Genomic DNA, 42,957 nt, shown 5'->3' on the forward strand with positions numbered 1-42,957 from the left:
TGAGGCGGACGACGCCGTCGGGGGCGAGGTCCGCGCAGTCCTCGGCGACGACGTCGAGGAGGCGGGTGCGGCCGGCGCCTGCCGGGCCGGTGAGGCGTACGGAGCGGCCGCGGGCGAGCAGGCGCACCAGGCGCTCGCGCTCGTCCTGGCGGGCGAGGAGCGGCAGCTTGGGCGGTGTCGGCCCGGCCGGAGTGGGCGGCTTGGCGGCGCGGGCGACCTCGGCACGCTGGGCGGCCGTGGACTTGCCGGGGCGCTCGGGGCGCTCCCCGGGCGGGCAGGCCTCTATCTCGCTGCCGTCCACGGGGTTGACGGTGAGCAGGAAGTCGCCGGAGACGAGCTGCACCGTGCGGGCGAGCGTGGGCGCACTGTGGCCGAAGTCCGATGTGAGGGATTCCCTGGGCGGGCGCTGGCGGGGCGCGCCGCCGTCGCCCCCGTGGCCGTACTCCTCGGGCTCCCGGTTGTTCGGGTCCATAGGTCCAAGCCCCCCAAAAGCGTCGTGTGCCAAGCCCCTCCCGGCCTTGCCGCACACCGCGCTGTCGCTTCTGGTCCGGACCCGCTCAAGGGTTGTCAGGGAGCGGGCGACCGAACCTTAAACCGTCAGTCAGTATCTCCGACAGTCCGGGGTACCGCGCAGTCCGAGACGTCACAGTCTCATGAGGATTGCGCGCGACGTACGTTTCACAACGGGCCGCCCGGGTCCCTTTCCCTCTCCGCATGACACTCCCGGGGGACGTGTCACACCCTGGGCAGGGACTCCACCCCGATGCCGCCCTCGATCGCCAGGATCCGGTGCAGCCGGGTGGCCACCAGCAGGCGCTGCATCTGCGGCGGTACGCCCCGCAGGACGAGCCGTCGGCCGCAGCGGCCGGCCCGTCGGTGTGCTCCCATGATCACCCCGAGCCCGGTGGCGTCCCAGGAGTCCAGCTCGGACAGGTCGAGCACGAGGTCGCCGGCTCCGTCGTCGACGGCCGAGTGCAGGACCGTACGGGCGTCCGCCGCGCTACGGACGTCGAGGCGGCCCCCGACGACCAGCTCGGCGTGGTCGCCCCTGATGAACATATGCGCTCCCCGTGAGTGCTTCTGGTGCTCCACGATGTGATGTCAGGTGATGCAACCTCTGACGGCGTGAGGCCCTCAGAGGTTGCCGTCTGTAAGCGAACCGATACCCAATTCACCCCGGCGAGTGATACTGCCGAGGCCCGTGCGGTTTCAGTGCTTGTAGAAGCCCTGCCCGCTCTTGCGTCCGATGTCACCGGCGTCAACCATCCGGCGCATCAGCTCCGGCGGGGCGAACTTCTCGTCCTGGGACTCGGTGTAGATGTTGCTGGTGGCGTCCAGCAGGATGTCGACGCCGGTCAGGTCCGCCGTGGCCAGCGGGCCCATCGCGTGGCCGAAGCCCAGCTTGCAGGCGAGGTCGATGTCCTCGGCGGTGGCGACGCCCGACTCGTACAGCTTGGCGGCCTCGACGACGAGGGCCGAGATGAGCCGGGTGGTGACGAAACCGGCCACGTCGCGGTTGACGACGATGCAGGTCTTGCCGACGGACTCGGCGAACTCCCGCGCGGTGGCGAGGGTTTCGTCGCTCGTCTTGTAGCCGCGCACCAGCTCGCACAGCTGCATCATCGGGACGGGCGAGAAGAAGTGCGTGCCGACGACGCGCTCCGGACGCTCCGTCGCGGCCGCGATCTTGGTGATCGGGATGGCGGAGGTGTTGGAGGCGAGCACGGCGTCGTCGCGCACGATCTTGTCCAGGGCGCGGAAGATCTCGTGCTTGACTTCGAGCTTCTCGAAGACCGCCTCGACGACGATGTCCGCGTCGGCGGCGGCGTCCAGGTCGGTGGTCGCGGTGATCCGGGCGAGGGCGGCGTCGGCGTCGTGCGCCTCGAGCCTGCCCTTGCCGACGAACTTGTCGTACGAGGCCTTGATGCCGTCGGTGCCACGCCGCAGCGCCTCGTCGGTGACGTCGCGCAGGACGACGTCCCAGCCCGCCTGGGCGGAGACCTGGGCGATACCGGAACCCATGAGTCCGGCGCCGATGACGGCAAGCTTCCGTGCCACTGTACGACTCCCCTTTGAACGCTTGCACGCTGTTTACGTGGGGGTCCCCCGGGTCGAGCGCAGCCGAGAGCTGGGGGAGCCTCTTCGGCGGACACTAGCGGTCGTGAGGGGCTGTGTGACCGGTAAGTAACGCGCGTCACGTCTCAAATGACGGACATCACACCGGCAGGGGTCACGGCACGCCTCGTACGGCGTAGTTGAGCACCTTCTCGCTCAACAGCACCTCGATGCCGCCGAGGAGCACAAGTACCTCCCGTGACACTTCGTCCGGATTGCGCCCGGCGCCCCCCTCACGGCCAGCATGGCCGAAGAAGGCCGTCCGATCCACGCGATCTGACCGGCGATCAGACGGGCGACGGATCGCGCGCGCGTGCCGGCCTCCCTGCCGTGGGGTGTGCCGGTGGCCCTCGGCACGGCCGTGCTCCCCGTGACAGTGGGCACACGTGTCTTCCGTACCGCCGGAGCGTAACTACGCTGGCCTCATGGTCAATCTGACGCGCATCTACACCAGGACCGGCGACAAGGGCACCACCGCCCTCGGGGACATGAGCCGGGTCGCCAAGACCGACCTGCGGATCTCCGCGTACGCCGACGCCAACGAGGCGAACGCGGTGATCGGCACGGCGATCGCGCTGGGCAGCCTGGACGAGGAGATCGTCAAGGTTCTCACCCGCGTCCAGAACGACCTGTTCGACGTGGGTGCGGACCTGTCGACGCCGGTGGTGGAAAGCCCCCGATTCCCGCCCCTGAGGGTCGAGCAGTTCTACATCGACAAGCTGGAGGCGGACTGCGACCGCTTCAACGAGCGGCTGGAGAAACTGCGCTCCTTCATCCTGCCCGGCGGCACCCCGGGCGCGGCCCTGCTCCACCAGGCCTGCACGGTCGTACGCCGGGCCGAGCGGTCGACATGGGCCGCGCTGGACGTGCACGGCGAGGTGATGAACCCGTTGACCGCGACCTACCTGAACCGGCTGTCCGACCTGCTGTTCATCCTCGCCCGCACGGCCAACAAGGACGCCGGCGATGTCCTGTGGGTCCCCGGCGGGGAGCGTTAGCGCACCTTGGCCGGTTCCCGCTTCGGAAAGAGGGTGCAGCTGACGGCGATGCCACATTGATGCCGGTCAGCCACAGCATCCTCTGCTGCCACGCCTGCGGCGAGCCGCTCTCGCCGTCGCCGCCGGCATATCAGCTCGCGGCCCGCAGCAGGGCCTGGCGGCCACTGCGGCGGGGATCCGGCGGCCCGCGACCTTCCACTCGTGGACGGTGCGAGCCGCGCCGTACTCCGGCGGCTTCACAGGTGGCGGACCGCCCGCGAAACGATGGGCGGCCCGGGAGTCCGCCCACCTGATCGTGGAGTGGCCCAGGCCCACGGTGAGGCCGATACGGGCGGCGGGGCCGTGCTTCCAGTGCCTCCGCTCCCCGTTCTCGAGGTCATCGCCGTCACGGTGAACAGCACGACCTCCAGCAGCGGCTCGCACAGCATGGTCGTCGCCGAGATTCTCGCCGACGTGCTCGTGCTCACCACGTTCGACTGAAGGCCCGCTCGACGCCGTACGGACCGTGGCTCGCGGGGAGGGAGTGATCGCGCCCACCGTCACCCGCCGTCTGATCTCCGGGTTCGCGGCCAAGCCCGTACGGGGGACAGCAGCCGGCCCCGGGGTCCTCGGCTCCCTCACCCGCCGGGAGCGCGAGGTGCTGCCGCGCCTCGGCCAAGTGCCGGCCACCACCGGTATTGCCGCCCGTCTCGACATGGCGGAGGCGACGGTGAAGACGCACGTCACCCGGCTGCTCGGGAGGGTGGAGCTGCGCGGCCGGGTCCAAGCGGCCGTGCCGGCACCGGAGTTGGGCATCCATAACTGCCACCAGTAGTGGTCCAGACCTATTGACCTGTGGTCCAGACCTTTCTATTCTCGCGGCACTGTGGGCGTGAGGCTCAGTCATGCCCCCGACAAAATCGAGGAGGCGCATGATGCGCTTCAGACACAGAGCCGCGGCAGGGTTCGCGACCCTGTTCCTCCCGCTGGCCGGCCTGGTCGGCCTCGCGAGCCCCGCCGAGGCCGCGACGACCGCGACCGCCACCTACGCCAAGACCCAGGATTGGGGCAGCGGCTTCGAAGGCAAGTGGACGGTGAAGAACACCGGCACCACGGCCATCAGCTCCTGGACGATCGAGTGGGACTTCCCCTCCGGTACGTCGGTCACCTCGGCCTGGGAGGCGGACGTCACGTCCTCCGGCACCCGCTGGACGGCGAAGAACAAGTCCTACAACGGCTCCATCGCCCCCGGCGCCTCCGTCTCCTTCGGCTTCAACGGCGCGGGCTCCGGCTCCCCGTCCAACTGCAAGCTCAACGGAGACAGTTGCGACGGCACCACGGTCCCCGGTGACGCCGCCCCCTCCGCGCCCGGCACCCCCACCACCTCCTCCGTCACCGACACGTCGGTGAAGCTCGCATGGAGCGCGGCCACCGACGACAAGGGCATCAAGAACTACGACGTCCTGCGCGACGGCGCCAAGGTCGCCACCGTGACGACCACGTCGTACACCGGCACCGGACTGACCGCCGGCACCGACTACTCGTACACCGTCCAGGCCCGCGACACCGCCGACCAGACCGGACCGGTCAGCGGCGCGGTCAAGGTCCACACCACCGGCGGCACCACCGAGCCGCCGCCGACCACCGGAGGAAAGGTCAAGCTCGGCTACTTCACCGAGTGGGGCATCTACGGCCGCAACTACAACGTCAAGAACCTGGTGACCTCCGGCTCCGCCTCCAAGATCACGCACATCAACTACGCCTTCGGCAACGTCACCGGCGGCAAGTGCGCCATCGGCGACTCCTACGCCGACTACGACAAGGCCTTCACCGCGGACCAGTCCGTCAGCGGCGTCGCCGACACCTGGGACCAGCCGCTGCGCGGCAACTTCAACCAGCTGCGCCAGCTGAAGGCGAAGTACCCGAACATCAAGGTGCTGTGGTCCTTCGGCGGCTGGACCTGGTCCGGCGGCTTCGGCGAGGCCGCCAAGAACCCGGCCGCCTTCGCCCAGTCCTGCTACGACCTGGTCGAGGACCCGCGCTGGGCCGACGTGTTCGACGGCATCGACATCGACTGGGAGTACCCGAACGCCTGCGGACTGTCGTGTGACACCAGCGGGGCGGCGGCCTTCAAGAACCTGATGTCGGCGCTGCGCGCCAAATTCGGCGCGAACTACCTGGTCACCGCGGCCACCACGGCCGACGGCTCGTCCGGCGGCAAGATCGACGCCGCCGACTACGCGGGCGCGGCGCAGTACGTCGACTGGTACAACGTGATGACGTACGACTTCTTCGGCGCGTGGGCGGCGCAGGGCCCGACGGCCCCGCACTCCCCGCTCACCTCCTACAGCGGCATCCCGCAGCAGGGCTTCACCACCGCCGACGCGATGGCCAAGTTCAAGGCGAAGGGCGTACCCGCGAGCAAGCTGCTGATCGGCATCGGCTTCTACGGCCGCGGCTGGACCGGCGTCACCCAGGCCGCCCCGGGCGGCACGGCCACGGGACCCGCGGCCGGCACGTACGAGCAGGGCATCGAGGACTACAAGGTCCTCAGGACGTCCTGCCCGGCCACCGGCACGATCGCGGGGACGGCGTACGCCTACTGCGGCAACAACTGGTGGTCGTACGACACTCCCGCCACGATCGCCGGGAAGATGGCCTGGGCGAAGAACCAGGGTCTCGGCGGAGCGTTCTTCTGGGAGTTCAGCGGTGACACCAGCAGCGGAGAGCTGGTGAGCGCCATCAACAGCGGCCTGAGCTGATCCCGTGCCCGGCGGTAACTACCGGGTGTTCAGGCCACGTTGACGCGCTGACCGGGCGGGGCTGCCTCCAGCCACGCGAGGAAACCGGTCAGCGCGTCATCGCTCATCGCGAGCTCGAGACGCGTGCCCCGGTGCAGACAGGTCAGGATCACCGCGTCGGACAGGAGCGCCAGCTCCTCCTCGCCCTCGGGGACGCGACGGCCGGCCACCTCGATCGCGGAGCGCTCCAGGACGCGGCGCGGACGGTAGGCGTAGGAGAAGACTCGGTACCACTCGATACGGTCGCCGTTGTAGCGGGCGACGCCGTAGCTCCAGCCCTTGCCGCTGGTGTCGGGTTTCTCCGGGACACCCCAGCGCAGACTGCAGTCGAAGGTGCCGCCGGAGCGCTGGATCAGCCGACGCCGCAGACCGAAGACGAACAGCCCCACCACCACTAGGGCCACGACCACACCGCACACAGTCAGAGCGAGGACCATCGACACCGACCTCCTCGTCTCCTAGGTAACGGAATGGAAAAAACACCCGTATTCGCCTCAGCCGCGGCTGGAGCCGGATTCCTCCGGTCCCAGCCGCGGCTGAGTGACGTCATCGCGTGGCGCGCGGGTCAGCGCGCCGCCGCCGCACGCAGTCGTACGTCCGCGCGGCGCTCGGCGGAGGCATCGCCCTCCGCCTTGGCGCGCTCGAGCTCCCGCTCCGCGCGCTGGACGTCGATCTCGTCCGAAAGCTCGGCGATCTCGGCCAGCAGCGACAGCTTGTTGTCCGCGAACGAGATGAAACCGCCGTGCACGGCGGCGACGACCGTTGCGCCATCGCTCGTACGGATGGTCACCGGGCCCGACTCCAGCACACCGAGCAGCGGCTGGTGACCGGGCATGACGCCGATGTCGCCGGACGTGGTGCGCGCGACGACCAGGGTGGCCTCGCCGGACCAGACCTCTCGGTCGGCCGCGACCAGCGCGACGTGCAGCTCAGCAGCCAAGGTGGCTCCTCGGGTCACCACCCGGCGGGTCTGCCGGGTGTTGGTTACAAGTCTAGTAGGCGTGGAAGAGGGGGCGGGACGACCCCGCCCCCTCAGATGAGCGCGAGGCTCAGGAGACGCCCAGCTCCTTGGCGTTGGCCTTGAGGTCCTCAATGCCACCGCACAGGAAGAACGCCTGCTCCGGGAAGTGGTCGTAGTCGCCGTCGATGATCGCGTTGAAGGCCGCGATCGACTCGTCCAGCGGGACGTCCGACCCGTCGACGCCGGTGAACTGCTTGGCGACGTGGGTGTTCTGGGACAGGAAGCGCTCCACGCGACGGGCACGGTGGACGACGAGCTTGTCCTCCTCGCCGAGCTCGTCGATACCGAGGATCGCGATGATGTCCTGGAGGTCCTTGTACTTCTGGAGGACCGTCTTGACGCGCATGGCGGTGGCGTAGTGGTCCGCCGCGATGTAGCGCGGGTCCAGGATGCGGGACGTGGAGTCCAGCGGGTCCACGGCCGGGTAGATGCCCTTCTCGGAGATCGGACGGGAGAGAACCGTCGTCGCGTCGAGGTGGGCGAAGGTGGTGGCCGGGGCCGGGTCGGTCAGGTCGTCCGCGGGGACGTAGATCGCCTGCATCGAGGTGATCGAGTGACCACGGGTCGAGGTGATGCGCTCCTGGAGGAGACCCATCTCGTCGGCCAGGTTCGGCTGGTAGCCCACCGCGGAGGGCATACGGCCGAGCAGGGTCGAGACCTCGGAACCGGCCTGCGTGAAGCGGAAGATGTTGTCGATGAAGAACAGCACGTCCTGCTTCTGAACATCGCGGAAGTACTCCGCCATGGTCAGACCCGCGAGGGCCACGCGCAGACGGGTACCCGGGGGCTCGTCCATCTGGCCGAAGACGAGGGCGGTCTTGTCGATGACGCCCGAGTCCGCCATCTCCTCAATGAGGTCGTTGCCCTCACGGGTGCGCTCGCCGACACCGGCGAACACGGAGACACCGTCGTGGTTGTTGGCGACGCGGTAGATCATCTCCTGGATGAGCACCGTCTTGCCGACGCCGGCACCACCGAACAGACCGATCTTTCCACCCTTGACGTACGGGGTGAGAAGGTCGATGACCTTGACGCCGGTCTCGAACATCTCGGTCTTCGACTCGAGCTCGTCGAAGTTCGGGGCCTTGCGGTGGATGGACCAGCGCTCGCCGTCGTACTTGTCGTCGCTGTTCAGCACCTCACCGAGGGTGTTGAACACCTTGCCCTTGGTGAAGTCGCCGACCGGAACGGTGATGCCCGTGCCGGTGTCGGTGACCGCGGCCTGGCGGACCAGACCGTCGGTGGGCTGCATCGAGATGGTGCGGACCAGGCCGTCACCCAGGTGCTGGGCGACCTCCAGGGTCAGGACCTTCTTCGCGCCGTCCTGGGCCGGGTCGGCCACCTCGACGTGAAGGGCGTTGTAGATCTCCGGCATGGCGTCGACGGGGAATTCCACGTCGACGACCGGGCCGATGACCCGGGCGACGCGGCCCGTGGCAACGGCCGTCTCAACTGTCGTCGTCATTACCTGTCACTCCCCGCGGTCGCGTCGGCCAGGGCTGCGGAGCCACCGACGATCTCGCTGATTTCCTGGGTGATTTCGGCCTGGCGGGCCGCGTTCGCAAGACGGGAGAGCGTCGTGATGAGCTCTCCCGCGTTGTCGGTGGCCGACTTCATCGCGCGGCGGGTGGCGGCGTGCTTGGAGGCGGCCGACTGAAGCAGCGCGTTGTAGACACGGCTCTCGACGTAGCGCGGCAGGAGGGCGTCGAGGACGTCCTCCGCCGACGGCTCGAAGTCGTACAGCGGAAGGATCTCGCCCTGGGGCGCCTCTTCAGCGACCTCTTCGAGGCGCAGCGGAAGCAGGCGGCCGTCGACCGCGTTCTGCGTCATCATCGAGACGAACTCCGTGTAGACGATGTGGAGTTCGTCCACGCCGCCGTCGGCCGTGTCCTTCTCGATCGCCTCGATCAGCGGACCCGCGACCTTCTTCGCGTCCGCGTAGGTGGGCTCGTCGGTGAAGCCCGACCACGACTCCGCGACCTTGCGCTCACGGAAGTTGTAGTGGGCCAGACCGCGGCGGCCGACGATGTACGTGTCGACCTCCTTGCCCTCCGCCTCAAGGCGCGCCGTCAGCTGCTCGGCGGCCTTGATCGCGTTGGAGTTGAAGGCGCCGGCCAGTCCGCGGTCGCTCGTGAGGAGCAGCACCGCGGAACGGGTCGCCGTCTCCGCCTCCGTGGTCAGCGGGTGCTTGGTGTTCGAACCAGTGCCGACCGCCGTGACCGCGCGGGTGAGCTCGGTCGCGTACGGCGCGGAGGCCGCCACCTTGCGCTGCGCCTTGACGACGCGCGAGGCGGCGATCATCTCCATCGCCTTGGTGATCTTCTTGGTCGCGGTGACGGACTTGATACGACGCTTGTAGACCCGGAGCTGGGCTCCCATGAGTCAGGTCCCTTCCGTCGTCACTTGGCCGCGGCGGCCGGCGCGTCTTCGCCAAGAAGCTTGCCGTCCGAGGTCTCGAACTGCTTCTTGAAGTCCGCGATGCCGTCGGCGATGGCCGTGAGGGTGTCGTCCGACATCTTGCCGCCCTCCTTGATGGAGGTCATGAGGCCCTGCTCCTTGCGGTGCAGGTACTCAAGGAGCTCCTTCTCGAAGCGGCGGATGTCGGCCACCGGAACATCGTCCATCTTGCCGGTGGTACCGGCCCACACGGAGACGACCTGGTCCTCGGTCGGCATCGGCTGGTACTGAGGCTGCTTGAGCAGCTCGACCAGTCGCTGACCGCGCTCCAGCTGGGACTTCGACGCGGCGTCCAGGTCGGAACCGAAGGCGGCGAACGCCTCCAGCTCACGGTACTGGGCGAGGTCCAGGCGAAGGCGGCCGGAGACCTGCTTCATCGCCTTGTGCTGCGCGGAACCACCGACTCGGGAGACGGAGATACCGACGTTCAGCGCGGGGCGCTGACCGGCGTTGAAGAGGTCCGACTCCAGGAAGCACTGGCCGTCGGTGATGGAGATGACGTTGGTCGGGATGAACGCCGAGACGTCGTTGGCCTTCGTCTCGACGATCGGCAGACCCGTCATCGAACCGGCGCCCAGTTCGTCGGAGAGCTTCGCGCAGCGCTCCAGCAGACGGGAGTGCAGGTAGAAGACGTCACCCGGGTAGGCCTCACGGCCCGGCGGGCGGCGCAGCAGCAGGGACACGGCGCGGTAGGCGTCGGCCTGCTTCGAGAGGTCGTCGAAGATGATGAGGACGTGCTTGCCCTCGTACATCCACTGCTGGCCGATGGCCGAGCCGGTGTACGGCGCCAGGTACTTGAAGCCGGCCGGGTCGGACGCCGGGGCGGCGACGATGGTCGTGTACTCCAGCGCGCCGGCCTCGTCGAGGGCGCCACGCACGGAGGCGATGGTCGAGCCCTTCTGGCCGATGGCGACGTAGACGCAGCGGACCTGCTTCTTCGGGTCGCCGGAGCGCCAGTTGTCACGCTGGTTGATGATCGTGTCGACGGCCAGGGCGGTCTTGCCGGTCTGGCGGTCACCGATGATCAGCTGACGCTGACCACGGCCGATCGGGGTCATCGCGTCGACGGCCTTGTAGCCGGTCTCCATCGGCTCGTGCACCGACTTGCGGACCATGACGCCCGGAGCCTGCAGCTCCAGGGCGCGGCGGCCGGACGTCTCGATCTCGCCGAGGCCGTCGATCGGGTTGCCGAGCGGGTCGACGACGCGGCCGAGGTAGCCCTCGCCGACGGCCACGGAGAGCACCTCACCGGTACGCGTGACCGGCTGACCCTCCTCGATGCCGCTGAACTCACCGAGGACGATGGCACCGATCTCGCGCTCCTCGAGGTTGAGGGCGAGGCCGAGGGTGCCGTCCTCGAACTTCAGCAGTTCGTTGGCCATGGCCGAGGGCAGACCCTCGACCTTCGCGATGCCGTCGCCGGCAAGGGTGACCGTGCCGACCTCCTCGCGCGAGGCCGCGTCCGGCTTGTACGACTGGACGAAGTTCTCCAGCGCGTCCCGGATCTCCTCCGGCCGGATCGTGAGCTCCGCCATCTGGGTTCCCTGCTCTCCTTGTTGGGCCCGAAGTTTCACTTTGGGGGGATGTCTAGACTCCGGACTCCCCCCTGAACGAGGTGAATCCTCTGCACGACCCAACCGGGCCGTAGGTACGTACTACTTATGAAGTTGCTGCTAGCTCGCCAGGCGGCGGCCGGCGTCCTCGATCCGGTCCGCGAGGGAGCCGTTGATGACCTCGTCGCCGACCTGCACCCGGATCCCGCCGAGGACCTCGGGGTCCACGTCGATGTTGAGGTGCATCTTGTGGCCGTAGAGCTTCCCGAGAGCGGCGCCCAGGCGCTGCTTCTGCGTGTCGCTCAGCGGTACCGCCGAGGTGACCACGGCCACCAAGCGGGCCCGGCGCTCGGCGGCGAGCTTGGACAGGGACTCCAGTCCCGCTTCCAGGCTACGTCCCCGCGGAGCGGTCACAAGGCGCGTCACCAGACGCTCGGTGGCCGGCTTGGCACGGCCGCCGAGCAGCCGGCGCAGCAGCTCGACCTTGGCGGCGGCGGTGGCCTTGCGGTCGGTCAGCGCGGCGCGCAGCTCGGTGTTCGAGGAGACGATCCGGCCGAAGCGGAACAGTTCGTCCTCGACGTCGTCGAGCTCGCCCGACGTCTGCGCCGCGGTGAGGTCGGCGATGTTCGCCAGCTCCTCCAGCGCGTCCACCAGGTCACGCGACTGCGACCAGCGGGAGCGCACCATGCCGGCCAGCAGGTCGGCGGTCTCGCCGCCGACCTGGCCGCCGAAGAGGCGCTGGGCCAGTTCGGCCTTGGCCTCACCGGCCTGCGCCGGGTCGGTCAGGACCCGACGCAGCGACACCTCGCGGTCGAGCAGCGCGGTGACGGCGGCCAGCTCGTCGGCGAGCCGCGCCGCGTCCACGGACGTGTTGTCCGTCAGCGCGTCAAGACGCTCGCGTGCGGCTGCCAGGGCCTCGCGGCTCGCTCCGTTCATCGCCCGGCCTCGGCCTTCTCCTCGAGCTCGTCGAGGAAGCGGTCGATGACGCGGCTCTGCCGGGCGTGATCCTCGAGGGACTCACCGACGAGCTTGCCGGCCAGCTCGGTGGCGAGCTTGCCGACGTCCTGACGCAGCGCGGACGCGGCGGCCTTGCGGTCGGCCTCGATCTGCGTGTGACCGGCGGCGACGATCTCCTCGCGCTGCCGCTGGCCTTCCGCACGCATCTCGGCGATGAGCGTGGCGCCCTGCTCCTGCGCCTCCTGGCGCAGACGCGCGGCCTCGTGGCGGGCCTCGGCGAGCTGGGCCTTGTACTGCTCAAGGACGCTCTTGGCCTCGGTCTGTGCGGCCTCGGCCTTCTCGATACCGCCCTCGATGGCCTCGCGACGCTCTTCCAGGACCTTGTTGATGGTCGGAAGGAGCTTCTTGGCGAGGAAGCCGAAGACGATGACGAAGGCGATGAGGCCGATGACGAGCTCGGGGATCGGCGGGATGAGGGGGTTTTCCGTCTCCTCGGCCGCCAGAATGAGCAGTTGGCTCATGTCAGTGCCTTTCGTCTAGTCGGCTGGTCGTGGATCGTCAGATCACTTGCCGTAGACGAACGGCATGACCAGGCCGATGAGGGCGAGCGCCTCACAGAACGCGAAGCCGAGGATCTGGTTGGCGCGGATCAGACCGGCGGCCTCAGGCTGGCGGGCGAGCGCCTGGGTGCCGTTACCGAAGATGATGCCGACGCCGACGCCGGGGCCGATGGCCGCGAGGCCGTAACCGATCGAGCCGAGCGAACCGGAGACAGCGGCAAGGGTCTGGGACATGCCAGTTCTTCCTTTTCTTTACGGACCGGTGGGGGTTGGCCACCGGACGACTGGGGGGTCGTGGTGCGGGGCACTCAGTGGTGCTCGGCGAGCGCACCCTGGATGAAGGTGCAGGTCAGCAGCACGAACACATACGCCTGAAGGGCCTGGATGAAGAGCTCGAACGCCGTCATCACGATGACCATGATGAACGAGACGCCCGCGTAGGCGATCCCGATGCCGTTGAGCAGGTACCAGCTGGCGATCGTGAAGAGCAGCAGCAGCGTGTGACCGGCGAACATGTTCGCGAAGAGTCGCACCGCGTGAGTGAACGGCCGGACGAGCAGGTTCGAGAAGAACTCGATCAGCATGGCCAGCGGGAGCACCGGGCCGAGCGACTTGTCATAGCCGGTGAAGTTCTTGAAGGCGCCGACGAACCCGTGGCGCTTGAAGGTCAGCGAGACCCAGAGGACGTAGACGATCAGCGCCAGGACGACCGGGTACGAGATGATCGACGTCACCGGGAACTGGGCGACCGGAACGATCGACCAGAGGTTCATCATCCATACGAAGAAGAAGAGCGTGACGACCAGCGGGACGTACTTCTCGCCTTCCTTCTTGCCGATGGTCTCGTAGACGATGCCGCGTCGGACGAAGTCGTAACCCGCCTCGGCGACCATCTGCAGCTTGCCCGGGACGACCGTCGGCTTGCGGAAGGCCGCCCAGAAGAAGCCGACGATGATGATCGAGCCGAGCAGCGCCAGCAGCATCGTCTTGTTGAAGTACACGTTGCTGTCGCCGTCGCCCCAGAGGGGCTCGAAGAGGAACGAGTGCAGGCCGGGAGCCGGGAAGCCACAGCCGTCAAAGATGTGGCAGTCGGTCTCGAAGGCGAGCACCTGCGTCGGGTCAGCACTCACCGCGGGCTCCTTCATCGTGGCGCATAGGTACGGCAACCTCGTTGTGTCGGCGCGGCGCGCAGCCGCGGTTCGGCACGGGACTGGTGTTTCGGATGTGAGGGCGGCTGTGGGGCATCTCGCCTCGCGATTGAGCAGGCGTCAGCTCAGATGCCCGCGCCCGCGATGCCGCAGTTGGCACCGGACGATAGCAGGAGATCTCAGACGCCTTTATCCCGGCCCTACCCCTCACGACGAGTGCCCCGACTTCTCGGGCTTGTCACCCGTCGAAGAGGCGCTCGAGGAGGTGGTCGAATCGGGTTCGACGTAGAGGATCTTGGACTTCATGTGCGCACGCGTCTGCGCGGCGATCCACACGAGGGTGGCGGCGACGAGCGTGAGCGCGAAGGACCTGGGGTTGAACAGTGTCGTGTTCTTGAACATCGCGACGAAGACGAACAGCAGCAGGATCTGCGCCGCGTAGAGCATCAGGCCCATCGCCTGGAAGAGGTGCGGAAGCGATTTGGCGGTGCGCTGCAGAACGTAGAGACCGAGCCCCATGAAGACGATGACGACCAGCGTCGCGACGACCGCCCCGATCGCGCCCTTGCCGCCGGCGACCACAGCGCTGACGACGGCGGCAACAGCGCCGACGGCAGCCGTGGGTACGGCAGCCTGGAGCAGGATCCGGACGTCATTGGACGGCATGGCGGCAACTCCGCTTTCACAGGGGGCAGGGTGTCGTCATGGACGAGCGTAGCCCCGGGGCCGAGTGTCGATTACTCGCGCCAATGGGCCGTCGCACTACGGCCCTTCAGCTCTGTCCCGGGTTCTCGTGAACCGTATCACAAACTATTTGATGCGGTCTTTACCAAGTAGGTGTGCCTGCTGTCACACATGAGAGTGAAGCTGCCCGTCTGTGCAGAAATGCGGCCGGTTTGTCTGGTATAGGGCCGCTTTGCTACCCCACGGTTTGGCAATGCTCTAGTCAGATTCTTACCTTGGCCGTCAGCGCGACGTTCCCGCCTTGCCCCGATCCAGGAAGCGCGAACGGGGGCCGATCGCTGTCGCTCCGTTGACTCCTGCCACACCAGCCGCAACCGGAGCGCGGGGCTCGTCCTCGTCCTCCGCCGGAGCGGGCTGCGCGGGCCCGGCCGGCTCCTGGGCGACGGCACGGCCGCGCCCACGGCGGTAGCGCGGCGGCACGAAGGCCTCGGCCCAGCGCGGAGCGCGCGGGGTGAACCGCGGCAGCAGGAGCAGGACGAGCCCGATGGCGCTCAGGATCACGACGCCGAGCACGATCCACATGGACGCCGAGTTCACGGAGTACGCGAGCGAGCCGAACGCGATCAGCGCCGACCAGAAGTACATGATCAGCACCGCGCGGCTGTGCGAGTGGCCGATCTCCAGCAGTCGGTGGTGCAGATGCCCGCGGTCGGCGGCGAACGGCGACTGGCCGCGCCAGGTACGGCGCACGATGGCGAGCACCAGGTCGGCGGCCGGCACCGCGATGATCGTGAGCGGCAGCAGCAGCGGGATGTAGACGGGGACCGTCTGGTGCACCGCCGCCGTCTCCGATCCCGCGTACAGGTTGAGCGCGTCGGGGTCGATCTGGCCGGTGATGGAGATGGCGCCCGCGGCCAGGACGAGGCCGATGAGCATGGAGCCCGAGTCGCCCATGAAGATCCGCGCCGGGTGCATGTTGTGCGGCAGGAAACCCAGGCACATGCCGATCAGGATCGCCGAGAAGAGCGTGGCGGGGGCGGCGGCCTCGATGCCGTACGAGTACCAGATCCGGTAGGCGTACAGGAAGAACGCGGTGGCCGCGATGCACACCATGCCGGAGGCGAGGCCGTCGAGGCCGTCGACGAAGTTGACCGCGTTGATGGTGATGACGACGAGCGCCACCGTCAGCAGGGTGCCCTGCCACTGGGTCAGCGCGACGTTGCCGACACTCGGGATCGGCAGCCACAGGATCGTCAGACCCTGCATGACCATGACGCCGGCGGCGATCATCTGGCCGCCCAGCTTGATCAGGGCGTCGATCTCGAACTTGTCGTCCAGGACGCCGATCAGCCAGATCAGCGCCGCCCCGGAGAGCAGCGCGCGGGGCTCGTTCGACTTCTCGAAGAGCTCGTTGAGGTTGGTGAGGTGGTCCGCCACCAGCAGGCCCGCGCACAGGCCGAAGAACATCGCGATCCCGCCGAGCCGCGGAGTGGGTTCCCGGTGCACGTCACGTGCCCGGATCTCCGGCATCGCTCCGGCCACGATCGCGAACTTCCGTACCGGCCCTGTCAGCAGATACGTCACCGCGGCCGTGATGCAGAGCGTCAGCAGGTATTCACGCACAGGCTTCCCCACAGGTCTCGCTGGCCATCTCAGCACCACACCCTAGCGACGCGCTCATACGCGGCGCATATGTGTGGTGACTTCCGGGTAGCGACGATGGTTGCACGAGTGGCTGTGCGGGTGGGTGCACGCAGGTGCGTCTACCCCGGCTCAGCCGGGATACGGCGGAAATCCGCCGACCAGCTCCCGGACTTCCTCACGCGCCCTCTGGCTCTCCGTCTCGCCCCGCAGCACCGCCGCGAACAGCGCGGCGATCCGCGGCATCTCCTCCTCCCCCATGCCCTGCGTGGTCACCGCGGCCGTGCCCAGGCGCAGGCCGCGGGAGTCCGCGTGCGGCAGCGCGCAGCAGTCCAGGACCATCCCGGCGGCCGCGAGCCGGCCGCGGGCGGTGCGGCCGTCGACGCCGAGCGGCGCAGGATCGGCAGTCACCAGATGCGTGTCGGTCCCACCGGTGGTGACGACCAGCCCCTCCGCGGCCAGCGCGGCCGCGAGCACCCTGGCGTTGGCGACCACCTGGTGGGCGTACACGGAGAACGCCGGCGCCGCCGCCTCGCCGAACGCGACGGCCTTGGCGGCGATGGTGTGCATCTGCGCGCCGCCCTGCGTGAACGGGAACACGGCCCGGTCCACCCGCTCGGCGAGCTCCGCCCCGCACAACAGCATGCCGCCGCGCGGCCCGCGCAGCACCTTGTGGGTGGTGGCGCACACGACATCGGCGTACGGCACCGGATTCGGCGCCGCCTTGCCGGCGACCAGCCCGATGGGGTGCGCGGCGTCGGCGATGAGGTACGCCCCGACCTCGTCGGCCACCTCCCGGAAGGCGGCGTAGTCGATGTGCCGCGGGTAGGCGATGGACCCGCACACGATCGCCTTGGGCCGATGGGTGCGGGCGAGGGTGCGCAGCTGCTCGTAGTCGATCAGGCCGGTCTCCGCGTCGGCCCCGTACCCGACGAAGTCGAACCAGCGGCCGGAGAAGTTGGCGGGCGAGCCGTGCGTGAGGTGTCCGCCGTAGGACAGGCCGAGGGCAAGGACGGTGTCGCCGGGCCGCAGCAGCGCCGCGTACGCGGCCAGTACCGCCGATGACCCCGAGTGCGCCTGCACATTGGCGTGTTCGGCCCCGAACAGCGCCTTCGCCCGCTCCACCGCGATGCGCTCGGCGAGGTCGACGATCTCGCAGCCGCCGTGGTAGCGGGCGCCCGGATACCCCTCCGCGTACTTGTTGGCGAGGGGTGAGCCGAGTGCGGCCAGTACCGCGGGCGACGTGAAGTTCTCGGCGGCGTTCAACTGGAGCGTCGTCGACTGCCGGTCGAGTTCCCCGAGCAGGATCTCGGCCAGCTCGGGGTCCTGCCGTCGCAGGACATCGGCCTCGAGGGTGCGGGTGACCGACATGGTGCGCTCCGGGGCGTCGACGGTGACGTACGACCAATGTAGGCCGGAGACGGCAGGGACGCCCGGTGCCGGCGTACACCGCGCCCCCGACGGCGTTCGCCTACGCTCGCGCAGGGACTCCGGTCAACGCCGTCACCACCGGATCCAGCGCCTGGTGTATCTCGTCCCCGATCGACCGGAAGAACGTCAGCGGCGCCCCGTACGGGTCGTACACCTCGTCCGCCTCCGCGGTCGGCGCGAGCAGCCACCCGCGTAGAGCCGCGGCCGCACGTACCAGGGCGCGCGCACGCGCGACCACGCCGTCCTCCAGCGGAGGCAGCGTGGCCGGGTCTATCGCCCGCACCAGCCGCGTGAACTCCTTCAGAGTGAAGGTGCGCAGCCCGGCGGAGTGTCCCATCGAGATCACCTGGGCGCGGTGGTCGCGGGTGGCGGTCAGCACCAGGTCCGCCATGATCACGTGCTCGTCCAGCAGTTCCCGGCCGGTGAACCCGGAGGCGTCCGCGCCGAAGTCGGCCAGCACGGTCTCCGCGTTGGCCTCCATGGGCGCGCCTTCGTGCCCCCAGGTGCCCGCGCTCTCCACGATCAGCCCGCCCCACAGGGGGTCGCCGAGCCGGGCCGCCAGGGCATGCCGGGTCAGCCGCTCGGTGATCGGCGAGCGGCACACGTTGCCGGTGCTGACGTGGAGGATGCGGAAGCTGTCGCGAGGCAACCTGAAGGTCCCCGTCTCTTCCCCGTTGCCTATGCCACGCCCCGCGTCAGGGGCTGTCAATTCGCCACCTCGAGGTCGGGTACGACCTTGCGCAGGTCCTCCGCCGAGAGCGCTCCCTCGCGCAGCAGCAGCGGCACCTCACGGGTGACGTCGACGATCGAGGACGGGACGTTGCCGGGCGTCGGGCCGCCGTCCAGGTAGACGGAGACGGAGTCGCCGAGCATCTGCTGCGCGGCGTCACAGTCCTCCGGTGCCGGGTGACCGGTGAGGTTCGCCGACGACACGGCCATGGGGCCGACCTCGGTCAGCAGCTCGATGGCGACCGGGTGCAGCGGCATGCGCACGGCGACGGTGCCCCGGGTGTCCCCCAGGTCCCACTGCAGGGACGGCTGGTGCTTGGCGACGAGCGTGAGCGCACCCGGCCAGAACGCGTCGACCAGCTCCCAGGCGAGCTCGGAGAAGTCGGTGACGAGACCGTGCAGGGTGTTCGGGGAGCCGATCAGGACGGGGGTCGGCATGTTGCGGCCCCGCCCCTTGGCCTCCAGGAGGTCGGAGACCGCTTCCGAGGAGAACGCGTCGGCGCCGATGCCGTACACCGTGTCGGTCGGCAGCACCACGAGCTCGCCACGGCGGACGGCGGACGCGGCCTCGCGCAGACCGGTCGTGCGGTCGGTCGCGTCGTTGGTGTCGTATCGCCGTGCCATCTGGCGGGCCTCCTCGTACACGTACTGCGGGACGGAAGTCTGGGGCGTGCTCACGGCAGCGCCTTGCGGGCGGTCGCGAAGCGCGGCCGGTTGTTGAGGTCGGGGTGGTCGGCCGCGTCGGCCCAGCCCCGCTCCTCGGTGAAGATCCACGGCACCTGGCCGCCCTGGGTGTCGGCGTGTTCGACGACGACGACGCCGCCGGGGCGCAGCAGCCGGTGCGCGGTGCGCTCCAGGCCACGGATGAGGTCGAGGCCGTCCTCCCCCGAGAACAGGGCGAGTTCGGGGTCGTAGTCCCGCGCCTCGGGAGCGACGTACTCCCATTCGGTGAGCGGGATGTAGGGCGGATTGGAGATGACCAGGTCGACCTGGCCGTCGAGGTCGGGGAAGGCGTCCAGGGCGTTGCCCTGGCGCAGGTCGACCCTGGACCCCTCCACGTTCTTGCGGGTCCACTGCAGGGCGTCCTCGGACAGCTCCACGGCGTGCACGCGGGAGCGCGGGACCTCCTGGGCGAGGGCGAGAGCGATGGCGCCCGAGCCCGTGCACAGGTCGACGATGAGCGGCTCGACGACGTCCATCGCGCGGACGGCGTCTATGGCCCAGCCGACCACCGACTCGGTCTCGGGACGCGGGACGAACACACCGGGGCCGACCTGGAGTTCCAGGTACCGGAAGAAGGCGCGCCCGGTGATGTGCTGGAGGGGCTCGCGCTGCTCACGGCGCGCGATGACCTCCCAGTACCGGGCGTCGAAGTCCGCGTCCTTCACGGAGTGCAGCTCGCCCCGCTTCACACCGTGCACGAACGCGGCGAGCTCCTCCGCGTCGTTGCGCGGCGAGGGCACGCCGGCGTCGGCCAGCCGCTGGGTGGCCTGGGCCACCTCCGCGAGCAGCAGGTTCACGCAAGTCCTCCGTGTCGTACTCGTCCGTGCGTACGTCCTTACGCGGCCGCGAGCTTCGCCGCCGAGTCCGCGTCGACACATGCCTGGATCACCGCGTCGAGGTCGCCGTCCAGGACCTGGTCCAGGTTGTACGCCTTGAAGCCGACGCGGTGGTCCGAGAGGCGGTTCTCCGGGAAGTTGTACGTACGGATCTTCTCGGAGCGGTCGACGGTGCGGACCTGGCTGCGGCGCGCGTCGGCGGCTTCCTTCTCCGCCTCCTCCTGCGCCGCGGCGAGCAGCCTGGAGCGCAGGATACGCAGTGCCTGCTCCTTGTTCTGCAGCTGGCTCTTCTCGTTCTGGCAGGAAGCGACGACTCCGGTCGGAATGTGCGTGATGCGCACCGCGGAGTCGGTCGTGTTGACGGACTGGCCGCCGGGGCCGGAGGAGCGGTAGACGTCGATGCGGAGGTCGTTGGGGTTGACCTCCACGTCGACCTCCTCCGCCTCCGGGGTGACCAGGACACCCGCCGCGGAGGTGTGGATACGCCCCTGCGACTCGGTGGCCGGCACGCGCTGCACCCGGTGCACGCCGCCCTCGTACTTCAGCCGCGCCCACACGCCCTGGCCGGGCTCGGTGGCACCCTGGCCGCCCTTGGTCTTCACGGCGACCTGGACGTCCTTGTAGCCGCCCAGCTCGGACTCGGTGGCGTCGATGATCTCGGTCTTCCAGCCGACACGCTCGGCGTAGCGCAGGTACATCCGCAGCAGGTCGCCCGCGAACAGGGCGGACTCGTCGCCGCCCGCGCCCGCCTTGATCTCGAGGATGACGTCCTTGTCGTCGCTGGGGTCGCGCGGCACGAGCAGCAGGCGCAGCTTCTCCGTCAGCTCCTCGCGCTGCTTCTCCAGCTCCTTGACCTCGGCGGCGAACTCCGGGTCGTCCGCGCCGAGTTCACGCGCGGTCTCGATGTCCTCGCCGGTCTGCTTCCAGGAGCGGTACGCGGCGACGATCGGGGTGAGCTCGGCGTAGCGCTTGTTGAGCTTGCGCGCGTTGGCCTGGTCGGCGAAGACCGACGGGTCGGCGAGCTTCTTCTCCAGGTCGGCGTGCTCCACGACCAGTTCCTCGACGGCCTCGAACATCTTGGGCTCCTGAAATACGTGAGAAAGGGAAGGCGGGCGACCAAAAACGCCGGTCCCGGCGCGCCCTGGAACGGGGCGCGGCCGTGGACCGGCGAAATGGGGCTCGCTACTTCTTGGAGCCGGCAGCAGCCTTGCCGAAGCGGGCCTCGAAGCGGGCCACGCGGCCACCGGTGTCGAGGATCTTCTGCTTGCCCGTGTAGAACGGGTGGCACTCGGAGCAGACCTCGGCGCGGACGGTGCCGCTGGAGATCGTGCTGCGGGTGGTGAACGACGCGCCACAGGTGCAGCTGACCTGCGTCTCGACGTACTCGGGGTGGATGTCGCGCTTCAAGGTGTCTCCTAGTTTCGGGAGGGCGCCGGGTCGCAGCCGCGGGATGCGGAGGCGTGAACCGGAGCCGACGTACCAGTCTGCCAGGACTGGCGCCATCCCCCAAAACCGGGGGGCACCGTGATCTATTCCCCGCGGGCGGTCGTGGTCGCTCGCGCCCCGCGGCGGAGCCGCATACCGATACAGCCCCGCGCCCCTAAGAAGCGCTCACCACACCCTTGGCCTCGCCTGAGGCCGTTCCCTCTGTGGCGCTCTTCGGGATCGCCTTGTCGTTCTTGAGGGCGGTCCACACCTGCTTGGCCTGGGCCTCGGCGACGATGACACGGTTCGGGTTGGCCGGGTCGTACCGCACCGGCATGGTGACCATGTCCATGTGCTTCGAGCTGATGCCCTTGAGGCCGTTCGCGAAGGACATGAGCTTGTCGACCGAGCCGAGGTCGGAGTCGGTGGTGACGGCCTTGGTGGCGGTGTCGGCCAGGTCGTACAGCTTCTTCGGGCTGGTGAAGAGGCCGATGTCCTTGACCTGGTCGACCAGGGCCTTGATGAAGGCCTGCTGGAGCTGGATACGCCCGAGGTCGGAGCCGTCGCCGACGCCGTGCCGGGTGCGGACCAGGCCGAGGGCCTGCTCACCGTTCAGCGTGTGCTCGCCGGCCTTGAGGTTGAGGTGGCTGTCGGAGTCGACGATGTCCTCGGTGGTGGTCACGTCGACGCCGCCGAGCTCGTCGATCAGCTTCTCGAAGCCGGAGAAGTCGACCTCCAGGTAGTGGTCCATGCGGATGCCGGTGAGGGACTCGACGGTCTTCACCGCACAGGCCGCGCCGCCCGTGGAGTACGCGGAGTTGAACATCACCCCGGAAGCGGCGTCGTGCGTGTTGCCGTCGGTGTCGGTGCACTCGGGGCGGTCGATGAGCGTGTCGCGCGGGACGGAGACCACGCTGGCCTTCTTGTGGCCCTCGTAGACGTGCACGATCATCGCGGTGTCGGAGCGGGCGCTGCCGTCGTCGGTGCCGCCGCCGAGCTTCCTGTTGCTGCCGGAGCGGGTGTCCGAGCCGAGGACGAGGATGTTCTCGGAGCCGTTGTCGATCTTCTCGGGCCGGTCGGTGCCGAGGACCTGGTCGATGTTCACGCTCTTGATGTTGCCGTTGAGCTTGAAGTACAGGTATCCGGCTCCGGTACCGCCCAGCACGACGATGCCGGCGGCGGTCCAGGCCATGATCACCATGCCCTTGCGCTTGGGCTTCCGGCGGCGGCCCTTTCCGCGGTGGCGGGGGCCGCTGGTGCCGGTGTCACCCGGTATGCCGGGCTCCGGCGTGCTCTCGGCGGACATGTGCTCCTCGAATCTCGTCCGGTCGGTTACCCCCTGCTGTCAGGGTCAGGCATGGCCGAAACGACCCTCCCCCGGCTCTCGGCTCGCTCGAACCGGGAAGGAACCCCATCGCACCATCGTCGCTCCGCCAGGTCAGACGGCGAAACCGGGGAAAGGGTTGCACAGCACACTGTGCCCACCCTGTGGATCAGGTGGGCACAGTGCGTAGTCGAAGTGTCGTGGGCGAGCGGCGCTCACCTGCGGCTTCAGCCGAAGATGTCGTACTGGTCGAAGTTGCCGCCGACGGAGATCTTTGTGTCAAAGATCTCGCTCGTCGCCTTGCGGGTGCCCTCGTACAGGTAGAGCGTGCCGCCGGGCGTGCGGGCCAGGAAGTCGGCCTTGCCGTCGCCGTTCACGTCACCGATCGCGTCGAAGGCGTTGTACAGCGTGCTGCTCCAGGTGCGCACCTTGATCCGCGTGGCGAAGGCGTCGCTCCCGGACTTGCCGGTGCCCTTGTACAGGTACACGTAGCCGGTGCTCGTGCTGCGGGCGAGCAGGTCGGCCTTGCCGTCGCCGGTGAAGTCGCCGTGGCCGCGCACGAAGTTGTACTGGTTCCAGCCCGAGCCGGCCTTCACCCGTGTGGCGAAGGTGCCGTCGCCCTTGCCGGGGTAGATCCACAGGTAGCCGCCGGAGTCGACCGACAGCAGGTCGGGCTTGTAGTCACCGGTGACGTCACCGGGGGTGACGATGCGGGTGCGGGTGGTCCAGCCGCTGAAGATCTTCTTGGGAGCGGCCTGACTCTGGTCCGCCGGCACGCCGGGCAACCAGTAGACGTCGCCTGTGGAGGCCACGCGGTACACGAAGTCCTGGTAGCCGTCCCGGTTCAGGTCGGTCTGCAGGACGACGTTGACGCCGGTCCAGTCGCCCCAGGACTGGCGGGTGCCGAACGAGGTGCCCTCGGAGTCCTTCTCGTAGCCGGTCTTGGTGGAGGCGTTGCGCACCCACAGGTCGGCCTTGTGGTCGCCGCTGAGGTTGGTGTCCTCGACGCGCGGGTAGGCGACGCCGACGTACGCCTTGACCTTGGCGAACACGCTGTAGGAGCCCTTGGCGACGCAGTTCTTCACGCCCCAGGAGACGACGCCGACGATCCGGTTGTCCACGACCAGCGGGCCGCCGGAGTCACCGTTGCAGGAGGCCTTGGTGCCGGTGTCGCTGCCGGAGGCCGTGCCCGCGCAGACCATGTGGTTCTTGACGAAGTAGGCGCCGTAGTAGTTGGCGCAGGCGGTGTCCGAGTGGATGGACAGTGTGGCCGTCTTCAGCGTCTCGGAGATGTTCTGGTTGGTCGAGCTGGTGCGGCCCCAGCCGTAGACCTGGGCCTTGGTCCCGGTGGCGTACGAGGCGGTGTCGCCGGACGTCGTCATGCGGATCGGCGTGGCCTTGACCGGGGAGGCCAGGGTGAGGACCGCGATGTCGTTGTCGAAGGACGTCGTGCTGTACGTCGGGTTGCTCCACTGCCGAAGGACAGGGCTGAGCGTGCCGCCGTGCAGGTCGGTGCCGTCGTCCGAGGGGAGTTGGGAGGTTCCGGTGACGATCGCGCCGTGGGCCTTCCACGTGTAGCCCTCGACGCAGTGCGCGGCGGTGAGGATCTTCGTCGGCGCGACGACGGCACCGCCGCAGAAGAAGCCGGTGTCGTCGCTCGTGTCGTCGGTGCCCTGGTCGTCGGTGTACCAGAGCTGCGCCATCCACGGGGCCGTGCCGATGGTGGTGTCGGTGCCGCCGATGACCATCGGTTCGATCGTGGTGTCGCCGCTGTCCGCGCTCTGCGAGGACGGGCTCGTCCTCTCGCCGGGCACGTCGTCGTCGGCCATCGCGCCCGCGATGCGCTGCTGGAGCTCGGTGAGCGTGGGCGTGCTGACGGCGGTCCTGACCGGTGGCTTCGGGTCGGCGGTGGCCGCGTCCGCGGAGGAGGTCAGCAGCGCTGCGGCGACGGCCGCGGCGACACCGGCGGCGGCGACGGGAAGAGCGAGGCGTATCCGGCGTCTGTGCCGGCCGGTCGCGGGCAGGGGCGTGCGCAAGGAAGTCCCCCCAGGGAGGCAAGAGATGAGAAGGGCGCCTGATGCACCCGTCCCTCTCTGCGCCAAAAGGCCGCCCCCTGTCACTCGTGTGACAGGGGGCGGCCTCAGCGCCCCGAAGGGGCGCGGGACTGCATCCGATTTACGGCTCCGCCGCGCGGGCGCGATCAACCGCGGCGAACCGCGGCGGACGAACGACCGTCAGCTCAACGGCGACTAGTCACCGTTGCCCGGCGTCGGCGTCGTCTTCTGGATCTGCATCAGGAACTCGACGTTCGACTTCGTCTGCTTCATCTTGTCGAGCAGCAGCTCGATCGCCTGCTGCTGGTCGAGCGCGTGCAGCACCCTCCGCAGCTTCCAGACGACCGCGAGCTCCTCGTTGCCGAGCAGGATCTCTTCCTTACGGGTGCCGGACGCGTCCACGTCCACCGCCGGGAAGATGCGCTTGTCGGCGAGCTTCCGGTCGAGCTTGAGCTCCGCGTTGCCGGTGCCCTTGAACTCCTCGAAGATCACCTCGTCCATGCGGGACCCGGTGTCCACCAGGGCGGTGGCGAGGATGGTCAGCGAGCCGCCGTCCTCGATGTTGCGGGCCGCACCGAAGAAGCGCTTCGGCGGGTAGAGGGCCGTCGAGTCGACACCACCGGACAGAATGCGGCCGGAGGCCGGGGCGGCGAGGTTGTACGCACGGCCCAGACGCGTGATCGAGTCGAGCAGGACGACGACGTCGTGGCCCAGCTCCACCAGGCGCTTGGCACGCTCGATGGCGAGCTCGGCGACCGTGGTGTGGTCCTCGGCCGGGCGGTCGAAGGTCGAGGAGATGACCTCGCCCTTGACCGACCGCTGCATGTCGGTGACCTCTTCCGGACGCTCGTCGACCAGGACGACCATCAGGTGGCACTCGGGGTTGTTGTGGGTGATCGCGTTGGCGATCGCCTGCATGATCATGGTCTTGCCGGTCTTCGGCGGGGCCACGATCAGACCGCGCTGGCCCTTACCGATCGGCGCGACGAGGTCGATGATGCGGGTGGTGAGGATGCCCGGGTCCGTCTCCAGACGCAGGCGGTCCTGCGGGTAGAGCGGGGTCAGCTTGTTGAACTCCGGCCGCCCGCGCCCGGATTCGGGCGCCATGCCGTTGACGGAGTCCAGGCGGACCAGCGCGTTGAACTTCTCGCGGCGCTCGCCCTCCTTCGGCTGACGGACCGCGCCGGTGACGTGGTCGCCCTTGCGCAGGCCGTTCTTGCGGACCTGGGCGAGGGAGACGTACACGTCGTTCGGACCCGGCAGGTAGCCCGACGTACGGATGAAGGCGTAGTTGTCGAGGATGTCCAGGATGCCCGCGACGGGGATCAGGACGTCGTCCTCGGCGAGCTGCGGCTCGGCGATCTCGTCGCGGCCACGACGGCCACGGCGGTCACGGTAACGACCGCGCCGGCCGCGCCGGCCGCCCTCGAAGTCGTCGTCGTCCTGCGGGCCGTTGTCGCGCTGCTGGCGGTCCTGACGGGTGCCGCCGCCCTGCTGCTGACGGTCCTGACGGTCCTGGCGCTGCTGGCCGCCGCCCTGCTGCTCGTCGCCCTTGCCACGGCGGTCGCGGTCACGGCCTCCGCGGTCACGGTCACGGCCCTGGCGGCCCTGGCGGCCCTGGCGGCCGTCGCCGTCGGCGGCATCGCCCTTGGCCTCGCCCTGGGACTGCGCCTGGGCGGGCGTCTCGGCCTTCGGCTCGCTCTTCGCCTCGGCGGTGACCGTCTCGGGGCTGCCGGCCTCGGCGGTGGCACGGCGGCGGCGGCGCTCCGCGGGGGCGTCGTCGGCGGCCGGCTGACCGGGGATCTCGATCTGCTGCTGGGCCACGGCCTTCTCGGCGGCGGCCTCGGCCTTCGGCGCCTTCTTCTCGGCGGCGGGAGCGGCCTCGTCACCCGTACGGGCCTTGGAGGTGGCCCGGCGCTTGGGCTTGGTCTCGGCGGCGTCGGCCTTGGCCGGGGCGGCGGCGCCCCCGCCCGCCTGCGCCTCCTTGATGACCTCGATCAGCTGGCTCTTGCGCATGCGCGCGGTGCCCCTGATGCCGAGGCCGGATGCGACCTGCTGCAGCTCGGCCAGCACCATGCCCTCGAGGCCGGTACCGCGGCGCCGCCGGGAGCCGGCACCGGTGGCAGGCGCGGAGGCGTCCGTGGCGGGCGCGGCAGCGGTCTCCTCGACACGTGCGCCCATCAGATCGGTGGTGTCGCTCACGAAGGGTCCTTCCCTGGAGCGGACGTCGGCCTGTCTGGCTCGGCGACCGTTTGTGCTGTCCGGCTTTGGTCCTGCTGTGTGGACCGTGCCGTGGCGGTGGTCCGCCTGAATGGCGGAGGAATGTGATGACGGCGCTTCCCGGAGCCGTGGCACCGAGTGTCTGTGTCACGTGGCTTGGTCGCACCGGTTCCGGAGCGTGCCCGGCGAGTCGCTCAGTGCCCGCGTACGGAGTACTGCCCATGTACGACGTACGGAACACAGTGCGGCTTGGGAGGCTCCCGGAAGGATGTCTGTCCCGGACGGGGACACGAAGCACCTCGCCATGGTGGGGTCGGGTGCAGACTTGAGGTTAACACTACCGGATCCAACAAACATTCCCCCTCTCGAAATCCGGCAACCGTGTGTCAGGGTGCAAGCGGCAGCACGCTCGCTCCCCGGGCGTCGAGCCCGAGCCGGTTCGCGGCCCAGCCCTCGCCTGCCAGATGAGCCACCTTGTCGGCGCTTTCCTCGTCGGCCAGCGCCATGACGGTGGGTCCCGCACCGGAGATGACCGCCGGGACTCCGTCGGCCCGCAGCCGCTCCACCAGCGCGGCGCTCTCCGGCATGGCCGGGGCGCGGTATTCCTGGTGAAGGCGGTCCTCGGTGGCCGGCAGCAGCAGCTCGGGGCGCCTGGTCAGGGCCTCGACGAGCAGAGCGGCACGGCCCGCGTTGGCCGCGGCGTCGACGTGCGGCACGGAGCGCGGCAGCAGGCCGCGCGCGGTCGCGGTCAGGACCGGTTTTCCGGGCACGAAAACCACCGGAACGATGGAATCGGCGGGCTCCATCCTGATCGCCCGCGCGGCGCCGCCCTCCATCCAGGAGAGCGCGAACCCGCCCAGCAGACAGGCCGCGACGTTGTCGGGGTGGCCCTCGATCTCGGTGGCCAGCTCCAGCAGCGCGGCGTCGTCGAGCTTGGACTCGCCGCCTATGGTCACGGCACGCGCGGCGACGATGCCGGCGCAGATGGCGGCCGACGAGGAGCCGAGGCCGCGGCCGTGCGGAATGCGGTTGGCGCACACGATCTCGAGGCCACGCGGCTGCCCGCCGAGCAGGTCGAAGGCGGTGCGCAGGGACCGTACGAGGAGGTGCTTCTCATCGCGCGGGAGCGTCTCGCTGCCCTCACCGGCGATGTCGATGTGCAGCCCGGAGTCGGCCACCCGGACGACCACGTCGTCGTAGAGCCCCAGCGACAGGGCGAAGGCGTCGAAGCCCGGGCCGAGGTTGGCGCTGGTGGCGGGGACGCGCACCCGGACGGCGGCGGCACGGAAGGCGGGACCGGCCATCTCTCGATGACTCTCCTTGAGCTGCGGGATTGTCGAATGACTTTCGATGGGCATTCGATACGTACAGAGGCCCTCGGGCCGCGGAGGCGGCGCTGCGCCGAGCCATACGCGCAGGCATATGCGGCGGGCGGGTTCAGTACAGCCTATCGAAGGAAGGTTCTGTGGCGACATAGGGCGCACAGGAGGCGCACGATGCGTGTCGTGGGCCCCCTGTGCACCCCCGTGGGGGTTGACCCTCTGGAACTGTCGTCACGCGAGGCCGAGGCGCTCGGCCGCCGTCGGAGCGTCGACCGGAACGGTGACGGGCTGCGGGGCGCCCGCGACGGCCCAGTCGGGGTCCTTGAGCCCGTTGCCGGTGACCGTGCACACGATCGTCTGGCCCGGGTCGACCTTGCCCTGCTCGGCCGCCTTCAGCAGACCGGCCACGGACGCGGCCGACGCCGGCTCGACGAAGACACCCTCCTGAGCGGCCAACAGCCGGTAGGCCCGCAGGATCTCACGGTCCGTCACCTCGTCGATGAGGCCGCCGGACTCGTCCCGCGCCGCCAGGGCGTACTGCCACGACGCGGGGTTGCCGATGCGGATTGCGGTGGCGATGGTCGAGGGGTCCTTGACGACCTCACCGCGCACGATGGGTGCACTGCCGGACGCCTGGAAGCCCCACATGCGCGGGGTCTTCGCGGCGACACCGTCGGCGGCGTACTCCTTGTAGCCCTTCCAGTACGCGGTGATGTTGCCCGCGTTGCCCACCGGCAGGACGTGGATGTCGGGCGCGTCACCGAGCATGTCCACGATCTCGAAGGAGGCCGTCTTCTGGCCCTCGATACGTACCGGATTGACCGAATTGACCAGCGCCACCGGGTAGTTGTCGCTCAGCGCCCGGGCGAGGGTGAGGCAGTCGTCGAAGTTGCCGTCGACCTGGAGGATCTTGGCGCCGTGGACGAGCGCCTGCCCCATCTTGCCGAGCGCGATCTTCCCCTGCGGAACGAGAACGGCCGAAACCATCCCCGCACGTACCGCGTACGCGGCGGCGGAGGCCGACGTGTTGCCGGTGGAGGCGCAGATCACAGCCTTCGCGCCCTCCTCCTTGGCCCGCGTGATGGCCATGGTCATGCCGCGGTCCTTGAAGGACCCGGTGGGATTTGCGCCCTCCACCTTCAGGTGGACCTCGCAGCCGGTGCGCTCGGAGAGCACCTGCGCGGGCACGAGGGGCGTGCCACCCTCACGGAGTGTCACGACCGGCGTGCTGTCGGTGACCGGCAGCCTGTCCCGGTACTCCTCGATGATTCCGCGCCACTGGTGGGTCATTGCTGGTTACTCTCCTTCAACCCGCATGATGCTGGCGACACCCCGCACGGTGTCGAGGCTGCGCAGCGCCTCGACGGTCCCGGTGAGGGAGGCGTCGGACGCACGGTGGGTGACGACGACGAGGGAGGCCTCGCCGTCCTTGCCCTGCTGCCGAACCGTATCGATCGAGACACCGTGCTCGGCGAACACGGTGGCGACCTGGGCGAGAACACCCGGTTTGTCGGCGACGTCAAGGCTGATGTGGTAGCGGGTGACGACGTCACCCATCCCCGACACCGGCAGGGCGGCGTACGAGGACTCGCCCGGCCCGGTCGTGTTGCTGAGCCGGTTGCGGCACACGGCGACGATGTCCCCGAGCACGGCGGACGCGGTGGGCGCACCCCCGGCACCGGGCCCGTAGAACATGAGCTGCCCGGAGGCGTCGGACTCGACGAACACGGCGTTGTACGCGCCCCGCACGGAGGCGAGGGGGTGCGTGAGCGGGATCATGGCCGGATGCACGCGCGCGGTGACGGACCCACCGTCCTCCGCCCGCTCGCAGATGGCGAGGAGCTTGATGGTGCAGCCCATCTCCTTGGCCGAGGCGAAGTCGGCGGCGGTGACCTCGGTCATGCCCTCGCGGTAGACGTCGTCGAGGCGCACGCGCGTGTGGAAGGCGATACCGGCGAGGATGGCGGCCTTGGCGGCGGCGTCGAATCCTTCGACGTCGGCGGTGGGGTCGGCCTCGGCGTACCCGAGGGCGGTGGCCTCGTCGAGGGCCTCCTGATACCCGGCGCCCGTGGAGTCCATCTTGTCGAGGATGAAGTTGGTGGTGCCGTTGACGATGCCGAGCACCCGGTTGACCTTGTCACCGGCGAGGGACTCGCGCAGCGGCCGGATCAGCGGGATGGCTCCGGCGACGGCGGCCTCGTAGTAGAGGTCCTTGTCGTGCTCCTCGGCGGCGGCGTGCAGAGCGGCCCCGTCCTGGGCGAGGAGGGCCTTGTTCGCGGAGACGACCGAGGCGCCGTGCTCGAACGCCGTGGTGATGAGGGTGCGGGCGGGCTCGATTCCGCCGATGACCTCGACGACGACGTCGAGGTCGCCGCGTTTGACGAGGGCGGTGGCGTCGGTGGTGACCAGGCTCGGGTCGATACCGTCCCTGACCTTGGAGGGCCGGCGGACGGCCACGCCCGCCAGCTCCACGGGGGCCCCGATCCTGGCGGCGAGGTCGTCGGCGTGCGTCGTCATGATGCGCGCCACCTCTGAGCCGACCACTCCACAGCCCAGCAGCGCCACCTTCAGCGGACGCGTACGCATCATCCGACCTCGTTTCCTCATACCGTCATCGGTTGGACCAGTTTCACTCACCGGACGGGAGTTTCTATGCCTCGTCCGGATTGTGAGATATCTATTTCATTTGTACGGGGGCGGAAGACAGGAGATCTTTCCGCCCTTTCCTTTCCGTGTGCTTCTCTGGGTGGCTCACCCGACATCGAGCCGCAGAAGGTCCTCTTCGGTCTCCCGCCGGACGATCACCCTCGCCTCACCGTCCTTGACCGCCACGACGGGCGGGCGGAGGACGTGGTTGTAATTGCTGGCCATGGACCGGCAGTACGCACCCGTGGCGGGTACGGCGATGAGGTCACCGGGTGCCAGATCCGCGGGCAGGAATGCGTCCTTCACGACGATGTCGCCACTCTCACAGTGCTTGCCCACGACGCGAGCCAGCATGGGCTCGGCGTCGGAGGTACGGGAGACGAGGGCGACGCTGTACTCGGCGTCGTACAGCGCGGTCCGGATGTTGTCGGACATGCCGCCGTCGACGGAGACGTAGGTACGCAGCCCGTCGAGGGGCTTGACGGTGCCGACCTCGTAGAGCGTGAAGGCGGTCGGACCGACGATGGCACGCCCCGGCTCGACGGAGATACGGGGCGTACGGAGCCGGGCCACCTCACACTCGCGGTTGACGATGTCGGTGAGCGCCTTGGCGATCTCGTGAGGCTCGCGCGGGTCGTCGCCGCTGGTGTACGCGATACCGAGCCCACCCCCGAGGTCGATCTCGGGCAGCTCGACACCGTGCTCGTCGCGGATCTCCCTGAGGAGTCCGACGACGCGGTGGGCGGCGACCTCGAAGCCGGACATGTCGAAGATCTGCGACCCGATGTGGGAGTGAATCCCGATCAGCTCGAGCCCGTCGAGCTGAAGCGCGCGCCGCACGGCCTCCGCGGCCTGCCCGCCGGCGAGCGGGATGCCGAACTTCTGGTCCTCGTGGGCGGTCGCGATGAACTCGTGGGTGTGGGCCTCGACGCCGACCGTGATACGGATCTGGACCCGCTGCCGCTTCCCCAGGGACGACGCGATGTGCGCCACGCGGACGATCTCCTGGAAGGAGTCGAGGACGATCCGCCCGACACCGGCGCGGATGGCCCGTTCGATCTCCTCCGGGGACTTGTTGTTGCCGTGGAAGGCGATGCGGTCGGAAGGCATCCCCGCGGAGAGGGCCGTGGCGAGCTCGCCGCCGGAGCAGACGTCGAGATTGAGCCCTTCTTCGTGCAGCCAGCGCACGACGGCACGGGAGAGGAACGCCTTGCCCGCGTAGAAGACGTCGGCGTCCTGCCCGAAGGCGGTACGCCACGCCCGTGCCCGGGCACGGAAATCGGCCTCGTCGACGACGTAGGCGGGGGTGCCGTGCTGCTCGGCGAGGTTCTTGACGTCGATTCCGCCGACGGTGACGACGCCGTCGGCGTTACGGCCGACGGTCTGGGCCCACACCTTGGGGTCGAGGGCGTTGAGGTCGGCGGGCGGGGCGGAGTAGTGGCCCTCGGGGAGGACGTCGGCGTGACGGGGCCCGGCGGGGTGTGCGGAACGGCTCATTTCTTCTTCCGGTGGCTCTCTGTGTCTCGCGTCAGAGTCTCTGGCGACGGGGGTGTCTTGTCGGAGTCTCTGATCAGAGGTGGTCGGGTGCGTCTATACCGAGCAGGGTCAGGCCGCCGGCCAGCACCGTCCCGGCGGCTTCGGCAAGGGCGAGCCGGGCACGGTGGGCGGCCGAGGGTTTCTCCCCGCCGCGCGGCAGGACGGAGGGGAGGAGAGGGAACACGGCATCGGCGACGGTGACGAGGTGCCGGGCCAGGCGGTCGGGGGTGCGGTGCGTCGCCGCGGTACCGAGGATGCGGGGGTGGTCGGCAAGGACGGTGAGGAGAGGACCCGTACTGTCCACGCCTACGGGCCCGGGCTCCGCGCCGAAGCCGAGGTCGGCGGCGTTACCGCTCAGGGCCCGGGTGCGTGCATGGGCGTAACGAACGCGGAAGAGGGGGTTGCCCTCGCGCTGGACGAGGTGATCGTCCGTGATCCGTGCCCGGTCGTGGGCGGCGGGGAGAAGCAGGGCCCAGCGGCCGGCGTCCCGGCCGAGGCGCAGGGGGTCGGCGGAAGCCGGGACGGGAACGGGACGGATGTCGACGTCGAGGGGTGCGGGCGCTTGGGGAGCACCGTACGCGTCGAGGGGCGCGGGCGCTTCCGGAGCACCGTACGCGTCGGGGGGCACGGGCGCTTGGGGAGCACCGTACGCGTTGAGGGGTGCGGGCGCTTCGGGAGCACCGTACGCGTCGAGGGGTGCGGGCGCTTCGGGAGCACCGTACGCGTCGACGGCGACGCCGAGGACGTCGGTCCACTCCGGCTCGGGCCGCGCTTCGCACGTGATCCGGACGAGGGCACCCTGCGAACGGAGGATCCGGGCGGTGGCGTCGGCGACGACGACGGCACGCACGTCGTGAGCGGCGTGGAGCTGCCAGAGCTGCCCGGTCGGCGCGTCGACGAACCCGTACCGAGGACCGCGCCGAAGGATCTCCTCGACGAGGGCGGCGTCGGCGGTCCGCTGGAGGCTGATGTTGATGAACCCCGGCCCGGTGACGACGACGTCGGTGATTCCGTGGGCGCCGAGCAGATGCGGCCGCAGAACCTCGGCCACGCGCAGGGGCGGCTGCCCGGCCGGCCGGGCGAGCTGAAGGGCGATGTTGGTGGCGTAGTCACCACAGCCACCGGGCCCGGGTGGCGTGACAACGGCCCGTGCGGGCACGCTCACGCTCAGCTCTCCGTCGTCCACAGCGCGACGTACCGCGCGCAGCACGGTGCGGGAGAGCTCGACGGGGGTCACGGGACAAGCGTAGGGGAGGAGGGGGGTGGGTGTGCGAGCCGGTTTACCGGGGTTCCGGGATGTGGACGAAGTAGGGGTGATCGGCGACACCGGGCGATTGGCCAGCCGCCGACGGTAAGGGATTGATCAGCGGCGCGATCAGCAGGGCGCCACGACGCGTCGGTCAGATGCCGGCGTGACCGGCCCGCTGAGCCTGTTCGGTCCCCCGGACTTCGAAGGCGCCTCCAAAGGGGGTGTCACCCCCACCACTCCCCCTCCCCTGCTTCCCCGCGATCAACTGCCGTACGAGCTGTACGAGTTCGGCGGGCTCGAAGGGCTTGGCGAGGAAGGCGTCGACGCCGACATCGAGTCCGCTCTCGACCTCGAACTGCGTACAGGCGCTGACAATGGCAAGAGGCAGATGACGGGTCCGCGGATCGGCGCGCAGCCGCGCCGCGGTCCTGAGCCCGTCCAACCGGGGCATAACAACATCCAGGGTGACCACATCGGGTCGCACCTGATGAACAACATCCAGACACTCGGCACCATCAGCCGCGGTCACGACCTCGAGACCCTCAAGCTCGAGATTGACCCTGATCAACTGCCGGATGACCTTGTTGTCGTCCACAACAAGCACCCGACCCGACGCGCCCGGCACAACTCGAGAGTAGGTCCAGACCGGCCACCGCGTCCGGGTTTTCCCCACTTCCACGCCGTCAGGGCGACCCCGCCCCGCACGGACGCGAGCCACCATCCCGCGAGCCCCGCCACCTCGCCACGCCCCCTCGCCAAAGGCGTCCGGGACACGTAAAACCCGTTCATGGACACCCCGAAGGAGCTGGTAGGGTTCTACCCGTCGCCGCGAACAGCGACCGACACGCCCCCGTAGCTCAGGGGATAGAGCAACGGCCTCCGGAGCCGTGTGCGCAGGTTCGAATCCTGCCGGGGGCACCCTGCATGAGGTGCCCAAAGACCCCGCCGTCAGCGCTTTTGCTGAGGACGGGGTCTTCGCGTATGTGCAGGCGTATGCCACTCTGGGCCGCCGTATGTCGGCGTCCGTGGACTATTCGTGGACAGGAAAGCCGGTCATCGGCGCAGGTCGCCGCGGCATGGCGAAGCCCAGGGACAGGTCCACGGGCTGCGGAGCGTCCCGCCCCTGGGCGGGTCACTCGTATTCGCGAAACGGGTCCTCGATCCGAAAGGACTCAGCCAGTGGCTTTGGCGATGATGCGGTCCATCTCCTCCCGGCCGAAGGCCCGCAGGGTGGTGGAACGGACGTTGCCCAGCCCGGCGACCTGCAAGAGCACCGCAGTGGCGGTCTCGTCGTCCGGCGCCTCCACGACGGCCACGATGTCGTACGGACCGACGGTCCAGTAGAGGTTCAGGACCTTCACCCCCAGCTTCTGTGCCGCCGCGGCGAAGGCCTCGGCGCGCTGCGGGGTGTCCTTGTAGCCCCGGATCCCCTGATCGGTCCAGTTCAGCAACGAGACATACATCGGCATGGTCTTTCACCCCTATGAAGGAGACAGAAAACATCGTCGATCAAATTCTGAGCACCATGCGCGTGATGCGCATTCAGAAGCAGTCGGACGAGTGATGCGACGATGAGCGATCGAACTCCTCAAGCGGTGGCCAGCTCGCCACCACGAGCCACGGTGATGACGGCAGCGAGGGCGGGCGGCGACCGCAATCCGCAGCCGCCCGACACCCTCGAAACACCGAGTTCCAAAGATCACCCTTGCCGGACTGTCTGTGGACAGCGGCGAAGCGCCACTGCCCTCGCCGTCCCAGGGACCGGTCTCCGTGCTCACGTCAGACCCGGAGGTCCTCACCGCCCACTGCGGGACACGCGTCTCTGTCAAGAAATCTGACGTCAGATGCCCGCCCGGCTCGTGCCCACGTTCGTCGCCTGCCGCCGTGCTTCGGAGATCAGGATCGAGCCAGGAAGACACGCACGGCCCGCGCACGGGACAGCGGCCTGCCGGCTCTGGAACTTCGGAGGGCTGGGAGGAGTTGGCAGGAGGACACGCGGAACGCACGCGGACGACCGAACAACATGGGCTGTAGCTGAGGTGGCACGGATGGCGATGTGGGATCGGATCAAGGACCAGGCCAGGGGTCTGCAACAGCAGGCACAGGGAACGCGGGGCTCCGGCGGACACGGGCGGCCGGGTGCAGGGTCCGCCGGGGGATCGCGGGCCCAGCTGGTGAACACGGTCAAGTCCCAGCTCACCTCCCTCAAGGCGGAGCTGAAAAGCGGCGCCTACCGCGACGCCAGCATGGCCATGTGCGCTCTGGTCGCCGCCGCTGACGGGCACGTCGACCCGGCCGAGCGGCAGCATGTGGAGTCGCTGATCCTGCACAACGACGTCCTGCAGAACTTCCCCCCCGACCAGCTGCGGCAGCGTTTCAACAAGCACGTCGACCAGCTGGCGCTCAACTTCCAGCAGGCCAAGGCCGAGGCTCTGCAGGAGATCGCCAAGGCTGCGAAGAAGCCGACGGAGGCCAGGGCGGTCGTGCAGACCGGCTTCGTCGTCGCGGGCGCAGACGGATTCGTCGCGCCGGCCGAGGAGCAGATCCTGCGCGAGGCGTGCTCGGTGCTCGGCCTGTCCACCCATGAGTTCGGCATCTGACGAGGGCGCGAGGGATCGGGCTCGTGATGTTCCATCGGCGTCCGAGGGTGCGTCGTGTGGGGAGACCATCGGGGCTTTGGAGGAGGGCGTCTGACGTCGTGTGACAAGATGCTGCGGCCAAGCCCCGTCAGAAAGGGACGAATTTCATGTCCAGGGTCGAGCTGACCACCAATCACGGCCGTATCGTTCTTGAGCTCAATGACGCCGAGGCGCCCAAGACCGTCGAGAACTTCCTGACGTATGTCGGCAATGGGCATTACGACGGGACGATCTTTCACCGGGTGATCAACGGGTTCATGGTCCAGGGCGGTGGGTTCACCGCGGAGATGGCGCAGAAGCCGACTCTGGCGCCCGTCACCAACGAGGCCGACAACGGGCTGAAGAACAACGCCTACACCGTGGCGATGGCGCGGACCAACGATCCGCACTCGGCCACCGCGCAGTTCTTCATCAACGTCTCGGACAACGAGTTCCTCAACTACACGGCGAAGAACCCGAGCGGCTGGGGTTACGCCGTCTTCGGGCGGGTCGTCGAGGGGCAGGACGTCGTCGACCAGATCAAGCAGGTGCGGACCGGCAGCAGTCGTGGTTTCCAGGACGTGCCCACCCAGCCCGTGATCATCGAGGCCGCCAAGGTCATTGACTGACCCACCCCGGTACCGCTGACGGGACCTGCGGCTGCGAAGCAGGCGCCACGCGGTGCGCAGGTCACGCGGTGCGCAGGTCACGCGGTGCGCGGGTCGCGCGGTCACGCACCGGCGCAGTCACGCAGTGGCACAGTCACGCCGTCCGTTTGCGGGACGCCGTCTTTTTTGCGGTGGTCTTCTTAGCGGTGGTCTTCTTTGCGGTGGTCTTCTTCGGCGTCGTTTCCTTGGCGGGCGTTTTCTTTGCCGTGCTCTTCGTCGCCGCCGTCTTCTTCGTGCCTGATGCCGCCGTCTTGGACGTCGACTTCTTGGCCGACGCCGCCGTCTTCTTCGCCGTCGTCGTCGACTTCTTGCCCGTCGTCTGCTTCGGTGCCGCCCGCGCCGCCTTGCGCTGCCGGAGGTGTCTGACCTCCGCCTCCTCGGACGGCGGCTCCTCGCCCCGGGACACCTTCGCCTCGCGCACGCTCTTCTCCAGTGCGGCCATCAGGTCCAGCACCTTGCCGGACCTTGCCGGTTGCGGTGTCTCCGGCAGCGCCTCGCCTGTGGCCTTCGCGGCGATGACCTCTTCGAGGGCCTCGCGGTACTCGTCGTGCAGGTCCTCCAGGTCCACCTCGCCGAGGGTGTCCATCAGTGCGTCCGCGAGGTCGAGTTCCTTCTCGTTGACGGTGACCTTGGTGTCGGGGGCGACGCCCTCGGGGGTGCGGACCTCGTCCGGCCACAGGAGGCCGTGCATGGTGATGGCGTCCTCCACCACCCGGAGCATGCCGAGGCGTTCCCGGCCCCGTAGGGCGAACTTCGCGATCGCCACCTTGTTGCTGCGCTTGAGTGCCTCCCGCAGCAGCGTGTACGGCTTTGCGGCCGGGGCGCCGCCCGCCGCCAGGTAGTACGCGGCGTCCATCTGGAGCGGGTCGATCCGGTCGGACGGCACGAAGGCCACGATCTCGATCGTCTTCGCCGTCGGGAGCGGCAGGTGGGCGAGGTCCTCGTCCGTGACCGGGATGATCGAGCCGTCCGCGTCCTCGTAGCCCTTGCCGATCTCCGCCCCGCTGACCTCTCGGTCCTCCAGTTCGCAGAACTTGCGGTAGCGGACGCGGCCGCCGTCCTCCATGTGGATCTGGCGGAAGGAGATCGAGTGGCTCTCGGTGGCGTTCACCAGCTTGATCGGGATGCTGACCAGGCCGAACGAGATGGCGCCGTTCCAGATGGATCGCACGTGCAGCACCCTTTCGAACGGTTTGAGGCTATTTCGATCACTTCGGGCGGAATATTTGGGATTCTTATCGTATGACGCCGATCACAGAGGTGGAGGGGCGGCGGGTCGCACTCAGCAATCTGGGGAAGGTGCTGTATCCCGCCACGGGCTTCACCAAGGGCGAGGTGCTGCACTACTACGCGACCACGGCCGACGCCCTGCTGCCCCATCTGCGTGACCGGCCCCTGTCCTTCCTGCGCTATCCGGACGGGCCCGAGGGCCAGCTCTTCTTCGCCAAGAACGTGCCTCCGGGTACGCCCGACTGGGTCACCACCGCAGACGTGCCCCGGTCCGAGGGCCCGGCCCGGATGGTGCTGGTGCAGGACCTGGCCAGCCTCGTCTGGGCCGCGAACCTCGTCACCGAGTTCCACACGCCCCAGTGGGTCATCGGCGCGCCCGGCCAGGCCGACCGGCTCGTCTTCGACCTCGACCCCGGCCCGCCCGCCACGGTCGTCGAGTGCTGCGAGGTCGCCCTGTGGCTCAGGGATCGGCTGGCGGCGGACGGGATCGAGGCGTACGCCAAGACATCCGGGTCGAAAGGGCTGCATCTGCTGGCAGCTCTGCGGCCGAGGCCGTCCGAGCAGGCCACCGAGTACGCCAAGGAGCTCGCCGTCGAGGCCGAGAAGGCCATGCCGCGGCTCGTCGTGCACCGGATGACGCGGAGCCTGCGGCCCGGGAAGGTCTTCGTCGACTGGAGCCAGAACGCCGCCCGGAAGACCACGGCCACGCCCTACACGCTGCGGGCGCGAGCGGAGCCGCTGGTGTCGGCGCCGGTGACGTGGAGCGAGGTCGAGGAGTGCGGGGCGCCCGGGCAGCTGGTGTTCCGGGCGCAGGACCTCGCGCCTCGCCTGCAGGACTACGGCGATCTGCTGGCGCCGCTGCTCGACGCGGACCGCGCGGGCCCGCTGCCGTGACCGGGCTCAGGCGCTGCCCCCGGGCGCTGATCCCGGCAGCACACGCTGGACGTGGGCGCCGGTGGTGAGCAGGCGGGCAACGCCGCCCCGTTCAGCAGGCTGACCGGTTCACACCCGTGTCCATGTGTGCCGGTCCCGTGCCATCGCGTGCAGCGACTCCACATCCGCCGGCTTGAGCATTCCGCCCAGCCGGGCCAGACTCGCGATCTCCTGGTCCGTCAGGACGCGGACCTCGCGGAGCGGGGCGGTGATCGCGACGTCCGCGGGGCCGGCAAGGGCGAGGACCGGGTGGACCTCGGCCGTCAGGGCGTAGGACGCGCGGTCGGCGTCGGCGCGGACGCGGCGCAGCAGCGCGCGCGGTTCGTGTCGGCCCAGCGTGACCATGGGGTCGACGATCGTGACCCTGGTCTTGCGGGCGTACAGCGTGTGGACGGCGAACAGGCCGCCGGGCCCGATCACCAGGTGGTGGACGCGGTCCCCGCCGGGCAGCGGGATGGAGTGGAGGGTGTGCCAGCCCGCCCCGTCCAGCCGGTCCAGGGCCTCCCCCACCGCCTGTTCGGCGGCCAGCGCCCTGCGGCGCGGGTCGGGGCGCAGGCGGTGCGGCGGGCCCGGGTCCCGGTCCAGGGCCACCTGGAGCGCCTCGCCCGGGCGGTTGGGCGCAAGGTCGTCGTCCGGGTGGAGGGAGAGGCGGGCCAGCTCCGCCGGGGTCGGGACCGGCGGCGGGCCCACTGCCACCGGGCCCGTGATGAAGGGGCCCAGGGCTTCGAGGACGTCGTCTCTGCGGTCCTCGCTGAGCAGGTTGACCCGAGCCGCCTCACGGTCGTACCAGGCGATGTTCCTGCCGTCCGTGAGGCAGACGTAAAGCCGCTCCTGACCGTCTCGCCAGGTCGGAATGACGCGCAGTCCGCTCATGCACCATCACCCCTTGACCATGGGAACAGACGGGGTGCCGCAGGGCAAGAAGCCGGTTACCTTTGGGGATAGTTGGCTGGGGCAGGGGCTTGGGGAGGCGCCGTTGCGGACACGCAGGAAGCAACCCGACGTACCGGCTCCGGACAGCCCGTGGAATGAAGTCGTGCCCGGTCTGTGGATGGGCGGGCACGAGTTCAAAGGGCTCTCGGGACAGCTCGAGTTCGCCGTCGTGCGGGACCAGTTCGATCTTGTGCAGACCCTGCTGAGGCTGCCGGGACACGGGCCCGAGCCGGGTGTCGAGCACCATGTGTGGCCCATTCCCGACGGGCCGCTGGACGGGACGCAGCTCGCGGGCGTGATCCGCCTGGCACAGGCCGCGTGCGAGGCGCTGGGCGGGGGCCGGAAGGTCCTCGTCCGCTGTTACCACGGCTACAACCGCTCGGGCCTGGTCGTCGCGCACGCGCTGGTCCGTCTGGGGCATTCCGCCGACGAGGCGATACGGCTCATACGGTCCCGTCGCTCGCCGTGGGCGCTGCACAACGAGCTCTTCGTCGAGTACCTGCAGGCGGGGCTGCCGACGGCCCGGCTGCTGGAGGAGCTCGCGGAATAACGGAGTAGCGGGGTGTCGGAGTAGCGGGGAGCGGGGTGGCGGGGTTGCGGAGTGGCGACGTAGCGGATGGTCGTCACTGCCGACGCAAGAGGACTTGCGTGCGAATAGGGTGTACGGGGCCGTCGGCCATGCCCCGACACCCTGCCCTGCCTTGAGCCCTGGAGCACAGTGCCCGCCCGTCGTTCCGCCCGCACCGCCGCCCTCGTCGCCCTCCTGGTGGCGACCGCCGTCGGCTGCGGAGACGCCGGCGGGCTGCGGGCGGCGGGGGCTACCCCGACCGCGATCAGCCCGGACAAGCTGTGGCCGGATCTGGCGCCCGCCTCCAGTCCCGCCTGGGACTACGACGACGGCGAGGCCGAGCTCATGCGGGGCATCACGGTTCCCGGCGACAACATCCACAAGGTGGATCCGGCGGCCGTCGTGCGCACGGAGATCTTCCAGCACCCGGACTCGTACACGGGCACGAAGGCGCCGTACCACGAGACGGCCCGCAGGATGGCCGCCTGCCGCAGGACGGGCACGCATACGGGTACGGGTACGGGTGCGGGCGGGAGGTGCCCGGTCCTCAAGGCGTACTACCGCGACCTCACCGGCGACGGGCACGACGACCTGACGCTGGGGTTCCGGCTGCTGCCCGGCAACCAGACGGCCGTGCGCGTCTACACGGTCCAGGCGGGCAGGCTGGTCCAGGTCATGTCCAACGACGACGCCGTGACCGGGGTCGAGCTGGCTGGGCGGTCCGTGATCATCCGTTCCCCGTCCGACATCGCGGACTACGAGTACCGCTTCCAGTGGACCTGGGACCCGGACCAGCACGTCATGCTGCTCACGCACGACGAGATGCTGCGCACGGGGCACGGAAAGCATGCGAAGCGCTCGAAGCGCCCGTCCGCGTCCCGGCCGGCATCCCCTGCCGCGAGCGCGCAATGAGACTCCCCCGCTGGGCCGGAACGCTCGGCACCAAGTCCGCGGCCTTCATCACCGTGATGTGCTGCGCGCTCGCCGCCCTGCTCGGAGTCCTCGTGCACGTCTCGGTGGCGGACCAGACGGTCGGCCAGGCCCGCGAGCTCGCCCTGTCCCGCCTCACGGAGGCGACGGCGGCATACGAGGCCGGGGACACGCTCCTGCCGGGCACCGGTGTCGACCCGCCGGGCCTGCCGGCGGCGCTGCGGAGGCTGGCCGCGGGCGGGGAGCGCGGCACGATGGTCGGCGAGTACCGCGGGCGCCCGACGATGTGGGCGGCTGGTCCGGTGGACGGCGGGCGCACCCTTGCCGTCGAGGTCGACTACTCGCAGGGCAAGCGCACGATCGACGGGCTCGACCGGGCGATCGTGTGGTCGTCGGCGCTGGCGATCGGGGCGACGCTGCTGGTCGGCGCGCTCGCGGTGACCCGGGTGACGCGGCGGCTGCACGCGACGGCGCAGGTGGCCCGGCGGATCAGCGCGGGTGACCTGGACGCGCGCGTCGACGACCCCCGTACGAAGCAGCCGGCGCGCCCGCAGGACGAGGTCGCCGCGGTTGCCGCCGCGCTGGACACCATGGCGGCGTCGCTGCAGAGCAAGCTGCTGAGCGAGCAGCGGTTCACGGCGGATGTGGCGCACGAGCTGCGTACCCCGCTGACCGGGCTGCACGCTGCGGCCGAACTTCTGCCGGCGGGCCGCCCGACCGAGCTGGTGCGCGACCGGGTGGCCGCGCTGCGCACGCTCACCGAGGACCTGCTGGAGATCTCCCGCCTCGACACCGGTCGGGAGCGGCTGGAGCTGGACACGGAGGCGCTGGCGGCGCTGGCCGAACGGGTGGTGCGGGCGTCGGGGACCGCCACCGAGGTCAGGGTCGTACGGGACGCCCGGGTGGAGACGGACCGGCGGCGCCTGGAGCGGGTGCTCGGCAATCTGGTCGCGAACGCGCACCGGCACGGGCGGGCGCCGGTGGAACTGACCGTGGACGGGCCGGTCGTCACCGTGCGGGACCACGGGGACGGCTATCCGGGTTACCTCGTCGAGCACGGGCCGCAGCGGTTCCGCACGGAGGGCGGGACGAAGGGGCACGGGCTCGGGCTGACGATCGCGCTCGGCCAGGCGGAGGTGCTGGGCGCGCGGCTGGAGTTCGGGAACGCGACGGACGGCGGGGCGTGCGCCACGCTGACGCTGCCTCAGGGGAGGCCCGGCGGGCCCGTCTTCCCCGATGGCGCAGTGTGACGGGCGGCACCCGGCGATCACTCCTAGTGTGGCGATTGGTCAACTTGGACCCTTTCGCCCCTTTATGGAGGTACCCCCCATGCCCCTGCGCTCCTCCCTCGCCCGCCGCCTCGCCATAGCGACCGCCGCCGGCGCCCTCGTCACCGCGGCAGCGGTCACCCCCGCCGCCGCGGACGGCGACTGGGGCAGCGGCAACCAGGGCAACGGCCGCCCCAGCAACGGCAACGGCATGAGCACCGGCCGGCCCACCGACAACGGGGACGGCAGCACCACCACCGGCCGGCCCAACGGAAACACCAGCACCACCACCGGCCGCCCCAACGGCACCGGAAACACCAGCACCACCACCGGCCGCCCCAACAGCACCGGAAACACCAGCACCACCACCGGCCGCCCCAACAGCACCGGAAACACCAGC

The 42,957-nt window shown here is 69.5% G+C and carries 41 protein-coding genes, 1 tRNA gene and 2 pseudogenes (1 of these 44 only partly in view); 11 read left to right on the plus strand and 33 right to left on the minus strand.

What is annotated here, in order from left to right; all coding sequences use genetic code 11:
• The 3 genes from ACZ562_RS32900 to ACZ562_RS32910 form a co-directional block, all read right to left on the minus strand.
• Positions 1-472 carry the start of an ATP-binding protein gene (locus ACZ562_RS32900; protein ID WP_471186784.1) on the minus strand. The gene continues 2,087 nt to the left of window position 1, outside the view, so the window shows 472 of its 2,559 coding nt (coding positions 1-472); the start codon lies at positions 470-472; its stop codon lies off the left edge, out of view.
• A 263-nt stretch (positions 473-735) separates the two neighbouring features.
• Positions 736-1,059 carry an STAS domain-containing protein gene (locus ACZ562_RS32905; protein ID WP_471186787.1) on the minus strand — a complete coding sequence of 108 codons (324 nt, stop codon included), beginning with the start codon at positions 1,057-1,059 and terminating at the stop codon, positions 736-738.
• Positions 1,060-1,209: 150 nt separating this feature from the next.
• Positions 1,210-2,058 (minus strand): 3-hydroxyacyl-CoA dehydrogenase family protein, encoded by an 849-nt coding sequence (locus tag ACZ562_RS32910; RefSeq protein ID WP_471186790.1) that lies wholly within the window; start codon positions 2,056-2,058, stop codon positions 1,210-1,212.
• Between the two features lie 482 nt (positions 2,059-2,540).
• Here ACZ562_RS32910 and ACZ562_RS32915 point away from each other — a divergent pair, with 482 nt between their 5' ends.
• Positions 2,541-3,113 carry a cob(I)yrinic acid a,c-diamide adenosyltransferase gene (locus ACZ562_RS32915; RefSeq protein WP_471186793.1) on the plus strand — a complete coding sequence of 191 codons (573 nt, stop codon included), beginning with the start codon at positions 2,541-2,543 and terminating at the stop codon, positions 3,111-3,113.
• Here ACZ562_RS32915 and ACZ562_RS32920 read toward each other — a convergent pair.
• A pseudogene (locus ACZ562_RS32920) lies at positions 3,110-3,544 on the minus strand (hypothetical protein); the annotation flags it as partial. The gene ACZ562_RS32915 and the pseudogene ACZ562_RS32920 sit on opposite strands and share 4 nt — an antisense overlap.
• A 74-nt stretch (positions 3,545-3,618) precedes the next feature.
• Here ACZ562_RS32920 and ACZ562_RS32925 point away from each other — a divergent pair.
• Together ACZ562_RS32925 and ACZ562_RS32930 are read left to right on the plus strand one after the other, a co-directional pair.
• Complete coding sequence (locus ACZ562_RS32925) at positions 3,619-3,927, plus strand: LuxR C-terminal-related transcriptional regulator (protein WP_471186796.1); 309 nt, start codon at positions 3,619-3,621, stop codon at positions 3,925-3,927.
• A gap of 100 nt (positions 3,928-4,027) precedes the next feature.
• Positions 4,028-5,854 carry a glycosyl hydrolase family 18 protein gene (locus ACZ562_RS32930; RefSeq protein ID WP_471186904.1) on the plus strand — a complete coding sequence of 609 codons (1,827 nt, stop codon included), beginning with the start codon at positions 4,028-4,030 and terminating at the stop codon, positions 5,852-5,854.
• A 29-nt stretch (positions 5,855-5,883) separates the two neighbouring features.
• Here ACZ562_RS32930 and ACZ562_RS32935 read toward each other — a convergent pair whose 3' ends face one another.
• The 26 genes from ACZ562_RS32935 to ACZ562_RS33060 all read right to left on the minus strand — a co-directional run bounded on the left by ACZ562_RS32935 (position 5,884) and on the right by ACZ562_RS33060 (position 34,130).
• Positions 5,884-6,330 (minus strand): DUF2550 domain-containing protein, encoded by a 447-nt coding sequence (locus ACZ562_RS32935; RefSeq protein WP_471186799.1) that lies wholly within the window; start codon positions 6,328-6,330, stop codon positions 5,884-5,886.
• A 128-nt stretch (positions 6,331-6,458) separates the two neighbouring features.
• Positions 6,459-6,833: a F0F1 ATP synthase subunit epsilon gene (locus tag ACZ562_RS32940; protein WP_471186802.1), complete on the minus strand. Its 375-nt coding sequence runs from the start codon at positions 6,831-6,833 to the stop codon at positions 6,459-6,461.
• A 109-nt stretch (positions 6,834-6,942) separates the two neighbouring features.
• The gene (gene atpD, locus ACZ562_RS32945) at positions 6,943-8,379 is read right to left on the minus strand and encodes a F0F1 ATP synthase subunit beta (RefSeq protein WP_471186805.1); all 1,437 of its coding nucleotides are present in this window, start codon (positions 8,377-8,379) and stop codon (positions 6,943-6,945) included.
• On the minus strand, positions 8,379-9,293 hold the full coding sequence (locus tag ACZ562_RS32950) for a F0F1 ATP synthase subunit gamma (protein ID WP_471186808.1): 915 nt from the start codon (positions 9,291-9,293) through the stop codon (positions 8,379-8,381). Before ACZ562_RS32950 ends, atpD begins: the two co-directional genes overlap by 1 nt.
• Positions 9,294-9,313: 20 nt before the next feature.
• Positions 9,314-10,906: a F0F1 ATP synthase subunit alpha gene (atpA, locus tag ACZ562_RS32955; RefSeq protein WP_471186811.1), complete on the minus strand. Its 1,593-nt coding sequence runs from the start codon at positions 10,904-10,906 to the stop codon at positions 9,314-9,316.
• A 138-nt stretch (positions 10,907-11,044) separates the two neighbouring features.
• Entirely contained in the window at positions 11,045-11,860 is an 816-nt protein-coding gene (locus ACZ562_RS32960; RefSeq protein WP_471186814.1) for a F0F1 ATP synthase subunit delta, read from the minus strand.
• On the minus strand, positions 11,857-12,402 hold the full coding sequence (locus tag ACZ562_RS32965; RefSeq protein ID WP_471186816.1) for a F0F1 ATP synthase subunit B: 546 nt from the start codon (positions 12,400-12,402) through the stop codon (positions 11,857-11,859). Before ACZ562_RS32965 ends, ACZ562_RS32960 begins: the two co-directional genes overlap by 4 nt.
• Positions 12,403-12,444: 42 nt before the next feature.
• Positions 12,445-12,675 (minus strand): ATP synthase F0 subunit C, encoded by a 231-nt coding sequence (gene atpE / locus ACZ562_RS32970; protein ID WP_024884520.1) that lies wholly within the window; start codon positions 12,673-12,675, stop codon positions 12,445-12,447.
• 74 nt (positions 12,676-12,749) lie between these two features.
• Positions 12,750-13,586, minus strand: a complete 837-nt coding sequence (gene atpB / locus ACZ562_RS32975; protein ID WP_471186819.1) for a F0F1 ATP synthase subunit A — start codon at positions 13,584-13,586, stop codon at positions 12,750-12,752.
• 210 nt (positions 13,587-13,796) lie between these two features.
• Positions 13,797-14,255, minus strand: a complete 459-nt coding sequence (locus ACZ562_RS32980) for a hypothetical protein (protein ID WP_471186821.1) — start codon at positions 14,253-14,255, stop codon at positions 13,797-13,799.
• Positions 14,256-14,555: 300 nt separating this feature from the next.
• Positions 14,556-15,896 (minus strand): MraY family glycosyltransferase, encoded by a 1,341-nt coding sequence (locus tag ACZ562_RS32985; RefSeq protein WP_471186824.1) that lies wholly within the window; start codon positions 15,894-15,896, stop codon positions 14,556-14,558.
• Positions 15,897-16,046: 150 nt separating this feature from the next.
• Complete coding sequence (locus ACZ562_RS32990) at positions 16,047-17,285, minus strand: serine hydroxymethyltransferase (RefSeq protein WP_471186826.1); 1,239 nt, start codon at positions 17,283-17,285, stop codon at positions 16,047-16,049.
• 100 nt (positions 17,286-17,385) lie between these two features.
• Positions 17,386-18,054, minus strand: a complete 669-nt coding sequence (locus ACZ562_RS32995) for an arsenate reductase/protein-tyrosine-phosphatase family protein (protein ID WP_471186828.1) — start codon at positions 18,052-18,054, stop codon at positions 17,386-17,388.
• Positions 18,051-18,698 (minus strand): L-threonylcarbamoyladenylate synthase, encoded by a 648-nt coding sequence (locus ACZ562_RS33000; protein WP_471186907.1) that lies wholly within the window; start codon positions 18,696-18,698, stop codon positions 18,051-18,053. Before ACZ562_RS33000 ends, ACZ562_RS32995 begins: the two co-directional genes overlap by 4 nt.
• Before the next feature lie 50 nt (positions 18,699-18,748).
• Entirely contained in the window at positions 18,749-19,594 is an 846-nt protein-coding gene (gene prmC, locus ACZ562_RS33005; protein WP_471186830.1) for a peptide chain release factor N(5)-glutamine methyltransferase, read from the minus strand.
• A gap of 38 nt (positions 19,595-19,632) precedes the next feature.
• Positions 19,633-20,709: a peptide chain release factor 1 gene (gene prfA / locus ACZ562_RS33010; protein ID WP_471186833.1), complete on the minus strand. Its 1,077-nt coding sequence runs from the start codon at positions 20,707-20,709 to the stop codon at positions 19,633-19,635.
• Positions 20,710-20,815: 106 nt separating this feature from the next.
• Entirely contained in the window at positions 20,816-21,040 is a 225-nt protein-coding gene (rpmE, locus tag ACZ562_RS33015) for a 50S ribosomal protein L31 (RefSeq protein WP_055625166.1), read from the minus strand.
• A gap of 193 nt (positions 21,041-21,233) precedes the next feature.
• The gene (locus tag ACZ562_RS33020; protein WP_471186838.1) at positions 21,234-22,364 is read right to left on the minus strand and encodes an LCP family protein; all 1,131 of its coding nucleotides are present in this window, start codon (positions 22,362-22,364) and stop codon (positions 21,234-21,236) included.
• 245 nt (positions 22,365-22,609) lie between these two features.
• The gene (locus tag ACZ562_RS33025; protein ID WP_471186841.1) at positions 22,610-24,418 is read right to left on the minus strand and encodes a trypsin-like serine protease; all 1,809 of its coding nucleotides are present in this window, start codon (positions 24,416-24,418) and stop codon (positions 22,610-22,612) included.
• 213 nt (positions 24,419-24,631) lie between these two features.
• Entirely contained in the window at positions 24,632-26,638 is a 2,007-nt protein-coding gene (rho, locus tag ACZ562_RS33030; RefSeq protein ID WP_471186843.1) for a transcription termination factor Rho, read from the minus strand.
• A gap of 404 nt (positions 26,639-27,042) precedes the next feature.
• Entirely contained in the window at positions 27,043-27,960 is a 918-nt protein-coding gene (gene thrB / locus ACZ562_RS33035; protein ID WP_471186846.1) for a homoserine kinase, read from the minus strand.
• A gap of 249 nt (positions 27,961-28,209) precedes the next feature.
• Positions 28,210-29,268, minus strand: coding sequence for a threonine synthase (gene thrC, locus ACZ562_RS33040; protein ID WP_471186849.1), 1,059 nt, complete (start codon positions 29,266-29,268; stop codon positions 28,210-28,212).
• 6 nt (positions 29,269-29,274) lie between these two features.
• On the minus strand, positions 29,275-30,567 hold the full coding sequence (locus tag ACZ562_RS33045; protein ID WP_471186852.1) for a homoserine dehydrogenase: 1,293 nt from the start codon (positions 30,565-30,567) through the stop codon (positions 29,275-29,277).
• A 162-nt stretch (positions 30,568-30,729) separates the two neighbouring features.
• Positions 30,730-32,121: a diaminopimelate decarboxylase gene (gene lysA, locus ACZ562_RS33050; RefSeq protein WP_471186855.1), complete on the minus strand. Its 1,392-nt coding sequence runs from the start codon at positions 32,119-32,121 to the stop codon at positions 30,730-30,732.
• A 73-nt stretch (positions 32,122-32,194) separates the two neighbouring features.
• The gene (gene nrtL / locus ACZ562_RS33055; protein ID WP_471186858.1) at positions 32,195-33,397 is read right to left on the minus strand and encodes an ArgS-related anticodon-binding protein NrtL; all 1,203 of its coding nucleotides are present in this window, start codon (positions 33,395-33,397) and stop codon (positions 32,195-32,197) included.
• A 163-nt stretch (positions 33,398-33,560) separates the two neighbouring features.
• Positions 33,561-34,130 carry a response regulator gene (locus ACZ562_RS33060; protein ID WP_471186860.1) on the minus strand — a complete coding sequence of 190 codons (570 nt, stop codon included), beginning with the start codon at positions 34,128-34,130 and terminating at the stop codon, positions 33,561-33,563.
• 125 nt (positions 34,131-34,255) lie between these two features.
• On the opposite strand from ACZ562_RS33060, the gene ACZ562_RS33065 reads away from it, so the two are divergent.
• Positions 34,256-34,327: transfer RNA gene (locus ACZ562_RS33065), tRNA-Arg, on the plus strand.
• A 254-nt stretch (positions 34,328-34,581) separates the two neighbouring features.
• Here the strand turns inward: ACZ562_RS33065 and ACZ562_RS33070 are convergent.
• Positions 34,582-34,878, minus strand: a complete 297-nt coding sequence (locus tag ACZ562_RS33070) for a GYD domain-containing protein (RefSeq protein ID WP_471186863.1) — start codon at positions 34,876-34,878, stop codon at positions 34,582-34,584.
• A gap of 579 nt (positions 34,879-35,457) precedes the next feature.
• On the opposite strand from ACZ562_RS33070, the gene ACZ562_RS33075 reads away from it, so the two are divergent.
• Entirely contained in the window at positions 35,458-36,009 is a 552-nt protein-coding gene (locus ACZ562_RS33075; RefSeq protein ID WP_471186866.1) for a tellurite resistance TerB family protein, read from the plus strand.
• A 146-nt stretch (positions 36,010-36,155) separates the two neighbouring features.
• On the plus strand, positions 36,156-36,656 hold the full coding sequence (locus ACZ562_RS33080; protein WP_471186869.1) for a peptidylprolyl isomerase: 501 nt from the start codon (positions 36,156-36,158) through the stop codon (positions 36,654-36,656).
• 133 nt (positions 36,657-36,789) lie between these two features.
• Here ACZ562_RS33080 and ku read toward each other — a convergent pair whose 3' ends face one another.
• Positions 36,790-37,866: a non-homologous end joining protein Ku gene (gene ku / locus ACZ562_RS33085; protein ID WP_471186872.1), complete on the minus strand. Its 1,077-nt coding sequence runs from the start codon at positions 37,864-37,866 to the stop codon at positions 36,790-36,792.
• 71 nt (positions 37,867-37,937) lie between these two features.
• Between ku and ligD the strand changes: the two genes are divergently transcribed.
• On the plus strand, positions 37,938-38,819 hold the full coding sequence (gene ligD, locus ACZ562_RS33090) for a non-homologous end-joining DNA ligase (RefSeq protein ID WP_471186875.1): 882 nt from the start codon (positions 37,938-37,940) through the stop codon (positions 38,817-38,819).
• Between the two features lie 108 nt (positions 38,820-38,927).
• Here the strand turns inward: ligD and ACZ562_RS33095 are convergent, their stop codons facing one another.
• On the minus strand, positions 38,928-39,731 hold the full coding sequence (locus ACZ562_RS33095) for a nuclease-related domain-containing protein (protein ID WP_471186878.1): 804 nt from the start codon (positions 39,729-39,731) through the stop codon (positions 38,928-38,930).
• A gap of 103 nt (positions 39,732-39,834) precedes the next feature.
• On the opposite strand from ACZ562_RS33095, the gene ACZ562_RS33100 reads away from it, so the two are divergent.
• From ACZ562_RS33100 to ACZ562_RS33115, 4 genes and pseudogenes are all read left to right on the plus strand, one after another.
• Positions 39,835-40,341 (plus strand): protein-tyrosine phosphatase family protein, encoded by a 507-nt coding sequence (locus ACZ562_RS33100; protein WP_471186881.1) that lies wholly within the window; start codon positions 39,835-39,837, stop codon positions 40,339-40,341.
• 168 nt (positions 40,342-40,509) lie between these two features.
• Positions 40,510-41,271, plus strand: a complete 762-nt coding sequence (locus ACZ562_RS33105; RefSeq protein ID WP_471186884.1) for a hypothetical protein — start codon at positions 40,510-40,512, stop codon at positions 41,269-41,271.
• Positions 41,268-42,539, plus strand: coding sequence for an ATP-binding protein (locus ACZ562_RS33110; protein WP_471186887.1), 1,272 nt, complete (start codon positions 41,268-41,270; stop codon positions 42,537-42,539). Before ACZ562_RS33105 ends, ACZ562_RS33110 begins: the two co-directional genes overlap by 4 nt.
• A 79-nt stretch (positions 42,540-42,618) precedes the next feature.
• A pseudogene (locus tag ACZ562_RS33115) lies at positions 42,619-42,957 on the plus strand (SH3 domain-containing protein); the annotation flags it as partial.

The sequence above is a fragment of the Streptomyces sp. NPDC040410 genome (assembly GCF_055595715.1).

Coding starts and splice junctions, on each gene's coding strand:
- ACZ562_RS33020 (WP_471186838.1), bottom strand. CDS start 22,364: ATGTCCGCCGAGAGCACGCCGGAGCCCGGCATACCGGGTGACACCGGC.
- ACZ562_RS32990 (WP_471186826.1), bottom strand. CDS start 17,285: ATGTCGGTCACCCGCACCCTCGAGGCCGATGTCCTGCGACGGCAGGAC.
- thrC (WP_471186849.1), bottom strand. CDS start 29,268: ATGACCCACCAGTGGCGCGGAATCATCGAGGAGTACCGGGACAGGCTG.
- ACZ562_RS33045 (WP_471186852.1), bottom strand. CDS start 30,567: ATGATGCGTACGCGTCCGCTGAAGGTGGCGCTGCTGGGCTGTGGAGTG.
- atpB (WP_471186819.1), bottom strand. CDS start 13,586: ATGAAGGAGCCCGCGGTGAGTGCTGACCCGACGCAGGTGCTCGCCTTC.
- atpD (WP_471186805.1), bottom strand. CDS start 8,379: ATGACGACGACAGTTGAGACGGCCGTTGCCACGGGCCGCGTCGCCCGG.
- ACZ562_RS32935 (WP_471186799.1), bottom strand. CDS start 6,330: ATGGTCCTCGCTCTGACTGTGTGCGGTGTGGTCGTGGCCCTAGTGGTG.
- ACZ562_RS33095 (WP_471186878.1), bottom strand. CDS start 39,731: ATGAGCGGACTGCGCGTCATTCCGACCTGGCGAGACGGTCAGGAGCGG.
- atpA (WP_471186811.1), bottom strand. CDS start 10,906: ATGGCGGAGCTCACGATCCGGCCGGAGGAGATCCGGGACGCGCTGGAG.
- ACZ562_RS33070 (WP_471186863.1), bottom strand. CDS start 34,878: ATGCCGATGTATGTCTCGTTGCTGAACTGGACCGATCAGGGGATCCGG.
- atpE (WP_024884520.1), bottom strand. CDS start 12,675: ATGTCCCAGACCCTTGCCGCTGTCTCCGGTTCGCTCGGCTCGATCGGT.
- ACZ562_RS32930 (WP_471186904.1), top strand. CDS start 4,028: ATGCGCTTCAGACACAGAGCCGCGGCAGGGTTCGCGACCCTGTTCCTC.
- lysA (WP_471186855.1), bottom strand. CDS start 32,121: ATGAGCCGTTCCGCACACCCCGCCGGGCCCCGTCACGCCGACGTCCTC.
- ACZ562_RS33060 (WP_471186860.1), bottom strand. CDS start 34,130: ATGGTGGCTCGCGTCCGTGCGGGGCGGGGTCGCCCTGACGGCGTGGAA.
- ACZ562_RS32965 (WP_471186816.1), bottom strand. CDS start 12,402: ATGAGCCAACTGCTCATTCTGGCGGCCGAGGAGACGGAAAACCCCCTC.
- ligD (WP_471186875.1), top strand. CDS start 37,938: ATGACGCCGATCACAGAGGTGGAGGGGCGGCGGGTCGCACTCAGCAAT.
- ACZ562_RS33075 (WP_471186866.1), top strand. CDS start 35,458: ATGGCGATGTGGGATCGGATCAAGGACCAGGCCAGGGGTCTGCAACAG.
- ACZ562_RS32950 (WP_471186808.1), bottom strand. CDS start 9,293: ATGGGAGCCCAGCTCCGGGTCTACAAGCGTCGTATCAAGTCCGTCACC.
- ACZ562_RS32915 (WP_471186793.1), top strand. CDS start 2,541: ATGGTCAATCTGACGCGCATCTACACCAGGACCGGCGACAAGGGCACC.
- prfA (WP_471186833.1), bottom strand. CDS start 20,709: ATGTTCGAGGCCGTCGAGGAACTGGTCGTGGAGCACGCCGACCTGGAG.
- ACZ562_RS33110 (WP_471186887.1), top strand. CDS start 41,268: ATGAGACTCCCCCGCTGGGCCGGAACGCTCGGCACCAAGTCCGCGGCC.
- ACZ562_RS32960 (WP_471186814.1), bottom strand. CDS start 11,860: ATGAACGGAGCGAGCCGCGAGGCCCTGGCAGCCGCACGCGAGCGTCTT.
- thrB (WP_471186846.1), bottom strand. CDS start 27,960: ATGGCCGGTCCCGCCTTCCGTGCCGCCGCCGTCCGGGTGCGCGTCCCC.
- ACZ562_RS32905 (WP_471186787.1), bottom strand. CDS start 1,059: ATGTTCATCAGGGGCGACCACGCCGAGCTGGTCGTCGGGGGCCGCCTC.
- ACZ562_RS33080 (WP_471186869.1), top strand. CDS start 36,156: ATGTCCAGGGTCGAGCTGACCACCAATCACGGCCGTATCGTTCTTGAG.
- ACZ562_RS33000 (WP_471186907.1), bottom strand. CDS start 18,698: ATGGCACGGCGATACGACACCAACGACGCGACCGACCGCACGACCGGT.
- ACZ562_RS32980 (WP_471186821.1), bottom strand. CDS start 14,255: ATGCCGTCCAATGACGTCCGGATCCTGCTCCAGGCTGCCGTACCCACG.